Here is a 53,197-nt window from a genome sequence, read left to right as displayed (position 1 = left end):
ATCCAATCAAAACGTTTGGTTTCATTATAAGGATGTTTGATGTCGTCAACAAACCAATGCTTACTTTCTGCGGAGGTAGTATAGCCTGTTCTGGCTTGTTTCTCCTGTCTTTTTTTATCTTCTACGGTTGTCGCACCACGCAACTCCAAATCCCAAGGATCATCGTGCATTGTAGGATAATCGCCATGTTTCACCATTCGTCCTCTTTCAAGTACTAAAGTTTTTAAGCCATTTTCGCATAATTCTTTGGCCGCCCAACCTCCGCTAATTCCCGTTCCAATAACTATAGCGTCATAATGCTCATTTATCATAGTGTGTTTTTATTTTCAATCTATTACAGCCTACTAAAATAGGGAAATAGTCTGTTGCTGAATATGAATAAAGGCTAAACTTAATCAAATTAGTAAAATTCTGACGAAACTTTAGTAAATTCATCTTTCTTTATTTTTCAACATGAAACTACTTAAACCAAAATCACTATGACCACTAAATATTTTATTCCTTTATGTTTATTTTTTCTTGTTACAACGGTTTTTGTTGGATGTAAAGAAAGTCCATCTAAGCCAGACACAACACAAATGTCGACTGACGAAAAGGATCGATTTTTTAAGTTATCATTGGCACAATGGTCTTTACACAGGGCTATTGGAAACGATAAATTAGACCCGTTGGATTTTGCGGAAAAAGCCAAGGAAATGGGTTTTGAAGGAATTGAATACGTATCTGGGCTCTATACTAAAAAATTGGAATCCATGGGAATGGAAGCGCTTTTGGAGGTGTTAAAAGCGAAAAGCGAAGAACACGGTGTTGAGAATGTCCTGATAATGATTGATGGTGAAGGTGATTTGGCAGCAGCCGATGAAAAGGAAAGAAATCAAGCCGTTGAAAATCACAAAAAATGGGTAGATGCTGCAGATTTCTTAGGCTGCCATTCCATTAGGGTCAATTTATTTGGGTCTGATAATGAAGAGGATTGGATTGCAAATGCCACTGTCGGTTTAAAGCAATTAGCTGAATATGGTCAATCTAAAGGAATCAATGTAATCGTAGAAAATCATGGTGGTTTTTCTTCCAATGCAGCGCTTTTAACTCGTGTCATAAAGAATGTCAACATGGACAATTGTGGTACGTTACCTGACTTTGGTAATTTTTGTATGAAACGAGATAGTGGTGAAAATTGGGGTGAAAATTGTATTGAAGAGTACGATAAATATAAAGGGACTGAAGAAATGATGCCTTTTGCTAAAGGCGTTAGTGCCAAATCTTATGATTTTGATGATGAAGGGAATGAAACCACACTTGACTATCCTCGTTTTTTGAAGATTGTAAAAGACGCTGGATACACAGGTTATGTGGGGGTGGAATTTGAAGGAAGCAACGTCAGTGAAGAAAAAGGTATTGAATTAACCAGAGATCTATTGATTAAAATAGGAAGGGAACTTTCTAAATAAACATAATTTAACTCCTCTTAATTGTGACAAAACATGAGTAAAACTAATAAGGACCGTACTACAATTTCAAGACGGAAGTTTGTAGGCATGTCAATGGCTGCCACGGCGGCTTTTACGATAGTGCCTTCTTTTGCGGTAAGTGGTTTGGGCCATGTCGCACCGAGTGACAAACTTAACATCGCCGGAATTGGCGTTGGCGGGATGGGTCTCGCTAACCTTAAAAATTTATCGTCTCAAAATATCGTAGCCATTTGTGATGTGGATTGGAAATATGCGGCAGGTGCAGCGGCGGCATTTCCGAACGCTAAAAAATATTGGGATTGGCGTAAAATGTTTGACGAAATGGGCAATGATATTGATGCTGTTGTGATTGCAACAGCTGACCATACCCACGCTATTATTGCGGCACATGCCGTGACTATGGGGAAACATGTCTTTCTCCAAAAACCTTTGACCCACTCGGTTTATGAGTCTCGATTATTGACGAAATTGGCAGAAAAACATAAAGTGGCAACACAAATGGGCAATCAAGGTGCTTCTGGAGAAGGTGTTGCAAAAACTTGTGAAATACTCTGGAGCGGTGCTATTGGGGATGTAACAAGAGTGGAATCCTTTACGGATCGTCCGATTTGGCCACAGGGATTAAATACGCCTGAAAGAGGCGATTGGGTTCCAGACACCTTAGACTGGGATTTGTTTACAGGTCCTGCCAAGATGAGACCTTATAATGAAGTGTATCATCCATGGAACTGGCGTGGGTGGTGGGATTATGGTACAGGTTCCTTAGGCGATATGGCATGTCATGTTTTACATCCTGTATTTGAAGGGCTTCAATTAGGGTATCCTAACAAAGTGCAAGCGACTTCGTCCTTGTTGTTGAATGATTCCGCTCCGGTATCTCAGGCCGTAAAACTGTCCTTTCCTTCAAGAGGGAGAAAAGGGAAAATAAAATTGGATGCGGTAGATGTGCATTGGTATGATGGAGGGATCCAATCGATGTTGCCAGATAATTGGCCTGCAGGAAAAAATCCAAATAAATCTGGTGGAGGAACATTTTTCTATGGCACAAAAGACATACTCCATGCGGGATGTTATGGCATTGAACCTGAATTAATATCGGGAAAAACTATCCATGTGCCTAAAACAGAAAGGAGGGTTGAAGAAGAACTTGGTTTGTCATGGAAAAGCGGGGCGCACGAAATGGATTGGGTGCGGGCTTGTAAAGAAAATCCAGAAAGCAGAAAACCTACAATTTCCGATTTCGCCAAGGCTGGACCTTTTAATGAAATGGTCGTTATGGGTGTACTTGCTGTTAGACTTCAGGCATTAAATAAGATTTTGGAATGGGATGGTGCGAATATGAAGTTCACGAACATTGGCGCCAACGAAGAAATTAGAACGGTTATTAAAGATGGTTTTAAGATTCATGATGGGCATCCAACATTTAATAAAGATTGGACGGAGCCTATGAATGCCCTTGCATATTCTGAAGAACTTATAAAACATACCTATCGGGAGGGTTGGACTTTACCGGACATGCCTTCTTAATTTATAGGATTTGAATAAATAAAATATAAATCTAAAATAGTAAACCAATGAAAAAATTAAGTGTGATTGTAATTTTTAGCTTAGTGCTCATGCCTTTCTTATTGAGTTGTAAAGAAAATGCCAAAGAAACCACCGAAACAGAAACTGAAACCATGAATAAAACTATTGAAAGTGATGAGGGTGATGATTGGATTGTTCTTTTTGATGGTACCTCTTCAGAAGGGTGGCGAGGGTATAAAAAGGACCACTTTCCTGAGGCTTGGAAAATTGTTGACGGAACCATCCATTGTATAGGATCGGGTCGAGGTGAAGCTGGGCATAAAGATGGCGGCGATATCATTTATGATAAAAAGTTTAAAAATTTCACTTTGAGCTTAGAGTGGAAAATCTCTGAAGGAGGTAATTCCGGCATCTTTTATCTTGGCCAGGAAGATTTAGATTATATCTGGAAAACTGCCCCTGAAATGCAGGTATTGGATAATGACAAGCATCCTGATGCCAAATTAGGAAAAGATGGTAACAGACAGGCAGGATCATTATACGATTTGATTCCAGCCAAACCACAAAATGCAAAACCAGTAGGTGAGTGGAACCAAGTGGAAATTACGGTTTATAATGGGACTGTGGTTCATAAACAAAATGGTGTCAATGTTGTGGAGTATCACTTGTGGACGCCAGAATGGAACGAATTGGTGGCAGGAAGTAAATTTCCAAGCCTTAATGAAGACTGGGCTGATGTAGCCAATGAAGGCTATATCGGATTACAAGATCATGGCGACGACGTTTGGTTCAGAAATATTAAAATAAAAGAATTGTAGACTAAGGTGAGTTGAAACCCCAAACTCAACGTACTGAAATTCCTCGTGCCCCTGAATCGATTTGATTGGCAACACCATGGTGTGTAGTCAGATATAGGATTCTAACGTACAAGGAATTTCTTTATAAATGAAGTTGAATTTCGTAGTAATAGATTAAAATACACTGTAAAACATGAGAAAATTAAGAATGGGAATGATTGGAGGAGGTATCGGCTCTTTTATTGGTGATGTACACAGGAAAGCATCCGGTCTTGATGGAATGATTGAATTGGTCTGTGGCGCTTTTAGCAGCACTGCGGAAAAATCAAAAGCATCAGGTAAAGCTTTGCTACTTCCTGAAGAGCGATGCTATGGTAGTTTTCAAGAAATGATTCTTAAGGAAAAGGAATTGCCGGACGACATCCGCATGGATTTCGTAAGCATTGTCACGCCAAATCACATGCATTTTGCTCCGGCAAAATTAGCCTTAGAAAATGGGTTTCATGTAGTGTGCGATAAACCGCTAACCTTAACTGTAGAGGAAGCTAAAGTTTTGGAAAAGCTGGTAAAATCTACTGGATTACATTTTGCATTGACCCATAATTATCCGGGTAGTCCAATGGTGAAACAAGCCAAAGCCATGATCGAAAATGGTGATCTTGGCAAGATCAGAAAAGTACAAGTTCATTATTTGCAAGGATGGATGGCAACTGCCGTTGAAGACTCAGGCAATAAACAAGCCTCCTGGCGCGTAGACCCGTCAAAATCTGGTGTTGGCGGTGCGCTTGGGGATATCGGAACCCATGCCCATAATTTAATAGAGTACGTTACTGGATTAAAAGTTAAGGAGCTGGCGGCTGATTTAGGTAAATTTGGTAAGGGTCGCGTCTTGGACGACGATGGCAATATCTTACTGCGCTTAGAGAATGGCGCCAAAGGGACGATGTCTTTTTCTCAAATTGCCGTGGGAGAAGAGAATAATTTCTCGATTAGAGTTTATGGTGAAAAAGGCAGTTTGGAATGGCATCAGGAATCTCCAAATGAACTGATCACACGATGGATAGACCGGCCAAAAGTGGTTTATACGCCTAACGGTCATGAGCTTTATCCGCTTGCTTTAGCTGCTTCTCGCATTCCTGCTGGGCATCCTGAAGGCTATTTGGAAGCGTTTGCCAATGTTTATAAAAACTTTGCCACGCATATTAACGCAACTCTAACTGATACAAAAATAGAGATGCCGGACTATCCTACAGTGTCCGACGGCATTAGAGGCGTACAGTTTATTCATGCCGCTGTTGAAAGTGATAAACAAAATGCGGCTTGGGTAAATCTGAGTTGATTTTTATGAAGAAAGTGATTGCAGTCGAAGTCAGCGAAAGTAATAAATGATTATTGTTTAGCCAATGTATATTTATCCCCATTGGGATTAGTCATTATTAGTGAATTTTTACTTATACGAAAAGTCCACTTATCATTTAAAATCAATGACCAATCAAACTCGGCTGTCCAAGGGCACTCATTAACAAAGCTTATTGTATTTTCGGAAATTGAGTAAGCTCCTTTGCAAATTGCTGGAAATTTTTCGATGTCACTCTGTCCGTTAAATGATCCGTTATTAAAATGCAATTCCACCTTAGAAGTATTTTCATTACGCTCAAAAATCCCGATATATTCTCCATCTATTTCAGATTGGAAACTATCATCATCATTTTTACAGGAAAAAACAATTATTAAAAGTCCAACGAGAATTAAGATTTTAGCATTCATAGTGGTGTTTTTATTAAGACGTGGTTTTTATGAAAGGTTGCGTCAAGTAAATTAAAACTTCAAAATAAAATGACACTCAAGTACTTCTATACCCTTTATTTGTATATTATAATTGTTGTTGATTTACAGATGGCTATAAGACTTTGTTTAAATAATTATTTACCCTAAAATTTTTCTCTTCACCGCTCTGCCAATAAACCGAACTTTGTCGCTCAACGGGAAATTCCCTAACACGCTCTTTACAACACCCTGTGTAAATCGGGTCCGTTTCTTATAATCGATAAGGACGTCCACTAAAACTGTTTTGTTTGATTGAGCGGCTTTAAGAGCTTCACTAATAACGGAGTCAATCTGCGTATCATCTTCAATAAGTAAATAATTAGCGCCAACAGCATGTGCAATGCCGTCAATATTGAAATCGCCCAAGACTGTGGCTGTTTTTCTATTATAAGGAATTTCCTGACCTTGGGATATTTGGGATAGTTCTCCATCATGAAAAACGAAAATTACAACCCCCAATCCATTTCGTTTTGCGGTCAATAACTCCAGTCCAGTCATCAAAAAAGCGCCATCACCAACAATTCCGACCACTTGTTTATTAGGATTGGCAAATTTAGCGCCAATGGCTGCAGGAACACAATAGCCCATGCAATTGAAATCGGTTGGGCTAATCAAATGTTTACTTTTGAGATTTTGAAATAACTCCACCGTCAAAAAGGTGTGGTTGCCATCATCTAAAACAGTTATGGCGTCATCGTCGAGATGCTGTCTTAAACTCTTGAAAAAATGATAAGGATTGACCCGGTCGAATTTAAAATCAGACCATTCCTTATAATAAGCCTGTCTGTCTTTTGCTATGGAATTAATTAAATCAGGATTGGATTTTGCGACATTCTTGTTGATGAGTTCTGCCAACAAACTGTCCAAAACCATTTTAGCATCGCCTTGAATAGCCAATTTGCTCTTATAATTCTTATCGAACACGTTTTTATCGATATCGATATGGATCAGATTTTCAGGGACTTTGGCACCAAAACTGCCTGTCGGTATTTCTGCAAATCGAGTGCCTACCGCAATTAAGCAATCCACATCCTTAAAAGCATTCTCTGATGCTGGTACAGAGGCTGGGCCAAAGCCCATTCCCGTAAATAAAGCATGATCGCCGGGAAAAACGCTAAATCCTTGTAATGTTGTGGATACCGGAGCATTTAATCTTTCAGCAATTTGAATGCTTGTTGCCGTTGCCTCTTTCGCGCCCCATCCCAAAAAGAGGCCAACTTTTTTAGATTCAGAAATGATCTTAATGGCTTCATCCAATTGAGCGGTGGTGACGGTTGGTTTAAGTTCGGGTTTTTTATACGATAGAATCTCGGAAACTTCACCTTTGAACATTTGAATGTTTGTGGGTATTTCGATAAAAACAGGACCAGGATTTCCGGAAATGGCGATGGAATAGGCTTCAAAAACACTGGCCATAATGTCTTCATGCTTTTTTATATGATAGGTTTTTTTGGTGATGCCGCACAATACCGAATGCATATCCCATTCATGAAGTTGATAACTTTTATCCACATCAGTACGAATGCCACCGGAGATGATAAGCATAGGAATCCCGTCTAAAAACGCTTCACCAATCCCGCTTAAAGCATGTGTCACTCCAGCGGCTGGTACAATCACCATGGTGCCGATAGTCTCTGAAGTTCTACTGACCGCATCGGCCATAAAAGCACCTCCTCCTTCATGAGTGACCAGAATAGGTTTGATTTTTGAGGATTTGTTCAGCTCATCATAAATTTCTGTATTGTGCACCCCTGGAATCCCAAAGGTATGCGATATCGGTAATTGCTCTAAAGCTTTGACAAGTAACCATGCGCCAGTTTTCTTCATAATAAATGTTCATTTTAAAGTTTTATTTCTGCTATATGTGCTCCGGCAACTCTGCCTGTTAAGATACATGATCCTAAAAATGTGCCTTCCAACGATCTGGACCCATGAATGCCTCCGCCGCCAAATCCGGCAGATTCACCTACGGCGTACAAGCCCGAGATTATTTCACCATCCTTATCAATCACTTGCGAGTTGAGGTTTGTGGGAATACCACCCAAGCTTTTTCTGCTTAATATATACTGTTTTACGGCAATCAATGGGCCTGCTTTTGGGTCTAAAATCTTTTGAAATTTTGAAGTTCTAATTTTATCGCCTCTGTACAATCTAAAATTCACCAATCGGCGCAACTGCTCATCGTTAAAATACTTTTTGCCTCGGTCAATTTCGTCGTCATAGGCTTTCAAATCCTTTTTAAGAATTTCCAAATCCACAAGGTTGTTTTGGTCTTGCTGATTCATTTTTTTCACCAACTCGGAAAGTGTATCCGCAACAATAAAGTGATCAGACTCTTCAATCAATCTGTTTACCAAAGCTTTATTCCCGAAGAGAACATCTTTTATCAATCGCAATTTATCCCGGTTTCTAAAAGCAGTCATATATTCAGAACCCGAAACAGCCAATTCTTTAATGGCAATTTTCCAATTCATAATGCTCCACGAATACTGATCTTTCGTCTTTAAGATGTGTTCAACAAAATACGACGTATCTGTATAAGCAACAAGAGGTGGCGTAAACCTTTTTCCAGTGGCATCCACCCAAATGGCCGATCGGGGCGGCACTAAACTTAAGCCATCCTTAAATTTTCCTTTCTCCGGGTTAGGTGTTGGAATTCCGGCAGCATAATGCCATTGTTTATTGAGGTGCGTTGATGGAATCCCTTTTGTTGCTAAATCCAAATGTATGGCTCCATCCGCATATTTATGGGAGCCGTTTAATAAACTATCTGGTGGAGTACTGAAATTGGGATGCCAATGGTTTTTTACCAATTTTAAATCGCCGCCCATTATCCCACCAGATGCGATGATGATATTTTCTGAGGTTATGCTGAATTTTTCATTTGTCAACTCGTTCAAAACTTCAATACCTATAGCTTTTTTATTTTCGATGATAATGGATTGAACTTTATGTCGAAATTTTATTTCAAGATTTTGGTTTTTGGGGTGGTTCAATAAATAATCGGTTACTTTATGCGAAAGATCATAACCCGTTCCCCACGTAATATGCCATCTCGGCACCGAATTTCCTTTGATATCCATGCCGCGTTCTGGCCAATTGACCACAGGAAGGAAGTCCACATTTTTAGATACCAACCAATTGTAAATGATAGATATGGAATGCTCTGAGTAAAATTTGGCCCATTGTGCACCTAAACTTTCTGTCTCGGTAAATGCGCCATAACGCATCCAGTCCTCGTAAAGTAATTGGGGGGAATCTTTAATCCCCGCTTTCCTTTGCTGAGGTGTACCTGAAAATAAAATGCCGCCAAAAGATTTTTTTGCCAATCCACCAAAGTGTTCCTCAATATCCCGCTCAAAAATGAGCACTTTTTTATGGTTATCCAGAAGCTCAATGGCGGTAGATATTCCAGCCAACCCTCCACCAACGATGATATTATCATATTTTAAGTCCTTCATGAATTATAATGTAACATCTTCAAAAATTATTTTCATTAATAAAGTCATTGACAAGTTGGCGCCACATTTAGAGATACTGGTCGGTTTTAAAAAGACCCAATCGTTACTTTTTCTATAAAAATGTAAATGCACGGTGTTTGAGAAGTTTTTCAATGGTTAGCGGTGGTTGATAGAATGATAATAGTCAGTCACTAAACTAAGCATTTTTTGGATTAGCTAGGTGTCCTAATTGGATTAAAATCGTTTGTTTTTATTATCATTTAGAAATAAGTAATAGGATGAATGTTATTTTTATGGGAATATGTCAATCTGAACGTCGGTAAGATTCCTGAACGGATGTTTGACCGATTGTTTAAATTTGCCAGCGCAAATTTGGTAAGAATTGAAAACCATCCATTAATCCATTTATTATTTAAATTATGAATGCTCAACTAAAAGGTGTTTTATATGTTGCCATTGGCGCAACCAGCTACGGGGTTTTGGCAACTTTCGTAAAATATGCCAATAATCAGGGCATTGGTACCGCTGGTCTTGCTTTTTCCCAATACTTGTTTGGAGCTTTTATGTTGAGTGTGTTGGTGTTTTTATTTTCGAGAAGATCGGGAGCCCCTCAACCAGAAGGCCGGTCATTTCATCCCAAAATTCAATTAATGCTGTTTGGAGGTTTTTCTGGACTAACCAGTAGTTTTTACTACTTATCCATTCAATATGTGCCGGTATCCGTCGGGATTATATTGCTGATGCAGACCATTTGGATGGGGGTGGTATTGGAATTCTTTACCGCCCGTGCACTGGTCAATAGAACAAAAATACTTGGTGCGATTGTGGCTATTATAGGAACGTTGTTTGCTGCAAAAATTTTTGAGACGGACCTCGATTTTAATCCGAAGGGCATTGGCTTTGGTCTGTTGGCGGCTCTATCATTTACTGGAATGATGTACGGCACGAGTCGCATCGGTCTGCAGTTGTCTAATCTTGTAAGGAGCCAATATCTGGTGTATGGAGGGCTCATTGTCATTGTGATATTTTGGAATGTTCAAATTCTGCAAGAATTTAATTGGACCATTTTGATAACCTGGGGCGTTTTTTTGGGCTGTTTCGGCACTATTCTGCCACCACTTTTGTTCAACAAAGGATTTCCAATAATAGGAACAGGTCTGGGAAGTATTATTGCTGCTCTAGAAATACCGATTTCTGTTTTTAGTGCGTATTGGGTCTTAAATGAGGAGATTAGCAACTTACAATGGTTGGGCATTGTAATAATTTTGTTTGCAGTGCTAATGATCAATTTTCGAAAAAAATGATAAGTCGATAAAAGAATGATTATCAGATGTTTTAAAGTAATAATTGCATTGAGAAACTATTCATGGAAAGGATCGTTTATTTCTTGTTTGTAATAAGTCTAAATAAGATTACCTTTGCAAATCAAATCAAAACACGAAACATAATGAGTAATTTCCTAAAACTCGGATTTATAATGTGCCTGATGACTTTAATCGTGGCATGTGGTGATTCTTCAACAAAAACACAAGAGGTCAATGTCTATACTCATAGACATTATAAGGCCGATGATGAACTTTTTAACAAATTTACAGAAGAGACTGGTATTAAGGTCAACATCGTAAATGCCAGTGCCGACGAATTGATTCAACGTCTTGAAACCGAAGGAGAAAATTCCAATGCGGACATTCTTATTACTGTTGATGCAGGACGACTTTATCGCGCACAATCAAAAGATTTATTACAGCCGGTTCGATCTGAAATACTCGAAGCCAACATCGCACCGGAGTTTCGGGAAAAACAAGGTTATTGGTACGGGATGACTTACCGCGCTAGGATTATTGCTTATGCAAAAGATAGGGTGAATCCGGAAGACATTAAAACCTATGAAGATTTGGCAGATCCAAAGTGGAAAGGTAAAATTGTCATCCGTTCTTCGGAAAATGTTTATAACCAATCGTTATTGGCTTCCATAATCTTGGCCGATGGCGAAGAAAAAGCCAAGGAATGGGCAGAAGGTGTTGTAGCTAATATGGCTAGAAACCCAAAAGGCAGTGATCGTGATCAAGTCAAGGCCGTAGCTTCTGGCGAAGGTGATATTGCCGTAGTCAACACCTATTATATTGGATTGATGCTCAACGATGAGAATGTAGAAGAGCGCAAAGCAGGCGAGAGTGTGGGAATTATTTTTCCCAACCAGGATGGAAGAGGCACGCATGTCAATGTTAGTGGCATTGGTGTGACCAAGCATGCGCCAAATAAGGATAACGCCATTAAACTAATGGAATTTCTTTCAGGAGAAGAAGCACAGCAAGTCTTGGCCAACATAAACTATGAATACCCAATCAACCCAAAAGCGACCAAAGCATCGATTTTAAAAAGTTGGGGAGATTTTAAAGCAGATTCTGTTGAGCTTTATAAGCTTGGAGAAAATAATAGTAAGGCCGTTATGATTTTTGATCAGGCTGGTTGGAAATAAAAGTTATAATAAATTTTTGATCTTGATATAGGAGGTCAAATCATTGATTAGCACAGATAAATGGCAAAAAAAACCACCTACTGGTGGAATAAGTGGACAGGCGGGGCAATTGTAATACTACTTTTGGTATTAACTCCCGTCTTTACTATTGTGATCAAGCTTTTCGATAAACCTGGAGAGCATTGGGACCATATTGCGTCCACATTATTGCCCTCTTATTTTGCCAATTCTTTTCTTTTGTTGCTCGGGGTTGGCATTTTTACCTTTCTTATTGGAGTGAGCATGGCGTGGTTGGTCTCAGTTTATGATTTTCCGGGCCGTAAGTATTTTGAGTGGCTATTAATTCTGCCGCTCGCGTTTCCATCGTATATGATGGCTTACAGTTATGTGGGTATTTTGGAATATACCGGACCGGTTCAGGCATTTTTACGCAACAATTTTGACATCCAATTTAAAGGCGCCATTGTCGATATCATGAATATGCCAGGAGCTATTTTCATACTTTCCATAAGCTTGTTTCCTTATGTATATGTCATTTGCAGAGCATCTTTTACAAGACAATCCAGCGCCATGCAGGAAGCCGCATTTCTCTTGGGCAGTAATAGGATGCGTATGTTTACGAAGATTGCATTACCTATGGCAAGACCCGCAGTTGCAGGCGGAATTGCACTAGTGGGCATGGAAGTTCTAAATGATTACGGCACGGTAAAATATTTTGGAGTGGATACGTTTACTTCCGGAATATTTAGAGCCTGGTTTTCTTTTGGCGATATTAATACGGCAATTTACCTTTCCGCAATCTTGACGGTGATTGTTTTGGTGTTGATCTGGTTGGAGAATATCCAAAGAGGGAGTAGAAATTGGAATGCTGGAAGTGGGAGTAATAAGCCAGCACTTCGAATCAGGCCAAAGTACAAAACAACAAGAAGGTTGTATACGGCGCTTTGCCTAACGGTTTTGTCAATCAGTTTTATTTTTCCGCTATTGCAACTGTTTTATTGGGTTTCCCTGACTTGGCGGCATGTTGTGGATTCAGAATTTGGAATCTTGATTTTTAGAAGTTTTTCTTTAGCGATAGGCTCTGCAGTCGCCATTGCCGTGATCTCTATATTTCTGTTGTATGCTATTCGCCTAAGTCCGTTGAAATGGACCAAACATGTTGCTAGAACAGCGTCGTTGGGTTATGCCATACCTGGTGCGGTTATTGCAGTAGGAGTGATGATTCCGATGATGGGCCTCGATCGTAAAATCAATTGGGCGCTTTCCAGTAATATAGGGATGATTTTGTCAGGAACATTGTTTATCTTAGTAGTGGCGTATATTGTTCGGTTTATGGCTGTAGGCTATAATGCTATTGACGCAGGATTTCAGAAAACAGGAGCCTCCGTAAATGAGGTGGCTCGATCCTTGGGCGCTTCGCCCTTAAGGACTTTATGGAAAATAGACTTACCTTTGATAAGGAACAGTATCGCGGGAGCAGTATTACTGGCCTTTGTAGATATTTTAAAGGAACTGCCACTGACCCTGATTTTGCGGCCATTTAACTTCCATACCCTGGCAACCAAAGCCTTTGATATGGCAACCAATGAGATGATAGCAGAATCGGCCAACGCTTCCCTGGTGGTAGTTTTAACTGGGGTGATACCAATTATAGTGTTGAATAATATGATCGGTAGAAAAAAATGACGAGTGAATAATGTAGGTCAATAGCTTTTGAATTCAATTGGTAAGAAACAAGAGGTCTTAACATAACGGAAAAGCAGAAAAAACGAATGAACATGGCGATTATTGAATTAAATAATATTAGTAAACGATATCGGAACGCCGACACCAATGCGGTGGATGGGGTGTCTTTTTCATTAGAAAAAGGTGAGATATTGGCGCTTGTCGGCGAAAGTGGTTCAGGGAAAACCACTTTGCTGCGCTTAATTGCAGGATTGGAACATCCAAATTCCGGAACTATTGAATTGGGTGGTGAAGTGATCGTGAGCGGACGAAAATCCTTGCCCACCAATAAACGGAGAACCGGAATGGTTTTTCAAGATTATGCTTTGTTTCCACATCTGACCATTTTTGAGAATGTTGCCTTTGGATTAAAAGGACTTAATAAAAAAGAAACTGAAAAACGTGTTCATGAAACTATTAAACTTACGGGATTAAAAGAAGACGTCAAAAAATACCCACATCAACTTTCAGGAGGGCAACAGCAGCGTGTGGCATTGGCAAGAGCCCTTGCGCCTCGGCCAGAATTGCTATTAATGGATGAGCCCTTCAGTAATTTGGATACCATTCTTCGTGATCAAGTGCGGGAGGAGGTAAGACAGATCATCAAAGCTATGGGGATTACTGCCATTTTGGTGACACATGATACCAAGGATGCTTTTTCTACGGCAGATAAAATTGCCGTCATGCTTAATGGGAAATTATTACAGCTCGATACTCCTGATAACCTATACAACAATCCAAATTCTTCTTATGTTGCTGAGCTTTTTGGAAAATCGAACAATGTTGTGGCTACGGTGGCACCAGGCGGATTTAAAACACCGTTCGGATTTGTGAGAGGCCCTAAAGATTGTCCGTTATCCGTAAATCGCGATAAGGTAAATCTCTTTTTCAGAGCTGAGGAAACCGATTTTTGTAATGCCGAAGAGCCACATCTCTGTGGGATGGTGGAACAATGCATGTACCTAGGCGATCACATGCAGTTAAAAGTGTGCTGCAACCGATGTACCAGTTGTATGAAGGATTGTAAGGGAGAAGTCATGAATGACAATCAGACTATCTTGTTGAAATCTGCAGTTCAAACTTGGAAACCAGGCGATATTGTAAGGTTTAAACTCAAAAATTTCAAAGTCAAAGAAACTGATTCTGAATAGGAATACTGATTTCAGATGGTGGTGAACATGACTAGAAAGTGAACTCTTCCTTGGTGCTTGTGGTTATTCTTTAAATTACCGTGTTGGGACTAAAAATATTCAAAAGTAAAAAAAATCGAAAAAGTTAAATCACCTCCTTAAGTGATTACGTTTGAATAAATTTAAGTTTGAACCTTCCTTTATCTTGCAAGATCATGAAGCTGTCTTATAGCATCTATTTTGTAATATCAAGTGTCAGTGAAAATTGAGAATCTTGTTAAATTAACATCCGTTTACTCCATAATTTTAATTTCTTAGAATGGCTTACGGACATTCAGAACTACACACCACAAGAATTTCATCTCTTTACAAAACCTTTAGAGCGGCAATGTTCCTTTTAGGTATCGGTGCTTACCGTCTGTAATCCAATTACCGAAATGACCAAAGTGCTAATAAAGAACAGGCGCCAAAACGTCACAGGTTCCTTGAACAGCAAAATACCTGCAATGACTGTGCCTACAGCTCCAATGGCGCCCCATACGGCATAAGCCGTGCCAACAGGGATGGGGTTCTCACCGCCCATGGCCTTGAATAACAGAAACATGCTTATGCCTACGCACACGATAAAAGAAAGTAACCACAGCCACATCTCCTTACCAGAAGTGTGTTGTGCCTTTCCTAAGCTTACGGCAAATCCGGTCTCGAATATGCCGCCAATGATTAATATGATCCAGTTGATGTTCATGTCAGTTTTAATTTATTATAGATGATTTGGTGAATGTTATTTCTAAAAATACAATTGTTCAATTTAACATACTAATAATAGTTCTATTTTTTATAGAACGTCTTTCTGCCATAGCCAAATTTATGTTATTCGAAACAGATGTTATGATCTCAAAGCGTTTTATTTCCACCTGTGGTTTAATACCTCAAAGCTTACCTCAATCAAAAAGACAATTTCTTATACATACTTCGTGAGCTTGCCGCCCGTGCCGGTAGGACGGGCCGCAAGGTTCTTGATTTAGAGGATGATCTTTTATTTGTAATTCCACAATTGATTTGCTATAAGGGTTAATGGATAGGCACAGTCATATTTAACATGACCTTAGATGAAAATCGGGTTTGAATTTCATAACTTAGCAATAAAAACTAATGAAAAACATTCTAGTTGTTCTAACTTTCTTTTTCACAATTAATTTAATCTCGCAAACTACTATAGCCATGCAAAATAATTCCATTCATAAGTTTAAGGTTGAATCGCTTTCTGGCGGTGAAATCGATTTTTCCAACTTCAAAGGAAAAAAGATACTGATCGTGAATACTGCTTCAAAATGTGGCTATACCCCACAATATGAGGGCTTGGAGAACTTATATAATGAGCATAAGGACAACTTGGTGATTGTAGGATTTCCTGCCAATAATTTTGGAGCTCAGGAACCTGGGAGCAATGATGAGATTTCAACGTTTTGCGAACAGAATTATGGGGTGACTTTCCCGATGGCCGCTAAGGTATCGGTAAAAGGACAGGATATGGCTCCCATTTTTGCGTGGCTGACTTCTAAGTCGGAAAATGGTGTTATGGATGTGGATGTGAAATGGAATTTCACCAAATTCCTCCTTGACGAAAATGGCCAACTCATCACTTTTTTTGAAAGCAAAATTAAGCCACAAGACGGAGAGATTTTGGCAGTGCTGGAAAGATGATATTTAAATGGTTTATTCTTTAAAAGAGTGAACAACCCATTCATCATTAATATAAATTTCACAACCTGTACAAATATTTTATATCTTTGCCACCATATGAAATCATTTTTCCATAAAATGTTATCGGTTACCCTAGCGACTTTAGTATTATTTACTACAATGTCGTTCACTGTGGATATGCATTATTGTGGAGATGCTTTAGTTGATTTTTCTTTGTTCGATAACGTAAAGACTTGCGGGATGGAGAAACAACTACCAACTAAAGCTTGTGGTACTGAACTTACAGAAAAAACATGTTGTTCAGAACTACAGATTGTCATGGAAGGTCAAGATGATCTGAAATTAACATTTGACACTTTAAACTTAGAGCAACAAGTTTTTGTTGCCTCCTTCTTCTATTCGTATATCAATCTTTTTGAAGGATTGGATGAAAACATCATTCCTTTCAAACATTACAATCCCCCCTTTCTCATACGGGATATACAAAAGCTACACGAGACTTATTTAATTTGATTTTAAACAGTTCCGATCCGATACTTATCGGAACGGAAAATTAGCCCTTTGGTGACCATCCAATTGGGCTCATTTTGTTGATTTTAATTTTCTGATTTTATCAGGGTTTTATTCAATGTTTAACTGTTTAACAATCCAAATCAATGCTAAATAAAAGCATAAAATTTCTTATAGAGAATAAGCTGGTAGCGGTATTATTGCTTGCCCTCTTTGTGGGTATGGGCGTGGTCAATGCTCCTTTCAATTGGGATACTGGCTTTCTTCCTACCAATCCTGTTGCCGTAGATGCCATTCCAGATATTGGTGAAAACCAACAAATTGTTTACACACAATGGGAAGGACGTTCCCCTCAGGATATTGAAGATCAAATAAGCTACCCACTGACCACGACGTTACTGGGAATTCCTGGGGTGAAGACCATTCGTAGTTCCTCAATGTTCGGCTTCTCGAGCATTTATATCATTTTTGAAGAAGATATTGAATTCTATTGGAGCCGCAGCCGGATTTTAGAAAAGCTCAATTCCTTGCCTTCCGGTTTACTTCCTGATGGTGTCAACCCATCCTTAGGTCCGGATGCTACAGGATTAGGGCAAATTTATTGGTATACTCTAGAAGGTCGCGATAAGAATGGCAAAGTCACCGGAGGTTGGGACCTGCACGAATTGCGAAGTATTCAGGACTATTATGTAAAATATGCACTGTCTTCAGCAAGTGGTGTTTCTGAAGTGGCGTCGATAGGAGGTTATGTACAGGAATATCAAATTGATGTAAAACCGGAGTTGATGCGCCAATATAATATTGGTCTATCGGAAATTGTCAAAGCCGTAAAAGAAAGCAATAAGGATATCGGCGCACAAACCATGGAAATCAACCAAGTGGAATACTTGGTTCGGGGTCTGGGCTATATTAAATCTGTTGCAGACATTGAAGATGCGGTGGTGACCTCTGAAAATTATACGGCCATACGGATTAAGGATATCGCAAAAGTAAGTTTGGGACCTGCTCCTCGAAGAGGGATTTTAGACAAAGAAGGTGCTGAGGTTGTAGGTGGAGTGATCACCGCACGGTATGGTGCCAACCCGATGGCCGTAATCACTAATGTCAAGGAAAAGATAGAAGAGCTTAAAGCTGGCCTGCCTTCCAAAGAACTTTCGGATGGTACGATATCGCAACTCACTGTTGTTCCTTTTTATGATCGATCGGTACTTATTCAGGAAACTCTGGATACACTTGACGAGGCTTTGAGCTTGGAAATCCTTATCACGATCTTAGTCATTATTGTGATGGTTTTCAATCTAAGAGCTTCCATACTGATTTCAGGATTATTGCCCGTAGCGGTCTTGATGGTCTTTATAGCGATGAAGCTCTTTAATGTGGATGCCAATATTGTTGCCCTTTCCGGAATCGCCATTGCCATTGGTACGATGGTGGATATTGGGGTCATACTTTCTGAAAACATCATCCGACATCTGGATGAGGAAAAAGAACGTTATACCCTGACTGGGATTAAACAATCGATCAATCATGTGGTCTATGAGGCCAGTGCTGAAGTTTCAGGCGCCATTCTTACCGCGGTATTGACAACCATTATCAGTTTTATTCCAGTATTTACGATGATTGGAGCGGAAGGTAAATTATTTAGACCCTTGGCCTTTACAAAAACCATGGCCATTGCCGCTTCGTTTTTTGTAGCCCTATTTCTGATTCCTCCGTTTGCAGCCTACTTGTTCCGAAGAAAAAGCCTTAGAAAAGTTACTGCAAATCTCATCCATATCATATTAATAGTTCTGGGAATTGCTGCCATTGTTTATGGGTATTGGTTGGGCCTTATTTTAGTTGGATTCGGCATCACCGGATTGTTAAAAGATGAGAACATTACTTCTAAAATATCCGATAGGTTAATCTTGACGGACAAGCGTGCCAATAGCATAAATATAGTCATCTCTGCCTTGGCAGTTGTCTTCCTCTTAGCAGAATTCTGGCGTCCACTTGGCGTGGATAAAAGTATTTTTTGGAACCTGTTATTTGTAGGTTTTATCTGTTTTGGTCTCTTAGGACTATTCTGGTTGTTTCACTATTACTATACTCGGATTCTTGGCTGGGCACTTCGTAATAAAATAGTATTTCTTTCTTTACCTACACTTATCGTAGTTCTTGGGGTCTTGATCTGGCAAAATACGGGTAAGGAATTTATGCCCTCACTAAATGAAGGCTCTTTCCTATTGATGCCAACGTCAATGCCTCACTCCGGGGTGGAAGAAAATAAGCGTGTGCTGCAGCAATTGGATATGGCCGTGGCGAGTATTCCAGAAATTAGCACTGTGGTTGGTAAAGCTGGGCGTACCGAGTCGGCTTTAGATCCAGCTCCATTATCAATGTATGAAAATATCATTCTGTATAAATCGGAATACGCGTTAAATGAAGATGGAAAGCGCCAGCGGTTTAAAGTGAATAAAGAGGGATTGTTTGTTCTTAAAAATGGCAGCCTTGTTCTGAACCCGAATAGTGATGCTGCGAAGAATGGCAATGCTGAAACTACAGAAACACAGGATTCATTTTTTGTAAAAGAGCAAGACCTTGTTCCCGATAACGATGGCGAGTTTTATAGAAATTGGCGACCGGAAATAAAATCTCCGGACGATATTTGGAATGAAATAGTCCGCGTGACGAAAATTCCCGGGGTCACCTCCGCCCCAAAATTACAGCCTATTGAAACGCGATTGGTCATGTTGCAAACGGGAATGCGCGCCCCGATGGGAATTAAAGTTTTAGGACAAGATCTTGGTAAGATTGAAGCTTTCGGAATAGAATTGGAAGACATTCTAAAACACGCGGAAGGCGTAAAAGTAGAAGCGGTGTTTGCCGATAGAATAGTGGGGAAACCCTATCTATTAATAGACATTAAAAGAGACCGATTGGCGCGTTACGGCGTCACCATTGAAGAGGTACAGGAAATTCTGCAGGTGGCTGTAGGAGGCATGGCCTTGACTCAAACCGTGGAAGGAAGAGAACGATACGACGTAAGGGTGCGTTATCCACGTGAGTTACGGGCGGATCCAGAAGACCTGAAAAACATTTATGTGCCGGTAGAAAATGGCAATCCTGTACCCTTGGGCGAACTTGTGGAAGTGCGCTATGAGCAGGGTCCGCAGATGATCAATAGTGAGGATACGTTTCTGGTGGGTCATGTGTTATTTGACAAACTGGACGGCTACGCAGAAGTCAATGTGGTAGAAAATGCACAGGCCTTGATCAAAGAGAAGATAGAGAGTGGAGAACTTACCGTCCCAAAAGGGATCAACTACCAATTTACGGGGACTTATGAAAATCAATTGCGCGCCGAAAAAACCCTTTCTATTATTGTGCCTTTGGCTTTGGTGATCATCTTTTTTATCCTGTATTTCCAATTCCGTTCGGTATTTACGTCGCTCATGGTATTCTCGGGAATTGCAGTTGCGTTTGCTGGCGGATTTTTGATGATTTGGTTTTACGGTCAGGATTGGTTCTTAAATTTCACCTTTTTTGGCGAAAACTTACGGGAAATGTTCCAAATGCATCCCATAAACTTAAGTGTTGCCGTGTGGGTCGGATTTATTGCCCTCTTTGGGATTGCTACGGATGATGGCGTGGTCATGGCCACCTACCTCACCCAAACTTTTGATAAAAATGAACCAGAAAATGTCAAGGAAATCCGGGCTTCCGTGGTAGAAGCCGGAATGAAGCGGATTCGTCCATGTTTGATGACTACCGCCACCACGCTTTTGGCCTTGTTGCCCATATTGACCTCTACAGGTCGCGGAAGTGATATCATGATCCCAATGGCCATTCCAAGTTTTGGCGGGATGTTGATTGCGTTGATTACCCTCTTTGTTGTGCCTGTATTGTTCAGTTGGAGACGGGAAGCAAAATTGAAAAGACGACTAAGAATTCTTAAAAACCAATAGAAATAATGAATCTGAACTTAAATACAATCATTCGTTTCCGTAGGTCACAGTTCCGCATTGGAGGGATAGTTCTTGTGGCGCTCCTGTTTTTTGGAGGGCCTTCACACGGGCAACAACTGGCAACGTATATTGAAGAAGCCATAAATAACAATCCCAATATTCAAGCTGTGGAAAAGCAACATGCCATTTCGCTGGAAAAAATTTCGGAGACCAACACGCTTCCAGATACTGAGTTTTCCGGCGGATATATGGTTGGAACCGAAATGCCCATGATGCAGCAAGGGGAGTTTTCGGTGATGCAAATGTTGCCTTGGTTTGGAACTATTTCTGCCCGTGGCGATTATGCTTCAGCCTTAGCCGATGCCGACTTTTTGGAAATTGAAATCGCCAAAAGGAAAATCGCCATGATCTTGTCGCAATCCTATTACCGCCTTTATCAAATAGCTAAAAAACAAGACGTGTTGGATTCCAATATTCAGTTGCTACAAGTTTATGAGCGGATGGCATTGACCTCGGTTGAGGTGGGACAGGCCTCAGCCGTATCGGTGTTGCGACTTCAGATGCGGCAAAACGATCTGATGGAACGAAAATTAGTGCTGGAGCAAGATTATGCCGCAGAACTGACAGCGTTCAATAAAATCATGAATCGGAATGAAATCGAACCGATCGTCATTGTAGATAGCTTAATAATGCCTGACACCGACTTTGAAATTGATTTTGCCAACCTTTCACTCCACCCTGAATTGCGTAAATTTGAGGAGCTGAACAAGGTCGTTTCCCAAGCCGATGCGCTCAATAAAAAGGAAAGTGCGCCTGGCTTTGGGGTAGGAATGGAGTATATGTTATACAACGAAGCATCTAATATGTTGATGCCGATGGTAACGCTTTCGATACCAATATTCAACAAGAAATATAAATCCATCGCCAAGCAGAACCAGCTCCAGCATGAAGCTTTGGATATTCAAAAACAAGCTTCGGAAAACACCTTGATAGCAGAATTACAGACCGCAGTAAGAAACAGAAATGCAGCCCGGATCAGTTTTGAGACCCAGGAGAAGAATCTCATTCAAGCGCAGAACGCCAATGAGATTTTGTTAAAGAATTATGAAACCGGAACCATCGATTTTAGGGAGGTTTTGGATGTTCAGGAGTTGCAGTTAAATTTTCAAATAAATCGCATAGAAGCGATTGGGGCTTATTTTAATTATGTGAGCATAATCGATTATTTTACTAAAAATTAAAGAGTGTATAATTTTGAATGGCACTTTTTTCAATAGGATGGGAATCCTTATAAATCCAAAAAAACTAAATATTAACATAAATCAAAATCAAAATGAACTTTTCGAAGAAAAATCACGAACACAAAAACAACACTAAAATTGTTGTCAGTAAGAATTTAAGAGTAACAACAACAATCGTGGCTCTCGCTTTTGTAGGCCTAACAACAATGTCCTGTAAAGACGGTAAAGAAAATTCAAGTGCTACAACGGATACTGAAATGATCAAATTGGAGCCAAGTACATCGACTGCTAAAAAAGAGTCCAAAATCCAGAATCCAGAATCAGAAAAGGTATTGGCAGATTATATGACCCTTAAAAATGCCTTGGTAGAAACCGATAAAGATGCGGCGACCGAGGCTGGAAAAAAACTTGAAATCACCTTAAAAAGCTTTACCTTAGATAACTACTCTGCTGATCAAAAAGCGGAATTGGAGCCATTAGTTGCATCGGCCATTGAACATTCCGAAAAGATTGCCAAGAGTAACATGGAAGAACAACGTGCGCATTTTCAAAAGTTGAATGATGCTATTACCAACATGGTAGCTATTACTGGCACGGAAAATACACTTTACCAACAATTTTGCCCAATGTATGCGGGTGATACTGGTGGTGCTTGGTTGAGCACGGAGAAAAATATTAGAAACCCATATTTTGGCAGTAAAATGATGAAATGTGGTGTCGTGCAAAAGGAGATCAATTAATTAGAACCTGAAGACCTAACAGGTTTTTGAAACCTGTTAGGTCTTATCATAACCTGCAAGGTGTAGGTTTTATGAAACTACTGTAATGTGGGGAACAATCTTGTTGAATAGTTTTCACTTATCTTTTGATTTTTATCAATCCTAAGAAATGTCGGATAAAATGGGTGGGAGCTTTAAGGTATAGACGCGTACTTATCGCCGTCTTAAAAGCAAGGAATGAAATTCATATAAGTGATGTCTAATCTCTATGAATTTTCATATGTTATAGGAATTATAAGAATTAAAAATTTAAAACAATGACACACATATATAACATCGAGGGAATGACCTGCAATGGGTGCAGAGTTCATGTTGAAGAGATTCTTTCAGAAATGGAAGATGTTGCCAACGTCACGGTCGATTTAGAAAAAAAAGAGGCAACGATCGAAATGAAAAACCATATTCCACTTGAAAAATTTCAAAAGGTTTTAAAAGATGATGGTAGTCGCTATAGTATTCATGATAAGGTTTTAAAAGAGAAGGATTCGACAGAGGAGATTCCTGCCTACGCAGGAATGATGAAACAAACCTACAGCATTGAGGGAATGACCTGCAATGGTTGCAGGAGCCACGTTGAAAAAATACTTTCCAATGTAGAAGGCGTCTCAAGTGCCTCAGTCAATTTAGAGAATAAAGAGGCGACTATCGAAATGGAAAACCATATCCCACTCGAAACCTTTCAAAAGGCTTTAAAAGATGATGGTGGGACTTATAGTATTCATGATAAGGCTTTAAAAGAGAAGGATTCGACAGAGGAGATTCCTGCCTTCCTGCCTGCCGGTCAGGCGGGCGCAGGAATGATGAAGCACACTTACAGCATAGAGGGAATGACCTGCACTGGTTGCAGAAGCCACGTTGAAAAGATACTTTCGAAGGTAGAAGGCGTCTCAAACGCTAACGTCAATTTAGAGAAAAAAGAGGCCACTATCGAAATGGAAAACCATATTCCACTCGAAACCTTTCAAAAGGCTTTAAAAGATGATGGTGGGACCTATAGCATCTATAATGTGGGAGATACGCCTGAGCCTTCTGAAATTAAAAAAGATAAATCACCAAAAGGTGTTGGTACGGGTGTCTTTTATTGCCCAATGCATTGTGAGGGTGATAAAACCTATGATAAACCTGGAGATTGTCCGGTATGTGGGATGGATTTGGTTGAAGAACAAAATTTATCGGCTATGGCTTCAGAACAGTGGACCTGTCCAATGCATCCTGAAATTGTACAAGATGAAGCAGGTTCTTGCCCAATCTGCGGAATGGATTTAGTCCCGATGGAACCCGATCTTTCATCCGAGGAAAAAACCTATAAAAAATTATTGAAGAAGTTTTGGATTGCCATGGCGTTTACGTTACCAATCTTCATCATCGCGATGAGTGAAATGCTCACTACCAATCCATTGTATGATCTCATGTCCCAGCAAAGTTGGAATTGGGTTCAATTTGCACTCTCCATTCCCGTAGTATTTTATGCTACTTGGATGTTCTTTGAACGTGCCTACAGAAGTATCAAAACATGGAATCTCAATATGTTTACACTTATCGGTATTGGTGCCGGAGTCGCTTGGGTATTCAGTGTAGTTGCGCTGCTTTTTCCAAATGTTTTCCCTGATCAGTTCCGATCGGATTCTGGTGCGGTACACGTCTATTTTGAAGCGGCGACCGTGATTCTAACCTTGGTGCTTTTAGGCCAGCTTTTAGAAGCACGTGCCCATAGCAAAACCAATTCAGCGGTAAAAGAGTTGCTAAAATTAGCGCCCAACAAAGCCGTCAAAATGGTAGATGGTGAAGAGGTTATTGTCAGCATTGATAAAATTGCGTTGAATGATATTCTCAAGGTCAAACCCGGAGAAAAAATTCCTGTAGATGGAGTCATTACTGAAGGTGAAACCAGTATCGATGAATCGATGATTACTGGAGAACCAATACCTGTGACCAAAACCATAGACGACAAAGTTAGCAGTGGAACGATTAATGGCAATCAAATGTTTTTGATGAAGGCGGAAAAAGTGGGCAGTGATACCTTACTGTCCCAAATCATCAAGATGGTGAATGATGCAAGTAGAAGTCGTGCGCCAATCCAAAATTTAGCCGATAAAGTTTCTGGCTATTTTGTGCCGGTAGTAGTGATCATATCCGTGATCACTTTTGCAGTTTGGGCCATTTGGGGTCCAGAACCAGCGTATGTTTATGCATTGGTCAATGCCATTGCAGTGTTGATTATCGCTTGTCCGTGTGCTTTAGGATTAGCAACCCCAATGTCCGTTATGGTGGGGGTTGGAAAAGGCGCTCAAAATGGTGTTTTGATCAGGAATGCTGAAGCCCTTGAAAAAATGGATAAAGTGGATGTTTTAATTATTGATAAAACTGGAACCATTACCGAAGGCAAACCAACTGTTGAGACCGTAGGTTCATTTAATCCAGAGTTCTCAGATCAGAAGGTACTGGAATACATCGTTTCACTAAATAGCAACAGTGAGCATCCGTTGGCAGACGCCACCGTAAAATATGGGAAAGAACAAAAAGCCGAAATCTTGAAATCGGAGGCTTTTAGCGCAGTTACCGGAAAGGGCGTTGAAGCGACTGTTAACAGTCAAAAAGTAGCTTTAGGAAATCCTAAAATGATGGAATATGCCCATGCGGAGATCAGTACGGAAATGGAGGATGAGGCAAAATCTTTTCAGCAGCAAGGTAAAACCGTTTCCTATTTAGCCGTTGACAAAAAGGTTGTAGGCTATGTGGTGATTGGTGATAAAATTAAACCTACCAGTGCAAAGGCCATTAAAGAACTTCAAGAGAGAGGCATTGAAGTTGTCATGCTGACTGGAGATAACCATAACACCGCACAAGCTGTGGCTACCGAGCTTCACCTTACCGATTTTAAGGCAAGCATGTTGCCAGAAGACAAACTCAAGGAAGTAGAAAAACTGCAAAAACTTGGAAAGGTAGTTGCCATGGCAGGTGACGGTATCAATGATGCGCCAGCATTAGCGAAAAGTGACGTGGGAATTGCCATGGGTACAGGTACGGATGTAGCCATTGAAAGTGCCATGATTACCTTGGTGAAAGGCGATCTGCACGGGATTGTTAAAGCTCGGAAGCTAAGTCATGCCGTGATGAAAAATATAAAACAAAACCTCTTTTTTGCCCTTGTATATAACACTTTAGGAGTGCCGATTGCGGCAGGCGTTTTATTTCCGGTATTCGGGATATTATTATCGCCAATGATTGCTGCATTGGCCATGAGTTTTAGCTCGGTATCTGTTATAGGGAATGCCTTGAGATTAAGAGCGGCTAAGATTTAGAAATAAATGCTTATCAACATTTCAAGACCATTCCTAATTGGAGCACAAGAAAGAGAAGTAGCCGAAATGAAGGCCATTATTAAACGTTTGGAAAGTACTAAATATAAAAGAAATATTAAATGAAAAAGAATATCATCTACACGGCTGTTGCCTTGATTGTAGGTTTGTTGGTAGGGTTTTTACTGTTTGGTGGAGATTCTGGAAACAAGTCAACAAATTCAGACACCCATGAGCATTCAGAAGCTGCTGCACAAATGTGGACCTGTTCCATGCACCCACAAATTATGCAGCCCGAACCTGGGGATTGTCCGCTTTGTGGGATGGATTTAATTCCTGCAGATGCAGGTGGTGAAGGTCTCGCCATGAACGAGATTAAAATGACCGCCAACGCTATGGCTTTGGCAAATGTCCAAACGATGGTGGTTGGAAATGCATCGCAAACAGAAGGAAATGCCTTGGTGCTTTCTGGGAAAATTATGCCCAATGAAGAAGCCAATGCGGTGCAAGCCAGTTATTTTGAAGGTCGAATAGAGAAATTAAACGTCAATTTTACGGGCGATAATGTTCGTAAAGGACAATTGTTGGCTACCATTTATGCGCCAGCTCTTGTGGCAGCACAACAGGAATTGTTGACGGCAGCTTCTATGAAGGAATCACAACCCGCATTGTACAACGCTGTTCGCAATAAATTGAAACTGTGGAAACTGTCCGAAGAACAGATCAGTCAAATTGAGACCTCAGGAAAAGTTCGAGAGAATTTCCCGATTTACGCGACGGTTTCCGGTACGGTTTCAGAGAAACTGACTGAAGAAGGCGACTATGTCACACAAGGGCAGCCCATTGTAAGGGTTAGTAATTTAGCTACAGTATGGGCCATGTTTGATGCTTATGAAAATCAGATTTCACAGTTAAAGGAGGGTCAAAAAATATCAGTGACTTCCAATGCCTACCCCAACAAGGAATTTGAAGCCACGATAGCTTTTATCGACCCAAGTTTGAACACCCAATCACGAACGGTTTCGGTTAGAGCAACGTTAAATAATAAAGAAGGTATTTTAAAACCTGGAATGTTCGTGACCTCCAAGGTTCAGGTCGGCAAAAGCACAAACCAACAATTGCTAATAAGTATTCCTGCTACTGCGGTGCTTTGGACGGGAAATAGATCTTTGGTTTATGTAAAAACCAATCCTGACGAACCTATTTTTAAAATGCGTGAGGTCGAATTAGGACCGAAGAATGGCGAGTTTTACACTATTCTTGATGGGTTGTCCAACGGCGAAGAAGTGGTGGTCAATGGGACGTTTACTGTGGACGCTGCCGCACAGCTTCAAGGTAAAAGAAGCATGATGAGCACCGAGGGTGAGTCGGAGATGGATCCCACAGGTCATCTTGCTGGCATTGAAAGATTGGAAGTGCCATCCAAGTTCCGAGATCAACTAAAAACAGTATTTGATGACTATATGGTCATCGAAAAAGCATTGGTAAAGGATAATGCAGAAACCCCAAAAAAGGCCGCTGAAGATTTACTCAAAAGTCTTAAAAAAGTAGATATGAAGTTGGTAAAAGGAGAACCGGGACATAGCCGTTGGATGTTGTTGGATAAAGAACTGCAGCAATCTGCCCTCGCCATTTCTAAAACATCTGATATCAATCAACAAAGAGATCACTTTATCCATCTTTCTGCACATTTAATAAATGCGGTGAAAACTTTCGGTATCAATCAAAAAGTATATGTGGATTATTGCCCAATGGTAAAGGACGATCTTGGCGCGTTTTGGCTGAGTACTGAAGAGGAAATCCTGAATCCGTATTTTGGTGCAAGCATGCTCCGATGTGGAGAGATCACGGATGAAATAAACTAAATAGATGAAGGTCTTTAAATCGGAATTCCTGTTTCCTTTAAAGACCTTCTTTTCATATCTTGCAGAAGCTGGGTAAAACTAGAATAAGGCTTTCAATAATTACTGATCAGAAAATAACTATGTTCCAAAAGATAATCCGTACAGATGCCTCAAAAACTACGATTCTTATTCGGTTAATGGTAGGAACTGTCTTTTTATCAGAAGGTCTTCAAAAGTTTATTTTCCCAAGCATTCGAGGGGCAGGGCGCTTTGAGAAAATCGGGCTTCCGACTCCTGAACTTCTCGGCGCATTGGTTGGAGGTTTTGAAGTTGTTTGTGGCGCACTAATCTTGTTTGGTTTGCTCACGCGATTGGCCAGTGTTCCTACTTTAATTATCATGATGGTGGCCCTTTTTACCACAAAAGTTGAGCTGTTTAATACTGCGGGTTTTTGGGAAATGTTGCACGGGAGCAGAACCGATTGGGCGATGTTGCTCGGAAGCTTATTTCTAATCGTGAAAGGTGGCGGTAGATTTTCAATGGATTGGTTGTTATTAAATAGGAAGAATGAAAAAACCAACTGAGAAAGGACTGTTAAGATCGCTTACCTTAAAAGATGCAGTAGGCATTGGGTTGGGCGCAATAATTGGGGCAGGAATTTTTGTGGTCACGGGAATTGCCGCTGGAGTTTCTGGTCCTGCCTTTATAATTGGCCTTTTTATCGCTGGGGGTATTGCCGCATGTAATGCTTTAAGTTCTGCCCAATTGGCCGCGATATATCCGCAATCGGGTGGCACTTACGAATATGGGTATATTTTGATAAATCCGTCCTTTGGTTTTTCTGCGGGCTGGATGTTCCTCCTCAGTAAACTTGCAGCAGCGGGCGTGGTGGCCATAGGGTTTGGCAGTTATTTTTATCAGCTGGTGCCGATCGGCTCGCCAATGAGCTTTTCTGTTTTGGCCATTATAAGCCTTACTCTTGCCAATTATTTCGGCATAAAAAAAGCAGGGATCTTAAATCTTGTGATTGTTTCAGTCACCTTGCTTTCCCTTTTATATTTGAGTTTAAGTGGGCTTCCTGAAGTGAAGGCGGATAATTTTAAACCTTTTGCGCCATTCGGTATAACAGCAATTGCAGAAGCTGCCGCACTTTTGTTTTTTGCTTTTACAGGCTATGCAAGAATTGCAACCCTTGCAGAAGAAGTATCAGAACCCAAGAAAACAATTCCAAAAGCGATTATTATTACCATAATAATCGCGATTGTTCTTTACGCCGCTATCTCCATGGTAGCCATAGGCGTCATAGGAACAGAGCGTATGGCAAGCAGTACTTCCCCATTGCAAGTTGTAGCAAATTCTTTATCTGCCCCAGCAATTGGTACTGTGGTTACCATTGGTGCTTCCACGGCGATGTTGGGGGTATTGTTGAGCCAGATTTTAGGAATTAGTAGGATGATGCTAGCCATGGGCAGAAGACATGATTTGCCCCCAATTTTCCAAAATATTCACACGCGCTACAGAATTCCGCACGTCGGAATCTTGTTAACGGGCATCATAATTTTGTTACTGACACTTCTAGGATCGTTTGAATTTATAGTAAGGGCAGCGACTTTTACTATCTTGCTCTATTACAGTATTACAAACATCGCGGCACTTAAACAGCCTAAAAAAGATCAAAGATATGGGATGGTGATTCCGATAGTTGGTTTGATAGGCTGCTTGGCGATGTCCGTTTCTTTACCTTTAAATGTTATAATTTCAGGTATTGGATTGTTGTTGGTAGGGTTTGTTATAAGATTTATATTCCATAAAATATATGGCAATCCAAAATAACACTTTCCTTATCCGTCTATAGTGCATGATGTGTAACTTTAATAAATAAATGAACAACGAAAAAACCGCCATACGAACTGTTTACTTCAGTATCATTGGGAACACGTGTTTGGCCATTATAAAAGGCTTGGCCGGGTTTTTTGGAAACTCCTATGCGCTCATAGCAGATGCGATAGAATCTACAACTGATATTTTTGCTTCTGTTCTTGTGTTGCTAGGTTTTAAATATGCCAAACGGCCTGCAGATGAAAACCACCCTTATGGTCATGGAAAGATTGAACCTTTGATTACGTTTGCCGTGGTCGCATTTTTGGTTATTTCGGCTACAATAATTGCTTATACAAGTATTCAAAATATCCAAACGCCTCAAGAAACGCCAAAAGGATGGACTTTAATTGTGCTGGCCTTGATCATTATTTGGAAAGAAATCTCCTTTCAAATTGTGATAAAGAAAAGTAAGCAAACCAAAAGCTCTTCTCTTAAAGCTGATGCTTGGCACCATCGGAGTGATGCCATAACTTCTGTCATGGCATTTATCGGAATTTCAATTGCCATCATATTTGGAGAAGGTTATGAGAACGCCGACGACTGGGCGGCCTTATTTGCATCGGTTTTTATTTTATACAATAGCTATTTGATTTTTAGACCAGCTTTGGGTGAGATCATGGACGAGCAACTTTACGACGATCTCATCTTGGAAATAAGAGCGCGCTCCATGGAAGTACCAGGCGTTTTGGGGACTGAAAAATGTATGGTGCGTAAATCCGGAATGAAATTCCACGTAGATTTACACGCTATTGTGAATGGTGAAATGAAGGTGAAAGTTGGACATCATATATCACATGAACTCAAGGATTATTTGCATGAAAAGATTCCTAATTTAGGGGAAATACTCATTCATATTGAACCTAATACTTATGGTGGATTATAATTTATCCTGAGACCTAAGCGAAAACAAATTAAAATCTATTTAACTCCCAATTGTAAACCATTTTATTGGTCTCAAATAAAGTTAAAACTTGCCCTTAAATGCATCTCGCATTAGCATCTAAAGTTTTGACACGTATTTTACGGATTTTCACAGATTTTATGATAAAACCTTTTATAGCATTCTCCAAGCATGTAATATTGATGTGGAACGTCCTAAAATCGTCTCTTAAAAATCATTTCGCTATGAATACATCCTCTCAAATTAGTATCTTCGTAATCTTATTTTAATTATAAATCTTCAATTATGACGTACTTTAAAAGCAGCATCTTAGGGCTGTTTACTTTCCTTCTTCCGTTTTCAATCCTTGCACAAGAAGCAAACTATGGGAATCAACATTTATTCGACGACTTTACCTACCGTCAAGGAAATGTCTACAGAACGGCTTCAGGAAAACCTGGTCCAGAATATTGGCAAAACGCCGCCGATTATAATTTAGAAATGTCCTTGGACGAAAAAAACCACATGGTTTCAGGAAATGTCACTATTCATTATACCAATAACAGTCCCGAAACTTTAGATTTTATTTGGATTTATCTGGATCAGAATCGTTTTACCGAAAATTCCAGAGGAACATTGACCACCTCTGTTCTTGGTAGTCGTTACAGTGGTGATGTTGAAGGCGGATTTGAATTGTCTAATATTTCGGCTAAAACAGAAACCGGTACTTCTTCAAAGCATATCATTACCGATACCAGAATGCAGCTTTTCCTGGATAAACCGTTAGCGGCCAAAGGAGGAAAAGCCACCATCACCATGAATTTTAAATTTAAGGTCCCTGTTGAAGGCATGGACCGTATGGGACGATTGGAAACGGAAGGTGGAACTATTTACGCCATTGCGCAATGGTATCCACGTGTGGCCGTGTTTGATGATGTGGTGGGGTGGAATACAGAGCCTTATTTAGGGGCAGGTGAATTTTACTGTGAATATGGAACTTTTGACGTTAAAATAACCGCGTCAGTAGATCAAACCGTGGTCTGTTCTGGAATTTTACAAAACCCGAAAGAAGTGCTTACCAAAACCCAACAAGAGCGTTTGGCACAAGCTGCAAAAAGCGATAAAACCGTTTATATCATCAAACCAGATGAAGTAGGAAAGCCTGCGTCTCAAGCTAAAGCGAGTGGGACATTGACGTGGCATTTCAAAATGGAAAACACACGGGATGTGGCGTGGGCTGCATCAAAATCATTTATTTGGGATGCCGCTCGTATGAATCTTGGTAATGGAAAAACAGGATTGGCACAATCTGTCTATCCTAAGGAAAGCGATGGCAGCACTGCTTGGACCCGTTCAACCGAATATACCAAAGGATCTGTAGAATTTTACTCGAACACCTATTATCCATATCCATATCATAATGCGATTAATGTTGCTGCAAATGTGGGTGGCATGGAATATCCAGGAGTGAGTTTTTGCCATTATCAAAGCATTGGCGAAGATCTATGGGGTGTGACAGATCACGAATTCGGCCACAATTGGTTCCCGATGATCGTTGGGAGCAACGAACGTCGTTACCCGTGGTTGGACGAAGGTTTTAATACCTTTATCAACCATTACAGTACGGTAGCTTTCAACAATGGCGAATACCCGTCTTCTACAGATCAACCGCGGAGCTTGGTGAGATATCTTACCTATGAAAATCGTGAAGGAATCGATACGTCTCCTGAAGTGGCCAATGCAAGAAACTTGGGTTACACGGCTTATTTTAAACCGGCGGCAGGTCTTTTTATGCTTCGTGAATACATATTGGGTGCTGAGCGTTTTGATAATGCCTTTAAAAGCTATATCCGTCACTGGGCTTACAAGCACCCGCAACCCAACGATTTTTTCAACCATATGGAAAATGTCGCTGGTGAGGATTTATCTTATTTTTGGAAAGGTTGGTTTTTCGGCAATGGCAATATAGATATGGGCATAACCTCTGTAGAACCTTATCAAGGCAACTATCTCATTACTGTTGAAAATAACGGACAAATCCCAATGCCTGTTGAACTTCAGGTAATCTATACCGATGACTCCACTGAAACTGTCAGACTTCCCGTTGAAATTTGGCAGCGCGGCAATAGTTGGAGCCATCTTTTGAAAACCTCAAAAGAAGTGAAGCGTGTCGTCATGGATCCCAACAAGATGTTGGCAGATGTCAACATGTTAAATGATACGTGGAATAAATTATAATCCCATAAACAAAGCCTCTAAATCGAAATGGTTTAGAGGCTTTTTCTTTTTATGGCCTGGCAACTTTGGAAGATTTAATAAAAGGGAATATCTTTCAGAAAACAATCCGTTTTTAATGGAACTAAGACGGATAAAGTCATAAAATTGGAACAGAAAATTAATATCGCATACCATGAGCAAAACAAATAACAGAAGGAATTTTTTAAAATTAAGTGGGCTTGCCGGGCTTGGAATAGCCACTGGAGGTTTGGTAAGTTGTAGTACGCCTGCAGGAGTTGTCGCGCCACCTAATTTTGGCACGTCCCGATTTAATATGTCTGGATATGCCGCTCCTAAAATAGAGACGGTTAAAATTGGTTTTATTGGTTTGGGTATGCGTGGACCATCTGCAGTACAACGAATTAGTTATATTGAGGGTGTAGAAATAATGGCCTTATGTGATTTAAGGCCAAAGCACGCTGAAAGTGCCAAAAAATTATTGGATGGCACAGCACATAACCCAAAAATTTATAGCGGAAGTGAAGATGCTTGGAAGGACATGATTGATACAGAAGATCTGGATTTAATTTATATCGCAACGCCCTGGGATTTACATGTGCCAATGGCTGTTTATGGAATGAACGCGGGAAGGCATGTGGCAGTTGAGGTTCCTGCCGCCAAAACGATTGATGAATGTTGGGAATTGGTGGAAACTTCTGAAAAGACCAAAATGCATTGCATGATGCTCGAGAATTGTTGTTATGATTTTTTTGAATTGCTCACACTGAATATGGCAAGACAAGGTTATTTTGGTGAAATTATTCATGGTGAAGGTGCGTATATCCATGATCTTGTCGATTTGAATTTTGATAAAAATGCTTATCAGGACATGTGGCGCCTTAAGGAAAATATAGGCCGTGATGGAAATCTTTATGCTACTCATGGGTTAGGACCTATCTGTCAGATCATGAATGTCAATAGAGGCGATCAGATGGATTACTTAACCTCACTTTCTAGTGCTGATTTTACAATGAATCCGATGGCTAAAAGTTTGGCAGCCAAAGACGATTTCTTTAAGCCGTATGTAGATGCCAATTTTAGAGGAAACATGAACACCACCATGGTTAAAACCAAAAACGGGCGCAGCATCATGATTCAACATGATGTCAGTTCGCCAAGACCTTATTCTCGAATCCACTTGGTAAGTGGCACCAAGGCAATTGCTCGAAAATGGCCAGAGGCCAGAATAGGCAAAGGCCATTCTTGGTTAAATGATGAAGAATTTAAAGCTGTGGAACAAAAGTACACTCCAGAAATTGTTCAAAAAGTGGGCGAATTGGCCAAACAGGTTGGTGGTCATGGCGGGATGGATTTTATGATGGATTGGCGATTGATCGACTGTTTGCGTAACGGCCTTCCATTAGATCAAGATGTGTATGACGCTGCTTTATGGAGTGCCATTTCACCCTTGAGTGAACAGTCCGTAGCCAATAGGTCGACCTCCATTGACGTACCTGATTTTACCCGAGGAAATTGGAAAACTAATAAACCTGTAGATGTTAGTCTTACAGGAGGCGGTACAACCAATGTGCTTTATGGTAAATAAAAACAAGTAATTGGGCCTTCTTAATCCACTGCTTTAATGGCGTGGCGATTTGATACATCAATATAAATGACCTTCCTGTTTCAGTTGAAATTGGGAAGGTTTTTTGATTTAAAGGGCTTGAAGCATCTGGTATTGTATCTTCTTTCCTGGCACTTTTATGAATTGCTATAACTTTATACACTTTTCAACTGTGTAAAACCTGTGTAATATTCCCTAATACGTGTAAATCTTACACACTTTTTGTTGCTTAAAATGCGATATAAGCCTCTAAAAGCAACGAATTTTGTGATGGCACAAGTGTTGCTAACACTAAGATGAAATCGAATCATTAAAACAAACAACAATTCGGGATTATTATCTATGAACACAAAAATGACAAATTCTGATCAAATGAAGATCACAAGAGACGAGAACAAAACTCAAAGAGCTGATAAAAAAGAGTCCTTTTTTAATAGTTTATCTCCAGTAAAATCCATCAATCCATGGGGCGTAGTGGTATTAGTGACTACGTTTATACTCATGATTGGTTCTGGATTTTTGGTATTTGAACTTCAGAATGACTTCCAACAGTTTAGGGAAGATCGAATGAGCAACACTTTTGGTCTTATATTTTTGGTTGTAGCTACTGGACTCTTCGTTTTTAAAGCGGCTTTCTTCATCTACAACCTCTTTCTTTATTTTAAATACAAGCCAGTAAAATCTGTTACCAATGAAGAGTTGCCAACTTGTACCGTTATTGTACCGGCGTATAATGAAGGCAAACAAGTTTGGGATACCTTAATGAGTTTGGCAGATAGCGAATATCCAGAAGGTAAACTGGAAATATTGGCAATTGATGATGGAAGTAAAGACGATACTTGGTATTGGATGCAACAAGCTAAAAAGAAGCTTGGAGATCGTTTATCAATTTTCCAACAACCACAAAATAAAGGAAAACGTCACGCACTATACCGAGGTTTTCATTTAGGAAAAGGTGAGGTTTTTGTAACTGTTGATAGTGATTCCGTTGTGAAGCCTGATACTTTAAGAAATTTGGTAAGTCCATTCGTAGTCAATGAAAAATGTGGTGCAGTGGCTGGGAATATCCGTGTGCTTAACAATGAGAAAGCGTTATTGCCTAAAATGCTTAATGTAAGTTTTGTATTGAGTTTTGAATTTGTGCGTTCTGCAGAAAGTAGTTTAAACTCTGTACTTTGTACACCCGGAGCTTTAGCAGCATACCGTAGATCGGCAGTGTTTGCTTGTCTTGAAGATTGGATCAATCAAACATTCATGGGACAACCTTCAGACATTGGAGAAGACCGTGCCATGACCAATATGATATTAAAACAAGGTAAGCATGTGCTTTTTCAAAGAAATGCTTATTGCTATACAAATGTGCCTGAACAGTACAAAGGTCTTTATAAAATGTTTATCAGATGGGGGAGAAGTAACGTTCGTGAAAATATACAAATGTCAAAATATGTATTCACGAATTTTAGAGAAGGTTCAAAATTGGGAACGCGCCTGTTATTTATCAGCCAATCGTCAAAAATAATCATGAGCTATCCATTCTTAGTGTTTATGTTATTTTTCATCGTGATGCACCCAATCCTTTTCATAAGTTCTACGTTTTTCAGTATCTTAATTCTATCGAGTTTCCCGGTATTGTTTTACGCAAAACGTTATAAGCTATCAGAATCTTTTTGGGCCTATTCTTACAGTGTACTTTACACCTTCGGCTTGTTTTGGATTACCCCATATGCTATTGCCACCGCAAGTAGAAGAGGATGGTTGACGCGTGAATTATCAGAAAAGAAATAAAAGGACTTCTTCGGAAGATTAAAAAATATGGTAGAGGATTGTGGCTTATGAAGGTAAGTTGCGATCCTCTACTTATTTAATGTGTTGATTGAGATTAACGTCTCGCCCGAAAGTTTAGTTCGTTAGGTGTGAGTTAAGGATTAACGATTGAAGAAGGTGGATTTTGAATAACGATTAACGATTAACGATTAATGATTTCGAATGCTGATTTTGGATATTGAATATTGAATATTGAATAACGAATAACGAAGAGTTCTGAATACTATTCCCTCAACATTTCCACCGTCGCCACCGTTCTAAATCCAGAATGGTCAGAGCCAGAATCCCAACTGGTGCCCATCCGTGCGGAAATCCTGAAACTCGCACAATAAGAGGCATGGCATAAAAAGGAACCGCCCTTTATCACGTGCTCTTTGGCATAGGGATTTCCAGGAGTGTAAGTGTGGTCTGCACCTTTCGGATTGATCAAGGGTTTTGAAGTGTCCAAATGTCTATAATAATCTACATTAAACCAATCGTTAGTTAATTCCCAAACGTTTCCCAGCATATCATAAAGTCCAATGCTATTTGGAGGATATGATTTAACTGGTGCAATAAGTGGAAACCCGTCCGTACTTTCATTCTTGACAGGAAAGGTGCCTTGCCACGTGTTTGCCGAGGCGTTTAATTGCGAAGCGTCATTGCCCCATGTATAGATGCCATTTGTGTCATTTCCTTGTGCTGCAGATTCCCATTCGGCCTCAGTAGGTAGTCGTCTATTGGCCCATTTGCAATAAGCAATAGCATCTTCATAAGCCATATGGACTACAGGATAATCATCTTTGCCCTCAATGGTACTCTCTGGACCTTCAGGATGTTTCCAACTGGCGCCAGTTTTCCAGATCCACCATTGTGTATAATTGTTCATATCAGCCACAACATTCAAGTCTTTATTAAAAATCAAACTTCCAGGTTGGAGAGCGCTATCGGCTGGTTTAGGGGTGCCTTCTGGTACATCTTTTTTCATGACCTCCCAATCAATTGGGCGTTCTGCTACAGTTATATAATTGGTGGCCTCCACAAATGCTCTAAATTGTTTATTCGTGACTTCTGTTGCATCAATAAAAAAACCATCTACCGTAACTTCATGGGCTGGTTTTTCTCTTGACATGGCAAACTGATCACCTTGTTTGGCACCTTGTACAAAAGTTTTTCCTTCCACCCAAACCATCCCATCAGGTGTTGGAACGTCTTTAGGTTGTTCTTTTAGCAAAATATGTTTTGGAGGTTCAACAAGAGTTGATTTTTTTTCGGCCGAAGGATTCTTGCAGCCCATAAAAGCGTAGAGTATAACAACCAAAAATAACAGGTTTTTATATGTATGGTTTGACATAAACATGATTTTATTAAGGGAAAACGTTTTGCATTGAGCGTATAAGAACAAATTCCAGAATTTACAACTGTAAATTTACTTAAATAAATTAGTTTCTGTAGTGAATTGATGTGGTTCTTGCTCCGTACAAATTATAGGCAGTGTTAGAAGTCAGGCCTATGATTTTATAAAACGAATGCTTTAAATAAAAGTTCCAACTCCTCTTGTGGATCTGCACACAATCCAGAATGTGTTTTAGAACTTTGAATGATGGTGCTTCTTGAAGCTGCCAACCATCGGAATCTGTCTGATACTTCAAATTCTCCAATGGTGCCTCCTTTCGGATTCCCTTTACAGACCTCTTCCCAAGCTTTTAAGTAATCGTACAACATAGTGATATCCAGATCCTCCGAAAACGCTTCCAATTTCTTTTTGTCGATTTTATATTTGACCCCCAAAAAGTTTTTTCGTTTAGAAAAAAGAAGCACGCCAACGTTAAAGAATTCTCCACGTTCTACTTTAGGAACAATCCTGATAATGGCATATTCATAAGTCACTTTATCTTGCATCTTGAGCTTCTTTTGCTAATACATCAATCATAGAAAGTTTTGTGGTCAGATAAAGAATATAAGCAGCTCGCATCTCATCTGGTGACAGAGTGTCGCCTTCATGCATCAACCAATCTTCTGGAATGCTTGCAATAATGTCAACAATTTTTTCAGGAAGAAGTGACAATTCAATACTCTTTGCTGCCGCAGGTAATTGTGTGGCCTGCGCTAATAACACATGATCCTTAATGAGTGGAAAGGACCGGGTGAGATGATTTTCCCAAGTGGGCCAGTTATGATGGAAATAAAAACTGGCACCATTATCAATTATCCAGAGTTCTTTGTTCCAAATCAGTAGGTTTGGGTTTTTTGGCGTCCGATCAATATTACTGATGATACTGTCCAATAATACCAGTTTTGACGCAAGTACGCCATCAACTTGATTTACCAAGGGGTCAAAGGTAATGGCTCCTGATAAAAAGTGCAGCCCAAGATTAAGACCAACACTAAACTTCAATAAATCCTGTATTTCTTCGTCAGGTTCGGTTTTGCTAAAGGAATCGTCGAGGTTCATAAAAACCACTTCCGGAACTTTTAAGCCAATGGCTCGTGCCAATTCTCCACCAATAAATTCGGCAATAAGTGCTTTTTTGCCCTGTCCGGCGCCACGAAATTTAAGCACGTACATAAATCCATCACTGGCTTTTACAATGGCTGGAAGTGAGCCGCCTTCGCGTAAAGGGCTAACATATTGCACCACATCAACGGTGCGAATATCAAGTGTATTCATAGAAACGAAGGTAGTAAAAAAGAAAATTGCTCAGGTATCAAAAAAACACATAATTAAGATCAGACATGATTTTTAGGCACCCAAGCAATTTGTTAGTTTTAAATTAGCAGCAGCCCGTTTCCGGTGAGCAAGATAGACCCTGTGAAATTTCAGAGAGTATCAATTTCGGCTTTTCGGAAGCTGTGCCTTTTTTTTCGGCATACACCGTAATACTGAAAATTCCGGTAGCATCCATATTAAAGTTATTTATTTCATCCGTTGAAAGATATTTCGAAAGGATATCATCAGGAATCGTTATCGGTTTTTCTTTTTGGATGGTGACATTTTGAAAACCTCTGTCTGTGATCAATTGCAGGTATTCTGATTTTTGAATGGCGCCCGCAACACATCCTGCATACATTTCAGCATCTTCTTTTAATGCATCAGGGAGGTTGCCTACCAAGACAATATCTGAAATGCTAAAGTGCCCTCCTGGTTTTAAAACCCTATGGATTTCTTCAATCACTTTTTTCTTGTCTGGCACGAGGTTGAGTACACAATTGCTGACAATTACATCGGCAACATTGTCGCTGATGGGCATGGCATCAATATCGCCTTCTCTAAACTCCACGTTATTATAGCCTAATTTTTCAGCATTGATACGTGCTTTCTCAATCATGATTGGGGTGAAATCAATACCTATTACTTTCCCTTCGGCTCCAGTTTCATGTCGCGCAACAAAACAGTCGTTTCCAGCTCCCGATCCTAAATCCACAACGGTATCACCTTTTTTGATTTTTGCAAATTGTGTTGGAAGGCCACATCCTAAACCTAAATCGGCTGCTTCGTTGTAGCCGTCAGTATCAGAATAGTCGTCCATCATAATGTTATAAATCTTGTTGGAAGGTGTGGTTGCGCCACAACATGAGGCTGCATTTTCCGCTTTTCCTTGCTCGGCAATTCGCGTATAACGTTCTTTGACGAGGTCTTTTAATTCTTGTTCCTTTTTCATGGTAACGAATTTTTTATAATGATTATATAATCAGTAATTTTAGCAGCATTCTTCCTTTATAGAAATATCTTGATCTAAAAATCCGCACATAATGCGCTTCATTTTAGTCCAATTTTTAGGGTCGATACAGTAGCAAACCCGAGTGCCATCAACACTTCCCTTAATTAAACCCAAACTTTTCAACTCTTTAAGATGTTGTGAAATAGTAGGTTGTGCGAGACCAATTTCATTGACCAGATCGCCGCAAACGCAAGTGTCAATTTTGAACAGATGTTGTAAAATTGCCACGCGTGCAGGATGACCGAAGGCTTTGGCAAAAAGTGCAATTTCGTTTTGCTGTTCGGTAAATATTTCCGTTTTGGAGATGCCCATAATTTCATTAAATTACTTCATTGCAATATTACGATGAATGCATTTCTTATCAAAGATGTTTTTTATTTATTTTTCAAATTCGTGAAAGAATTGCTCCAATTAACTAACCAGTATCAATTGTACTGTCAAAATTCTAAAAGTTAATAGGTTATTTTTATCGTAATGGTCAAAGAGGGTTACAAATGTCACTAAAGGAGCATCAATGTTGATGGAATTGAGGAGTTGAAAAATCAGGGATTTTGACTATAAGATTTGAGTTTAGCGCGCTTCCGTAATTTGTTTGAATAGTTTCGCAATCGTCTTTGGCGTCGTTTTACTTTAATATACTTCAATCTCATATCGTCATAAAAGAGACTCATGATTAAAATGGCCACCCCTAGAAATAGGGTGTTTAATTTCAATTCTAGTGTTGAGTAAAAAAATCCTGCAGACAATCCACCAAGGAAGAAGAAGGCAATAATGTACAATCGGAGTTTTATGGTCGATTTTATTTCTTTTCTGTTGGGGTGGGTTTTTGGAAAAAACAACTGTGAAAGCTCAATACCCAAATCCGTGAACAATCCTGTAAGATGCGTGGTTCTCACAACAGCATTTGAAAGTTTGGTGACGAACGAGTTCTGTAATCCCATGGCGAATAGCAACAAGCACACCATAACCTCTGCATTGAATTGTGAGGTATTGCTCATGATGGCGACTCCAGATAAGATCATACATTCGATAAGCGTTGGTATCACAAAAACATTTAATTTTTTGTTTTCTTTAAAATTTTCAATGAGAATGTTTGATGAAAAGGAACCAAAAAGGAAAGAAAATATATAAAGGAAATAAATAGTTCCCTTCCAAAATTTGAAATCTGCCACATCTCTAATAAAAAGTGCAAAATGCCCTGTCACGTTTGTGGTCAATTCGTTGAATGCCAAAATACCTGAAACGTTTACAATTCCGGCAACAAAGGACAGGACGATAGCAATCCGAAGATTGTGCTGTACTGTTCTCTTTTTTCCTTGATGTTTAAACATTCAGAGTTCTATGATTTGGTTAACTTATAACTTACGGTTTTATATCGAAACATGATTATTTCAATACTGATTTGTTCATATCGAATACCAACCCAATATAAGTATTGTTGTTAAATTTGAATTCATCTATTTTCTCCCAGCCCAATTTTCTGGTGTGTGCCTTTTCAGAAATGACGTTGATTTTATTTATGAAGGTAATTGAAAGGGGATATTTTTTTAAGAATTCAATTCTCATTTCTTCAAAAAGTTGGTTTAAAAGCCCCTTTCCTCTATGTTTTTCATCAATACACACCGGGCCATATTGAAAACTATTTGTGGTCGTTATTGGAGTGCCATGAAAGGACAATTTCGGAAAACGGGACACCATAAAATTAAAAATTTCCCATTGTTCAAAATATTTCCAGCTTCCAGCAAAGGCGTAGGCTACAATAGTATCGTTCGCGTTCTCCGCAACAAATAGGCCGTTTTGTTTAATGATGTCTTCAATTTGACTTCTTGTAAAAGGCGTGGTCACGAATCCCTTTTGACGTTCAAGAGCATTTAAATTTTTATATAGATATTTTTCCTGAAGTGAGAGAATGCCGGGGATGTCACTCTTATGTCCGATTCGTGTTTTTATCATGGGGAAGAGACTTTATGACCACCAATATTTGGATGAGATAGCCAACTAATTGGAGCCGCTAATTTAGCAAATAAATGTGGATGGTTAATCGCAGGTGTTAACTATTTAGACGATTTTGATATAATTTAAAAGTTACAGTAATTCTGGCCATTTAACTTTGAAAAGGTTAGGGTTCTGGCTTTATTTGAAGGTGCTGCATGCGCTTTCCTACCAATATTTTTTGCCCAACTGGTTTAAAGCCCAGTTTTAGATATAATTTTTTCGCCCCTGGGTTTTCTTCATCTACCAATAGCCCAATAGTATGTCCTTTTTGGGTGACATAATAATTGATCAAAAATTCCAATATGGTTGCGCCAATGCCTTTTCCTTGTTGGTTAGGATTTACGCCTAAGGAGTCTATATAAAATTCTCCGGGTTTGGTTTCATCTTCTGGATTAAACTCCGTTTTAAAGTTTTCTTCTATATACAGACTAATGGGAACTCTCAGCTCTTTTAATCGTGATCCGTCGTAAATGTTGACGGCAGCAATGATATGATGGTTGTCTTCCGCTACAAAGCAGTTTTGATAAGAATATTGATTGTGCTCCTGTTGGATGAAATGGATCAAAAAGTCTTTCGCTTTATTTGCATCCTTTTGACCGATAAACTCACATACAATATCTTCCATGGCCAACAATAGATATGTGGCAATGGCTGCTGAATCTTCTCTTTTTGCTTTTCTTATCTTTATTTGGGACATTGTTTTTTGCTGAGGTTTTAATGGGGTAGGAGATAGATTTTTATGATATTTTCTATCTCATATAATAGATATACACGGCAAATTTTATAATTTGAACCATATCTGAGTCGTTGATTTTAGTGTAGGTTTCTAAATAATGCAAGATTATTTTCTCAATGTTAAAATCGGATACATCGGTATATTTGGAATCTGACTTATGATAATATTTCGATTGTGATTGAAGTGAGATTTCTCTGCGCAGATCATCTCTTAAAACTCTGATATACTCTACCCGTTCTTGGTCATAAGCGGCTAGATGGTGATACTTTAATCGGCGTTTTATCTTCTTTTCAACGTCTTTAGAACCTCTAGAGTCACATTCGTAAGCTAAATCGCTAAAACAGATATAATCATAGGTTTGAACTGATTTTTTTGCCATCACTACTTTCTTAGGTGCGGGTTTTATGACATTATTGCTCTCAACAATTTAATTATACAATGGATAATTGACTTGTTGACAATAAGAAATCCGTTTTCGATGCTATCAAAAACGGATTCTTAAAGTATGATATGCTTTAATTTAACTGATAAATAGGGCAGAACTTACGAAGGGTCTATACTGATTGCCTCAGAAGTTCCTTTATTTTTTATCGCTCTTTTTTCGCAGGTTTTACAAAGTTCTGAAATGCCTTTCTGTTCCCATGATTCTTTTACAGTTCCGTTGGATATGCTCTCTCTACCTTTAATGTGTTGACAGTCTTCAAAAATATGATATTTATTTCCAGCACTGGTCCAATAGACATTGTCATTATCAAAATTTAGGTCTTTTAATGTGGTGGTTTGTTCATTGATCTCCTTAGTGTACTGTTCAATAGAAGGCGGATTGAAGTCAACACCAGAAATTCCAGCAATGAGCATCGCCACTACCGCGATACCACCAGCAATTCCTTTAGTTTTTCCATCCACGTCTTTGTTCATGAAAATGAGAATTACCAAAGGCAAGAATGCCAAAACGCCCATGATGGCGCCCAACTGATTTTGAACAAAGAACCGTGTCTTGTCCTTTTCAGATGCAGGATCCAACCGATTTGCTTTTTTCCAGAGCATAGATCCCGTAATGGATAAGGCTAAAATTGCTACAATAACAACAATTAACCAGACAAGTGTTTCGTTGTGGATTAATTTAAAAATGGCAAAGATCTGTCCCGCAATGGCAATGATCCACGCCAACATTGCGAAAAGTCGCAATTGTTTTGCTTTTCCTTTACTTTCAGGACTTGCTTCAAATACTTTTTGATCTGACATAATTATGGTTTTAATGGTTAGTTTTTTTGAATGCCATGTGCAAGCTCTGATCCTATAAATAGCATGTGGTCAGCAAGTTTCACTAGGTATCTCAATAAGCAAATATAGGATAAGTTTGACTCTTTTGAAATACCGATCCGTCATTTAATGCAAAAGGACTTTGTGTTTTTTTTTGATTGCAACTGTCGTTATGAATAATTTTCGTTTTTGATGTACAGGTAAACTTAAGAAACATCAACTTAGAAAACGTTTGACATCTTTATACATGTAGAGTGGATGGGTTCTTTTCATCTGATTTTATGTGGCGTTTTTTTAACCCTTGATAAAATCTTATCTTCCAAAAAGACACTATCTTATAGGGTAGTCAACATAGAATTAGAAATGCAAAGACACTGCTAATTTAAATAGAAGTATTAATTTCACATGTCAAAGAAAAATATAATATGAAAACACAAAAAGATAAACCTTGGATTGTAATCTATTCGGTCATGGCCCTTGTGTTCATTGTTTTGCACTATTTGTTAGAACTGAAGATTTTTGAACCCTGGGCAGAATACATTCCAGTTTTCAAAAAGCTGAGCATCAGCTTGTTTTTGATTTCATTGATTCTAGTCATAAGTAAAGTTATTTCTAGAATTGTCGATAACCAAAACTACCTTGAAGGCAATCGCTATAACCTCTTGCGAATTATAAGGTTTCTTACCATTGTTTTGAATCTTATTGTAGTTGTGGCTTTTTTGTTTCAGAATATTTATGCGGCAGCGGTTAGTTTTGGATTAATTTCTTTGGTTTTAGGTTTTGCCTTGCAGGCACCCATTGCCTCATTTATAGCTTGGGTTTATTTGATTTTCCGTCGTTCGTATCTGGTAGGTGATCGGATTCAAATTAACGGACTTCGTGGTGATGTGGTGGAGATCAGTTATCTGGACACTTCAATTTTGGAATGTAGCGGTGATTATTTGGGTAATGATCGCTCAAGCGGGCGGGTCATTCGATTTCCTAACAGTTTAATTTTAAGAGAAGAAATCATCAATTACTCAGGGCCACAACTTCCATTTATATGGAATGAAACGGCTATTCAGATAGCCTATACCAGCGATTTGCAATTTGTGGAAGATTGTCTTATGGCCGCCGCCAGAGCCGATTTTAAAGAACGTTATCCGCAGCGTCAAACCTTTAACAATGAGCAATGGGAACCAGCCGTCTATTTTAGGATCAACACATATGCATGGATGGAAGCTGTGATTTCTTATCCTGTGGAACCACAAGACACTACCGGGCGTCGCAACCGAATTCTGAGAGCGGCATTACCAATGTTGAATGCAGCGCCTGATAAGGTTAAATTCCCCGAAGGTGCGTTGCGTTAAAAATCGGTTAATTTTTAAGGGTTTTTTCGGTCTTAAATTGACCTGGAATCTGCTGCACATTAAAATAATTTAGTGGATTGGTATCGGTTTTATTTGCATAGTGTTTTTGAAAATCAATATTGAAGTTCAGATTACTAAAATCTAAGGTTTTCCTTGAATAATATCAATTCTGCACGGGCTTCCAAATCCACCAATGGAGGAAGATGGCATTATATCATTCTTGATAAAATTTACGAGCCTAAGTGTCGATCTTCCAAGGTCTGTGTTCAGTTGTATGTATGAGTTCCAGGATGGTTATTTCGTCATTTTCATTTGATAGAGGTGAAAATTTCTGGCCCAAAAATCCCTTTCCACTTTTTCCAGTTCAAATCCCACTTTTTCGTAAAACTTATAAGCATGCTGACTTGTACGGACCATTACGATTTCAACTGCGTGGTTTTTGCTCAAAAGGTTCATTCTGTATTGTATTAATTCTCGTCCGATTCCTTTTCCCTGTGAATTAGGTTCAATCATATCCCAGGAAATCCGAGCCAGTTTTTCTTCTGGAAAGTAGTTGATACCTCCAGCCCCGATAATTTCAGAGTTTTTCTCGAAGACAAAATAGTCTTCTAATTCACGAAGAAGATAATTTTCAAGATCGAATTCTTCTGAAGGATCAAAATACTTTGGCGTATTACGTCTAAACAAATCGATGACCTTTATTTTATCTTTATGTGAATAGCGTCTAATCATAGGATGGGTTAAGAGGATTATATAAACGGAGGTGTTTTTTGAAAAAAGATGGTTTATTTTAATGACCTAATTTAATAAGTTTTGGACCATATAAAATCATCTTTTATTATTTTTTAAAACCATAATAATGTATTTTCGTTTCTCTCAAATTAATTTGAATGCCAGAAGCCGAGTTTAAAGCCTTTAAAATGGTAGTTTAGAAGCCTATGGAATTTGACAATTTCAATCTAAAGCGAGTTCTTGTAAAATTGTTTTAACTGAACAATCTGGTACTAAATTCAATTTTCCCAAATCAATCCTTTGAGATGACGCGTGTATGAAACAACTATTGAAACTCACTTCCATTGGTCTGATTGCCGGCTTTGTGCTGATGTTGGTATTAAAAATCGTGATGGTCTTAACCGGTAATACAGCTTATGTGTTACTGTTTAATTTTGATTACATCCCTATAGTTAATGATTTGAAACCGGTTTGGCTATTTGGACAAGTTTTTCATTATTTAACCTGTATTGTCAGTGTTGTCGCGCTTTTTCACATATTAAAATCTTGGAACTTGCAGAAGACAATTTGGCCTTATATTCTGGTGTATACTATAGGTGGGGGCGCATTGTTTTTTCTTACGGCGTTGTCCGAATTGCCACCTGCAGCAAACGATATTATGGCTTGGATCTACTGGACTGTTGCCCATGCGATATTTGGATATGCTGTTGGGGCAATGGTGAAAAAATGGATGTAATGAAAATGCGAAGTTGAATTATTGTTTATTTATATTCACGCTTCTTGCATTGCCAAATAAGTTAAGAAGGCTCAAAATAGTTTTACTTTTTCAAAACGCGTACAGCGCTGGTATTTTTAAAAAAGAACAAAGCGTCGTAACGCAATGGGATTATGGTAGGTACAAATTGTCGTCTATCTCCCCGCGGATTATAGACCACCCCAACAGCTCTATTACCAATTGCCTTTAGATTTTCTTCCTTTCGATCCTCATCGTCAAAAATCAGGTAAAATTGATCGTGATCAAATTGATTCAATGTGTATTCAATACTTTTGGGAATAGCGGGCGGAATGGTCATTTCCTTCATGGGAGCGCCCCATTTGGAGCCTGCCATCACTTTTCCTTCATAGGTTGTAAAGCCGATCAAGAAAACATTTGCCTCCCCCAATCTTTCTCGGATGAGCTGTCCAATATTTTTTTGGCCCGCGTTACGCATACTTGTGTACTCCGCATCACCAATATGGGTGTTATGTGCCCAGACAATTCCCTTGGAATTCTCACCGTAAAGATTTAATAACTCATTGACGGTGCCATGCATATGATGGACTCGGGAATTCCATGAATTAGGGCCTGATGAAGCGACACTTTCTCTATAAAACTCCTCGGCATTCTGTACGACGGTCGCGTTTTGTAATATATAAAAATAAGTGTCATCTGAAATAGCTGATAATTTATTTCGATGGGTTCTTATATACTCCACCACATTTTTGGTAGCCGTTGTACAAGCCTCTTTGCCGGCGTTTACGGCATGTGCATAGCTCCAGCTATCTCCCTTATGGGGTTCAAAACACTTGTATTGATCTTTTACAAAAGTATAAGTCGTCTGGTCTATTGTTTTAAGTAAATCTAGAATTTCTTTTTTGGAATTCCATTCGTCATAGACATCCATCCCATAAAACCCAACTTTTTTATGTTGAGGTAATGTGTCATTATGTTTGCGGAGCCATTCAGCCAATGCCACAACCTCTTCATTGGACCACATCCAAGTTGGCCATCTATGAAGCTTTTGCAAAATCTCTTTCGCGGAATTTGCCGCGCCATCCTGGTTTTTAATATAAAGATTGAGATGGTATAAACTCGCAAAATCGCCTTCTACCGCAATAAAATTAAAGCCCTGTTCGGCTATTAGCCTTCTGCTTATCTTGTCTCGCCATAAGTAATATTCGTGGGTACCATGACTGGCCTCTCCCAACAATACCAATTCTTTATCGGCAGCTGCCAATATGAGCCTATCCAAACTCGAGTCTCCTTCAAGAGGAATAGCTTTTTGTTTTATATTTTGTGCAGAAGAAAGCATAGTTCCAAATAATAAAATAAACCCTAAAAAATTGTTCATGAGTAATTGATTCATAAGAGAATCAAGATAATCATAATTCATGTGTTTGTCAAGTAATTGAGGGCTCATTTTCAATTCAATAGCCATAAAAAGCATATGCTCATCTGAAAAAATATAGACTTATGGATGCTTCAAGGTTTATATGGCCGTAGAGGCCAATTTTAAGTTATTTACGGCTAGGTTCCGCTTTGTACTTTACTTCTCTGGATTCGAGTTCCGCTCTATTTCCAAATAACCACATAAGAATTCCACCAGTTAGAAACATCCATATGGCATAGGCTGCGGTTGGAATGCTCATTTCAAAATTGTTTAGTATTGAGGTGGCAATGACAATGGCCAGGGTTCCGTTTTGTATGCCACTTTCTACCGTGATGGATATGGCACTCTTTAAATTCAATTTAAATAATTGAGCCGTTAGATACCCCACTCCCATAGTTAGGATATTTAATAATAAGGTAACCAGTCCTACTTCTCTCATTGCTTTACCCAGAATTGTATAATTTGCAGCCAACACGGCAATAAAGACGATAATAAAAATTACGGTGGATGCCGTACGCATTGGTTTTTCCATCCGTCTGGCGAAGTCTGGTTTCAATCTGCGAATGAACATGCCTATTGAAATTGGAATAATGGTGATTCCCATTATTTGAATGATCGTATGTAATATAGGGAGTTTAATTGCGACACCAGTTTCAGTGCCAAAATAGTCCAAGGCATAGGATAAAATAAAAGGAATCGTAAAAACACAAATAATACTTGAAATGGCAGTTAATGTCACTGATAGTGCAATGTTCCCTCTACAAACCTGTGTTATTAAATTGCTCGTTGCCCCTCCGGGACAAGTTGACAGAATCATTAAACCAACCGCCATTACCGGATGTAAGTTAAAAGCTATGGCTAATGAAAAACCAATAATTGGCAAAAAAATAAGTTGATTGGTAAGACCAACTAAAATGGCTTTTGGGTTTTTTAGGATTCTACTGAAATCGGCCAGCACTAAAGTCATTCCCATGCCAAGCATGATAATAGCAAGAGATAAAGGTAAAAATATGTTGCTTATGATTTCAGCTGCTGTCATTGATAGAGTCATTAGTTATTCATCTGGTCATAGGTGTTTTAGGAAACGTTTATTTTTAAGAAGAATTAGGGCACAAGTAGCTAACATACTAAAAATAGTATGAATTAGCGAAAAACCTGACTTCCAGTACTTTTGACTAGGGTCGGGTTTTCATAAGCCATGTCGGGAATTTTATTGGTGTTTTTTCAATTCTACAAAACAACCCTTGGTCATAAAAAGCCAATATTTTTTCTAACTTAAACTTATAGTATTTCCTCCGTGATTTTTGAATAAAATGCCAATTATCATGAAAAATTTGCTGATCCCAGATCCAATCTTTCACGCGTTTAGCCCATCAGGATAGAAATATCAGATGTCAATAGTGTGAAATACGATTAATTTTTAATTGCTCTTTACTTGATAAAGCGTTTTGGAAACCTCTTCATATTTATCTCCTTCATTCCATACGGGTGTTTGGTTGTCATTAGCTATATTTCGACCTGCCAGGACGTAAGCTTGAAAGAATTTTAGCAAATAGTCATAATCTAAAGTATTGGCCTCATCTCCGGGTTGATGGTAGTATTTGGTAACGTCTCCATCAAATGATGTAAAACCTAGCGAAAATGTAGGCGCAGGAATTCCTTTTTTAGCAAAATTGACATTATCACTTCTATCAAATAGGCCTTGTTCTTTGGCGGGATCTTCAATTGCTCTTAATCCAAAAGCTTGTGCGGCATTAAAAATATTATTTTCGGCAGACGTTCTGGTCAGTCCGATAACAGATATCACTGAAGTATCGTTATAGCCGGCATTGTCACTGTTAAAGCAATAGACCATTTGGTTTAATGGCAATACGGGGTTTTCAACATAATAACTGCTTCCTAGTAGTCCTCTTTCTTCTCCAGTAAAGAGAATAAATAATGCTGAGCGTTTTGTTGGATATTTGGCTAAGTTTTTGGCCATGCTCAATACTGTAGTTGTGCCTACGGCGTTGTCTCGAGCGCCGTTATAAATGGAATCGCCAGTTGCGTCAGGTTCACCAATACCAACATGATCATAATGTGCTGAATAAATAATGAATTCATTCTTAAGCTGTGCATCGGTGCCTTCAACCATACCAATGACGTTTTGGGAAATTACCTGTTCCTCATGTTTCTCGCCAATTGAAATGGCAGAACTGATCTTTTTAGCCTTACTTAATTGTTCGGCCATTTTTCCTTCTTTATCCAAAGCCCAGACATAGGTGATAACGTCATTACTACTTGTATTGGTTTCCTCTAAGTCAACGCTCAGGGTGGGTCTATTAAAATTGTGATCAATAGAGCTCCACATGCCATCGTCAACTTTTAATAACTCAATAATAGCGTTAACACCGTGGTCTTTGGCTAATTTCTCTTTGGTGCGGCGCAATCTAAAGGCAGCTCTCCCTTCGTTAGTTTCAGGGCTTCCAGCTTTTACAATAATTACTTTCCCCTTTACATCCTTTCCTTTATAATCATCAGTTAAACCATAATTTAAGAATATGGCGTCTTGGTTTGATACCATTGCAGCAGTATTAACAATGACATAATCGGTTAATATTTGGCCATTTATTACTATGGATACATCCTTTGGAGGAAATTTGCGTTTAAGTTTTACCTCTTGATAATAGGTTCCTGTTTTTGGGTTAGGTTTTACACCATAACCACGAAAGCTATTGGCTAGATATGAGGCCGCAATTTTAAGTTCAGGAGAACCTGTTTCCCGCCCTTTTAAAAGATCGTCAGCCAAAAAATAAATATGACCTTCAATTTCTGATTTGCTAATGGTTTCTGATACTTTTTCAATTTCGGTTTGTGCTGTTAAGGTAAAAACGCATCCAAGCGCAAGTAATAATGCCAGTTTTTTCATTTTATTAGTTTCATGTTAGTTATTGTTTTTCCTGTTTTACCTTGACCGCCGCTGTTTTTATCGTATTAATCCTAAGATTTTGTTGAGCCGGTAAACAACTAATTTAGTAAAAACAAAATGAATGGAAAATCTGACCTCTTTGGTATTTGTGTGTTGAAGATCTTCTAAGTAGCTAAAACATATTGTTGGCTGTTTCTATCTTACGAGTTTGGTGCTATAGCGTTTGTACGTCGCTACCTCCTTTTCTAATTGTTTTGAAGAAACTCTTTTCCATCTCTCAATACCGGACCATCAATGACTTTCTCCAGATTCAAATCAATTTCAATTCCGCTAAATAACTTATATTCTAATTTTATAAACCCATATTTATCTGAAAAGTAAGCTTTAAGTGTAGATTCTCCAATAGCTGATTTTGCGACTGCATTAATTATCAAGCACTCTATTTCTCCTAATTTAGAATCAATGTTTTCCTTTCCAACAATTTCGTATTCGTAGTTCAATAATAATTTATCTTCCCATTCTCCCCATTCTTTATGTGACCAGTGATTATTTATAAGCATGCTGTCAGTCCAAGTGTAACCAATAGATTTGTTTAACTTTACATAAGGAAATGGACACGTTTCTAAAGATTGGAAAAACCCCGCTCTTGGTGGATGGATCCACACATTCTTATCGTTTTCTACGAGACCTGTAGTTGCTATAAGAGTAGGGTTAGGTTCATAACTATATAATATTTGAGTCTGATTTCTAATTAATCTCTTAAATATTTTGGGTTTGAGAACTGTTAAATGAATTTCAGAAATTTTTACGGAGTCTATGTTTTTAGTAAGTTTAAAATCATCATGTTCATTACTTTTAAGGAAATAATCTGAGTTATTATCTCTTATGTGAATACTGAACACGAACTCTTTTCCAAGTGTGTAAATGGTATTGTTTTTATCAATTTTACTCTTTTCAATATGTAAACTACCATATTGCTGCCCAAAAGATAAATTTGTAGCGATAATAAAAAATAATAAGAAAGCTTTTTGCATAGTTGGTAGTGGCGTTAAGTGTGTGATTTGTGGCAAGGTTGGTCACGGAAAATTGCAATTGGTCAACTGCCAGTGGAAAAACCGTCCTGCAACGCATTTGGCGTTGAGGATTTTCCAAGTAGGCGAGGACTAGCCATTGCTTATACACATCTTTGTTAGCTTTTAGTGCTTTTTTTTCGTTGTCCTCCAGTCTGTTTGTTTATTAATTCCGCTTTTTTTATTTGAAATTCTGTCGTACTCAGAACAACATAAATATCTGTTTGTTTTTTTATCAAACTTGATTAAATTCCAGAAAGTTTTATTCAGGTTTGAGTGTGTAATTCAGATTTTGATCTATCAATCGTATTTGGATTTTAGAATCAAACTAAAAAATCCAGCTTAATTTTTTTAAGTTAAATTGATGCTATTCGTTCTGGATAATTTCTGTTTTCTTCCAATAATAAAATATAAAAGAGCTCCTAAAAAGTTCCCGAGCAAAACTACTAAAAGCCATACAATTTTATTGTTTGCAGAAAATTCGTTTCTTACAATGTCAATGAGGGCAATAATCGTTGGTATAATTCCAAGAAATACAGTGGCTAATATTAGAATTATTTGCCAAGGTCCAATCGCTAAAAAATAGTTCATAATTTTTGTTTTAATTTTTTATATCCGTAATTTTTGTCAGCATTAAAGCTAACGTGTTTGTGTATGATTAGTGGCGTGTTTAAGCACCTAATTTAGTAAACAAAAACGAACCCGAGAAAATTCCGAAGGAATTTTCCAAATAAGCACTTGCCAAAGCAATTAATTATACACGGCTTAAGTTTGATTTTTAATAAATCAGTTAACTTTAAGTATTAATCAGAAAGAACCAAAGAGCGGAATAAGGTTACTATACTCGGTGAAGCTTTTAGACTTCGGCAACATTGATAATCCCCGCTCTTTTACTACTTCAATCACGTTCAGTTCCCCGCCTGAACTGTTGGGCAGGTGTGAGACCTAGATCTCATTTTCAAGTTGTTGTGACCCGAGTGGTTAGTTCTTTCATAAATTGTTTTGATATGAATAAATATAGGGAAACTTTTGGAGTTGACATCAGCAAGGATGTCTTTGATTTGCACGGTAGCAATAGTGGCCACGATCAGTTCAAGAATGATGAAAAGGGATTTAATTCCTTTT

43 protein-coding genes and 2 pseudogenes are annotated in these 53,197 nt (G+C 39.0%); 24 read left to right on the top strand and 21 right to left on the bottom strand.

Annotated elements, in window-relative coordinates; translation table 11 throughout:
• Positions 1-311, bottom strand: a pseudogene (locus tag VLZ86_RS14355) (GMC family oxidoreductase); the annotation flags it as partial.
• A 267-nt stretch (positions 312-578) separates the two neighbouring features.
• Between VLZ86_RS14355 and VLZ86_RS14350 the strand changes: the two are divergent.
• The 4 genes from VLZ86_RS14350 (at position 579) to VLZ86_RS14335 (ending at position 5,135) form a co-directional block, all read left to right on the top strand.
• Positions 579-1,451, top strand: a complete 873-nt coding sequence (locus tag VLZ86_RS14350) for a sugar phosphate isomerase/epimerase family protein (RefSeq protein WP_325452535.1) — start codon at positions 579-581, stop codon at positions 1,449-1,451.
• Between the two features lie 33 nt (positions 1,452-1,484).
• Positions 1,485-2,999, top strand: a complete 1,515-nt coding sequence (locus tag VLZ86_RS14345; RefSeq protein WP_325452533.1) for a Gfo/Idh/MocA family protein — start codon at positions 1,485-1,487, stop codon at positions 2,997-2,999.
• Between the two features lie 47 nt (positions 3,000-3,046).
• A complete protein-coding gene (locus tag VLZ86_RS14340; protein WP_325452532.1) occupies positions 3,047-3,817 on the top strand; it encodes a DUF1080 domain-containing protein in 771 nt (256 codons plus the stop codon).
• A gap of 172 nt (positions 3,818-3,989) precedes the next feature.
• Positions 3,990-5,135 carry a Gfo/Idh/MocA family oxidoreductase gene (locus VLZ86_RS14335; protein WP_325452530.1) on the top strand — a complete coding sequence of 382 codons (1,146 nt, stop codon included), beginning with the start codon at positions 3,990-3,992 and terminating at the stop codon, positions 5,133-5,135.
• Between the two features lie 50 nt (positions 5,136-5,185).
• Here VLZ86_RS14335 and VLZ86_RS14330 read toward each other — a convergent pair whose 3' ends face one another.
• The 3 genes from VLZ86_RS14330 to VLZ86_RS14320 form a co-directional block, all read right to left on the bottom strand.
• Positions 5,186-5,563, bottom strand: a complete 378-nt coding sequence (locus VLZ86_RS14330; RefSeq protein ID WP_325452528.1) for a hypothetical protein — start codon at positions 5,561-5,563, stop codon at positions 5,186-5,188.
• 159 nt (positions 5,564-5,722) lie between these two features.
• The gene (locus VLZ86_RS14325; protein WP_325452526.1) at positions 5,723-7,450 is read right to left on the bottom strand and encodes a thiamine pyrophosphate-binding protein; all 1,728 of its coding nucleotides are present in this window, start codon (positions 7,448-7,450) and stop codon (positions 5,723-5,725) included.
• 14 nt (positions 7,451-7,464) lie between these two features.
• Entirely contained in the window at positions 7,465-9,084 is a 1,620-nt protein-coding gene (locus VLZ86_RS14320) for an FAD-binding protein (RefSeq protein WP_325452525.1), read from the bottom strand.
• 419 nt (positions 9,085-9,503) lie between these two features.
• Between VLZ86_RS14320 and VLZ86_RS14315 the strand changes: the two genes are divergently transcribed.
• From VLZ86_RS14315 to VLZ86_RS14300, 4 genes are all read left to right on the top strand, one after another.
• Positions 9,504-10,388 (top strand): DMT family transporter, encoded by an 885-nt coding sequence (locus tag VLZ86_RS14315; RefSeq protein ID WP_325452523.1) that lies wholly within the window; start codon positions 9,504-9,506, stop codon positions 10,386-10,388.
• A gap of 143 nt (positions 10,389-10,531) precedes the next feature.
• Positions 10,532-11,563 (top strand): Fe(3+) ABC transporter substrate-binding protein, encoded by a 1,032-nt coding sequence (locus tag VLZ86_RS14310; RefSeq protein ID WP_325452521.1) that lies wholly within the window; start codon positions 10,532-10,534, stop codon positions 11,561-11,563.
• Between the two features lie 60 nt (positions 11,564-11,623).
• Positions 11,624-13,249, top strand: coding sequence for an iron ABC transporter permease (locus VLZ86_RS14305; RefSeq protein ID WP_325452519.1), 1,626 nt, complete (start codon positions 11,624-11,626; stop codon positions 13,247-13,249).
• A gap of 92 nt (positions 13,250-13,341) precedes the next feature.
• On the top strand, positions 13,342-14,439 hold the full coding sequence (locus VLZ86_RS14300) for an ABC transporter ATP-binding protein (protein ID WP_325452516.1): 1,098 nt from the start codon (positions 13,342-13,344) through the stop codon (positions 14,437-14,439).
• Positions 14,440-14,815: 376 nt separating this feature from the next.
• Here the strand turns inward: VLZ86_RS14300 and VLZ86_RS14295 are convergent, their stop codons facing one another.
• Positions 14,816-15,157, bottom strand: a complete 342-nt coding sequence (locus tag VLZ86_RS14295) for a multidrug efflux SMR transporter (RefSeq protein ID WP_325452539.1) — start codon at positions 15,155-15,157, stop codon at positions 14,816-14,818.
• Between the two features lie 413 nt (positions 15,158-15,570).
• Here VLZ86_RS14295 and VLZ86_RS14290 point away from each other — a divergent pair, with 413 nt between their 5' ends.
• From VLZ86_RS14290 to VLZ86_RS14230, 13 genes are all read left to right on the top strand, one after another.
• Positions 15,571-16,122, top strand: coding sequence for a glutathione peroxidase (locus VLZ86_RS14290; protein WP_414652561.1), 552 nt, complete (start codon positions 15,571-15,573; stop codon positions 16,120-16,122).
• Between the two features lie 96 nt (positions 16,123-16,218).
• Positions 16,219-16,635: an HYC_CC_PP family protein gene (locus VLZ86_RS14285; protein WP_414652560.1), complete on the top strand. Its 417-nt coding sequence runs from the start codon at positions 16,219-16,221 to the stop codon at positions 16,633-16,635.
• Between the two features lie 143 nt (positions 16,636-16,778).
• Complete coding sequence (locus VLZ86_RS14280) at positions 16,779-20,579, top strand: efflux RND transporter permease subunit (protein WP_325452512.1); 3,801 nt, start codon at positions 16,779-16,781, stop codon at positions 20,577-20,579.
• A gap of 5 nt (positions 20,580-20,584) precedes the next feature.
• Positions 20,585-21,820 (top strand): TolC family protein, encoded by a 1,236-nt coding sequence (locus tag VLZ86_RS14275; protein WP_325452510.1) that lies wholly within the window; start codon positions 20,585-20,587, stop codon positions 21,818-21,820.
• 92 nt (positions 21,821-21,912) lie between these two features.
• Complete coding sequence (locus VLZ86_RS14270) at positions 21,913-22,560, top strand: DUF3347 domain-containing protein (protein ID WP_325452508.1); 648 nt, start codon at positions 21,913-21,915, stop codon at positions 22,558-22,560.
• A gap of 296 nt (positions 22,561-22,856) precedes the next feature.
• A complete protein-coding gene (locus VLZ86_RS14265) occupies positions 22,857-25,901 on the top strand; it encodes a heavy metal translocating P-type ATPase (RefSeq protein WP_325452506.1) in 3,045 nt (1,014 codons plus the stop codon).
• A 119-nt stretch (positions 25,902-26,020) separates the two neighbouring features.
• Positions 26,021-27,763 (top strand): efflux RND transporter periplasmic adaptor subunit, encoded by a 1,743-nt coding sequence (locus VLZ86_RS14260; RefSeq protein WP_325452504.1) that lies wholly within the window; start codon positions 26,021-26,023, stop codon positions 27,761-27,763.
• Positions 27,764-27,882: 119 nt separating this feature from the next.
• On the top strand, positions 27,883-28,326 hold the full coding sequence (locus VLZ86_RS14255) for a DoxX family protein (protein ID WP_325452502.1): 444 nt from the start codon (positions 27,883-27,885) through the stop codon (positions 28,324-28,326).
• Positions 28,310-29,575: an APC family permease gene (locus VLZ86_RS14250; protein ID WP_325452500.1), complete on the top strand. Its 1,266-nt coding sequence runs from the start codon at positions 28,310-28,312 to the stop codon at positions 29,573-29,575. The genes VLZ86_RS14255 and VLZ86_RS14250 overlap by 17 nt, the downstream gene beginning before the upstream one ends.
• A gap of 49 nt (positions 29,576-29,624) precedes the next feature.
• Positions 29,625-30,506: a cation diffusion facilitator family transporter gene (locus tag VLZ86_RS14245; protein ID WP_325452498.1), complete on the top strand. Its 882-nt coding sequence runs from the start codon at positions 29,625-29,627 to the stop codon at positions 30,504-30,506.
• Positions 30,507-30,809: 303 nt separating this feature from the next.
• Complete coding sequence (locus tag VLZ86_RS14240) at positions 30,810-32,741, top strand: M1 family metallopeptidase (RefSeq protein WP_325452496.1); 1,932 nt, start codon at positions 30,810-30,812, stop codon at positions 32,739-32,741.
• 172 nt (positions 32,742-32,913) lie between these two features.
• Complete coding sequence (locus VLZ86_RS14235) at positions 32,914-34,326, top strand: Gfo/Idh/MocA family oxidoreductase (RefSeq protein WP_325452494.1); 1,413 nt, start codon at positions 32,914-32,916, stop codon at positions 34,324-34,326.
• A 390-nt stretch (positions 34,327-34,716) separates the two neighbouring features.
• A complete protein-coding gene (locus VLZ86_RS14230; RefSeq protein ID WP_325452492.1) occupies positions 34,717-36,129 on the top strand; it encodes a glycosyltransferase family 2 protein in 1,413 nt (470 codons plus the stop codon).
• Positions 36,130-36,391: 262 nt separating this feature from the next.
• Here the strand turns inward: VLZ86_RS14230 and VLZ86_RS14225 are convergent, their stop codons facing one another.
• From VLZ86_RS14225 to VLZ86_RS14180, 10 genes are all read right to left on the bottom strand, one after another.
• Positions 36,392-37,501, bottom strand: a complete 1,110-nt coding sequence (locus tag VLZ86_RS14225) for a formylglycine-generating enzyme family protein (protein WP_325452490.1) — start codon at positions 37,499-37,501, stop codon at positions 36,392-36,394.
• A 164-nt stretch (positions 37,502-37,665) separates the two neighbouring features.
• Positions 37,666-38,049 (bottom strand): DUF3037 domain-containing protein, encoded by a 384-nt coding sequence (locus tag VLZ86_RS14220; RefSeq protein WP_325452488.1) that lies wholly within the window; start codon positions 38,047-38,049, stop codon positions 37,666-37,668.
• Positions 38,039-38,818, bottom strand: coding sequence for a HipA family kinase (locus VLZ86_RS14215; protein ID WP_325452486.1), 780 nt, complete (start codon positions 38,816-38,818; stop codon positions 38,039-38,041). The genes VLZ86_RS14220 and VLZ86_RS14215 overlap by 11 nt, the downstream gene beginning before the upstream one ends.
• Before the next feature lie 103 nt (positions 38,819-38,921).
• Positions 38,922-39,809 carry an arsenite methyltransferase gene (locus VLZ86_RS14210; RefSeq protein ID WP_325452484.1) on the bottom strand — a complete coding sequence of 296 codons (888 nt, stop codon included), beginning with the start codon at positions 39,807-39,809 and terminating at the stop codon, positions 38,922-38,924.
• Between the two features lie 39 nt (positions 39,810-39,848).
• On the bottom strand, positions 39,849-40,181 hold the full coding sequence (locus tag VLZ86_RS14205; RefSeq protein ID WP_325452482.1) for a metalloregulator ArsR/SmtB family transcription factor: 333 nt from the start codon (positions 40,179-40,181) through the stop codon (positions 39,849-39,851).
• Positions 40,182-40,411: 230 nt separating this feature from the next.
• Entirely contained in the window at positions 40,412-41,200 is a 789-nt protein-coding gene (locus tag VLZ86_RS14200; RefSeq protein ID WP_325452480.1) for a YoaK family protein, read from the bottom strand.
• Between the two features lie 55 nt (positions 41,201-41,255).
• Positions 41,256-41,822, bottom strand: a complete 567-nt coding sequence (locus tag VLZ86_RS14195) for a GNAT family acetyltransferase (protein ID WP_325452478.1) — start codon at positions 41,820-41,822, stop codon at positions 41,256-41,258.
• A gap of 166 nt (positions 41,823-41,988) precedes the next feature.
• Entirely contained in the window at positions 41,989-42,561 is a 573-nt protein-coding gene (locus VLZ86_RS14190; RefSeq protein ID WP_325452476.1) for a GNAT family N-acetyltransferase, read from the bottom strand.
• Between the two features lie 52 nt (positions 42,562-42,613).
• Positions 42,614-42,979: a hypothetical protein gene (locus VLZ86_RS14185; RefSeq protein ID WP_325452474.1), complete on the bottom strand. Its 366-nt coding sequence runs from the start codon at positions 42,977-42,979 to the stop codon at positions 42,614-42,616.
• Between the two features lie 164 nt (positions 42,980-43,143).
• Positions 43,144-43,845, bottom strand: a complete 702-nt coding sequence (locus tag VLZ86_RS14180) for a hypothetical protein (protein WP_325452472.1) — start codon at positions 43,843-43,845, stop codon at positions 43,144-43,146.
• Between the two features lie 443 nt (positions 43,846-44,288).
• Between VLZ86_RS14180 and VLZ86_RS14175 the strand changes: the two genes are divergently transcribed.
• The gene (locus tag VLZ86_RS14175) at positions 44,289-45,212 is read left to right on the top strand and encodes a mechanosensitive ion channel family protein (protein WP_325452470.1); all 924 of its coding nucleotides are present in this window, start codon (positions 44,289-44,291) and stop codon (positions 45,210-45,212) included.
• Between the two features lie 294 nt (positions 45,213-45,506).
• Here the strand turns inward: VLZ86_RS14175 and VLZ86_RS14170 are convergent, their stop codons facing one another.
• The gene (locus VLZ86_RS14170) at positions 45,507-45,944 is read right to left on the bottom strand and encodes a GNAT family N-acetyltransferase (RefSeq protein WP_325452468.1); all 438 of its coding nucleotides are present in this window, start codon (positions 45,942-45,944) and stop codon (positions 45,507-45,509) included.
• A gap of 316 nt (positions 45,945-46,260) precedes the next feature.
• Here VLZ86_RS14170 and VLZ86_RS14165 point away from each other — a divergent pair, with 316 nt between their 5' ends.
• The gene (locus VLZ86_RS14165; RefSeq protein WP_325452466.1) at positions 46,261-46,680 is read left to right on the top strand and encodes a hypothetical protein; all 420 of its coding nucleotides are present in this window, start codon (positions 46,261-46,263) and stop codon (positions 46,678-46,680) included.
• Between the two features lie 82 nt (positions 46,681-46,762).
• Here VLZ86_RS14165 and VLZ86_RS14160 read toward each other — a convergent pair whose 3' ends face one another.
• The 5 genes from VLZ86_RS14160 to VLZ86_RS14140 all read right to left on the bottom strand — a co-directional run bounded on the left by VLZ86_RS14160 (position 46,763) and on the right by VLZ86_RS14140 (position 52,663).
• Positions 46,763-48,055, bottom strand: a complete 1,293-nt coding sequence (locus tag VLZ86_RS14160; protein WP_325452464.1) for an erythromycin esterase family protein — start codon at positions 48,053-48,055, stop codon at positions 46,763-46,765.
• Positions 48,056-48,221: 166 nt separating this feature from the next.
• On the bottom strand, positions 48,222-49,133 hold the full coding sequence (locus VLZ86_RS14155; RefSeq protein ID WP_325452462.1) for a bile acid:sodium symporter family protein: 912 nt from the start codon (positions 49,131-49,133) through the stop codon (positions 48,222-48,224).
• Positions 49,134-49,514: 381 nt separating this feature from the next.
• Positions 49,515-51,002: a M28 family peptidase gene (locus VLZ86_RS14150; RefSeq protein ID WP_325452460.1), complete on the bottom strand. Its 1,488-nt coding sequence runs from the start codon at positions 51,000-51,002 to the stop codon at positions 49,515-49,517.
• Positions 51,003-51,247: 245 nt separating this feature from the next.
• Positions 51,248-52,036: a hypothetical protein gene (locus tag VLZ86_RS14145; protein ID WP_325452458.1), complete on the bottom strand. Its 789-nt coding sequence runs from the start codon at positions 52,034-52,036 to the stop codon at positions 51,248-51,250.
• Positions 52,037-52,423: 387 nt separating this feature from the next.
• Positions 52,424-52,663 (bottom strand): PLD nuclease N-terminal domain-containing protein, encoded by a 240-nt coding sequence (locus VLZ86_RS14140; RefSeq protein ID WP_325452456.1) that lies wholly within the window; start codon positions 52,661-52,663, stop codon positions 52,424-52,426.
• Positions 52,664-53,079: 416 nt separating this feature from the next.
• On the opposite strand from VLZ86_RS14140, the pseudogene VLZ86_RS16335 reads away from it, so the two are divergent.
• Positions 53,080-53,197: pseudogene (locus VLZ86_RS16335) on the top strand (IS110 family transposase); the annotation flags it as partial.

Origin of the sequence: Gelidibacter sp. (genome assembly GCF_035515035.1) — a bacterium.
In the GTDB taxonomy this organism is placed as follows: Bacteria; Bacteroidota; Bacteroidia; order Flavobacteriales; family Flavobacteriaceae; genus Gelidibacter.
The sequence above is the reverse complement of the archived record's forward strand: the minus strand, read 5'-3'. Positions and strand labels throughout refer to the sequence as shown.

Excerpts from the sequence above, each read along its gene's own strand:
- VLZ86_RS14305 (WP_325452519.1), top strand. The coding sequence starts at position 11,624 with ATGGCAAAAAAAACCACCTACTGGTGGAATAAGTGGACAGGCGGGGCA.
- VLZ86_RS14335 (WP_325452530.1), top strand. The coding sequence starts at position 3,990 with ATGAGAAAATTAAGAATGGGAATGATTGGAGGAGGTATCGGCTCTTTT.
- VLZ86_RS14245 (WP_325452498.1), top strand. The coding sequence starts at position 29,625 with ATGAACAACGAAAAAACCGCCATACGAACTGTTTACTTCAGTATCATT.
- VLZ86_RS14235 (WP_325452494.1), top strand. The coding sequence starts at position 32,914 with ATGAGCAAAACAAATAACAGAAGGAATTTTTTAAAATTAAGTGGGCTT.
- VLZ86_RS14265 (WP_325452506.1), top strand. The coding sequence starts at position 22,857 with ATGACACACATATATAACATCGAGGGAATGACCTGCAATGGGTGCAGA.
- VLZ86_RS14290 (WP_414652561.1), top strand. The coding sequence starts at position 15,571 with ATGAAAAACATTCTAGTTGTTCTAACTTTCTTTTTCACAATTAATTTA.
- VLZ86_RS14350 (WP_325452535.1), top strand. The coding sequence starts at position 579 with ATGTCGACTGACGAAAAGGATCGATTTTTTAAGTTATCATTGGCACAA.
- VLZ86_RS14195 (WP_325452478.1), bottom strand. The coding sequence starts at position 41,822 with ATGATAAAAACACGAATCGGACATAAGAGTGACATCCCCGGCATTCTC.
- VLZ86_RS14205 (WP_325452482.1), bottom strand. The coding sequence starts at position 40,181 with ATGGGCATCTCCAAAACGGAAATATTTACCGAACAGCAAAACGAAATT.
- VLZ86_RS14320 (WP_325452525.1), bottom strand. The coding sequence starts at position 9,084 with ATGAAGGACTTAAAATATGATAATATCATCGTTGGTGGAGGGTTGGCT.
- VLZ86_RS14240 (WP_325452496.1), top strand. The coding sequence starts at position 30,810 with ATGACGTACTTTAAAAGCAGCATCTTAGGGCTGTTTACTTTCCTTCTT.
- VLZ86_RS14260 (WP_325452504.1), top strand. The coding sequence starts at position 26,021 with ATGAAAAAGAATATCATCTACACGGCTGTTGCCTTGATTGTAGGTTTG.
- VLZ86_RS14150 (WP_325452460.1), bottom strand. The coding sequence starts at position 51,002 with ATGAAAAAACTGGCATTATTACTTGCGCTTGGATGCGTTTTTACCTTA.
- VLZ86_RS14170 (WP_325452468.1), bottom strand. The coding sequence starts at position 45,944 with ATGATTAGACGCTATTCACATAAAGATAAAATAAAGGTCATCGATTTG.
- VLZ86_RS14270 (WP_325452508.1), top strand. The coding sequence starts at position 21,913 with ATGAACTTTTCGAAGAAAAATCACGAACACAAAAACAACACTAAAATT.
- VLZ86_RS14200 (WP_325452480.1), bottom strand. The coding sequence starts at position 41,200 with ATGTTTAAACATCAAGGAAAAAAGAGAACAGTACAGCACAATCTTCGG.
- VLZ86_RS14315 (WP_325452523.1), top strand. The coding sequence starts at position 9,504 with ATGAATGCTCAACTAAAAGGTGTTTTATATGTTGCCATTGGCGCAACC.
- VLZ86_RS14275 (WP_325452510.1), top strand. The coding sequence starts at position 20,585 with ATGAATCTGAACTTAAATACAATCATTCGTTTCCGTAGGTCACAGTTC.
- VLZ86_RS14215 (WP_325452486.1), bottom strand. The coding sequence starts at position 38,818 with ATGAATACACTTGATATTCGCACCGTTGATGTGGTGCAATATGTTAGC.
- VLZ86_RS14165 (WP_325452466.1), top strand. The coding sequence starts at position 46,261 with ATGAAACAACTATTGAAACTCACTTCCATTGGTCTGATTGCCGGCTTT.
- VLZ86_RS14230 (WP_325452492.1), top strand. The coding sequence starts at position 34,717 with ATGAAGATCACAAGAGACGAGAACAAAACTCAAAGAGCTGATAAAAAA.
- VLZ86_RS14145 (WP_325452458.1), bottom strand. The coding sequence starts at position 52,036 with ATGCAAAAAGCTTTCTTATTATTTTTTATTATCGCTACAAATTTATCT.
- VLZ86_RS14255 (WP_325452502.1), top strand. The coding sequence starts at position 27,883 with ATGTTCCAAAAGATAATCCGTACAGATGCCTCAAAAACTACGATTCTT.
- VLZ86_RS14325 (WP_325452526.1), bottom strand. The coding sequence starts at position 7,450 with ATGAAGAAAACTGGCGCATGGTTACTTGTCAAAGCTTTAGAGCAATTA.
- VLZ86_RS14140 (WP_325452456.1), bottom strand. The coding sequence starts at position 52,663 with ATGAACTATTTTTTAGCGATTGGACCTTGGCAAATAATTCTAATATTA.
- VLZ86_RS14300 (WP_325452516.1), top strand. The coding sequence starts at position 13,342 with ATGGCGATTATTGAATTAAATAATATTAGTAAACGATATCGGAACGCC.
- VLZ86_RS14185 (WP_325452474.1), bottom strand. The coding sequence starts at position 42,979 with ATGGCAAAAAAATCAGTTCAAACCTATGATTATATCTGTTTTAGCGAT.
- VLZ86_RS14220 (WP_325452488.1), bottom strand. The coding sequence starts at position 38,049 with ATGCAAGATAAAGTGACTTATGAATATGCCATTATCAGGATTGTTCCT.
- VLZ86_RS14210 (WP_325452484.1), bottom strand. The coding sequence starts at position 39,809 with ATGAAAAAGGAACAAGAATTAAAAGACCTCGTCAAAGAACGTTATACG.
- VLZ86_RS14280 (WP_325452512.1), top strand. The coding sequence starts at position 16,779 with ATGCTAAATAAAAGCATAAAATTTCTTATAGAGAATAAGCTGGTAGCG.
- VLZ86_RS14180 (WP_325452472.1), bottom strand. The coding sequence starts at position 43,845 with ATGTCAGATCAAAAAGTATTTGAAGCAAGTCCTGAAAGTAAAGGAAAA.
- VLZ86_RS14155 (WP_325452462.1), bottom strand. The coding sequence starts at position 49,133 with ATGACAGCAGCTGAAATCATAAGCAACATATTTTTACCTTTATCTCTT.
- VLZ86_RS14330 (WP_325452528.1), bottom strand. The coding sequence starts at position 5,563 with ATGAATGCTAAAATCTTAATTCTCGTTGGACTTTTAATAATTGTTTTT.
- VLZ86_RS14225 (WP_325452490.1), bottom strand. The coding sequence starts at position 37,501 with ATGTCAAACCATACATATAAAAACCTGTTATTTTTGGTTGTTATACTC.
- VLZ86_RS14310 (WP_325452521.1), top strand. The coding sequence starts at position 10,532 with ATGAGTAATTTCCTAAAACTCGGATTTATAATGTGCCTGATGACTTTA.
- VLZ86_RS14345 (WP_325452533.1), top strand. The coding sequence starts at position 1,485 with ATGAGTAAAACTAATAAGGACCGTACTACAATTTCAAGACGGAAGTTT.
- VLZ86_RS14160 (WP_325452464.1), bottom strand. The coding sequence starts at position 48,055 with ATGAACAATTTTTTAGGGTTTATTTTATTATTTGGAACTATGCTTTCT.
- VLZ86_RS14250 (WP_325452500.1), top strand. The coding sequence starts at position 28,310 with ATGAAAAAACCAACTGAGAAAGGACTGTTAAGATCGCTTACCTTAAAA.
- VLZ86_RS14340 (WP_325452532.1), top strand. The coding sequence starts at position 3,047 with ATGAAAAAATTAAGTGTGATTGTAATTTTTAGCTTAGTGCTCATGCCT.
- VLZ86_RS14175 (WP_325452470.1), top strand. The coding sequence starts at position 44,289 with ATGAAAACACAAAAAGATAAACCTTGGATTGTAATCTATTCGGTCATG.
- VLZ86_RS14285 (WP_414652560.1), top strand. The coding sequence starts at position 16,219 with ATGAAATCATTTTTCCATAAAATGTTATCGGTTACCCTAGCGACTTTA.
- VLZ86_RS14190 (WP_325452476.1), bottom strand. The coding sequence starts at position 42,561 with ATGTCCCAAATAAAGATAAGAAAAGCAAAAAGAGAAGATTCAGCAGCC.